The following is a 57,045-nucleotide window of genomic DNA, read 5'->3' on the forward strand; positions in this document are numbered from 1 at the left end:
CAAGGGGGGGGGGGGGGGGGGGGGGGGGGGGGGGGGGGGGGGGGGGGGGGGGGGGGGGTGGGGGGGGGGGGGGGCGGGGCGGGGGGGCCCCCCCCCCGGCCCCTGGTCACGAAGCTAACGGCTCAGCGGATCCAGCGGGTTCCGAATCCCCAGTGGACGTGGACCTTGCGACGGTGCTTGCCGAAGCTCCTCTCACGCCGGAACCCCTCGATCCAGCGCTTGGCGCTCTGCGGGGCGCCGCGGAGCCGGTAGCGGCTCCACGTGCCGGGTCCGAAGACACTGGCCGCTCCGTAGAGCCCGTTCTTCCAGTAGCCGCGCCGGTTCCGCTTCGCGGTGCCGATGCGGTACCTGGCCGCTCCGCCGGCCGCGCCGAACGCGGCGCCGATGAGCAGGCCGCCCGCTCCGGCGCAGATGCCCGCGGTGGCCGCGACGCAGGCGCCGCCGATGATGCCGAGGCCGACGCCGGCGGCCCAGCCGTAGACACCGCGGTGCCTGCGGATGTGCCGGCCGATCTTGCTCTTCTTGAACTTCTTCCAGGCCTTCTTGCACCAGCCGCAGCCCCACTTGCCGTCGAGGTCGTAGGAGTTCAGCGGGTCCGCGTTGACGTAGTCGTACGCGTTGGCGCTGCCGCCGTAGACCGGGTCGAGCGAGAGGAAGCGGCCGGTGGCCGGGTTGTAGAGCCGGACGCCCATCAGGGTGAGGCCGGTGACGGTCTCGCTGGAGCGCTGCTTGCCGCCGAGCCAGCTGTAGCGGGTGACGGGCTGGCCGGTGCGCGCGTTGCCGTACTCGTCGCTGTCGAGCACCTGCGGTGCGTCGGCCTGGTTCAGCGGGAGCTGGAGGGCGACGTCGCCGTGGATGTTGGTCAGCTGGAGGACGGTGTCGCCGCTCGCGCCGGTGGTGGCGGCGAGCTCGCCGTCGGCGGAGTCGACGTTGCGGGTGAGCTTGCCGGAGGCGACGTCCTCGGTGACCCAGCGGGGGTTGTCGTCGTCCCCGTCGTAGTGGTTCACCTTCGACGAGGTCTGGGTCCAGGTGCCGTCGGCCGAGGACTCGACCGTCCAGCCGCGGAAGCGGTGGGCGGCGTCCAGGCTCCAGGTCTGGCGCAGGGTGCCGGAGGTCTGGCGGCGGACCAGGTCGTTGACGTAGTACTCCAGCGCGCTGCCGGGCAGGGCGGTGGTGCGGCCGAAGCCGTCGTACACGTAGCCGCTGTCGACGATCCGGTCGGCGCTGTCGAAGGTGTGGCCGGCGGTGGTCCCTCCGGTGGTCGGGCAGGCGGCGCCGGGGGCGCCGGTCGCCGTGGTCAGGCCGGTGCGGTTGGTGCGCTTGTCGAAGGCGTAGCCGCGGCGGGTGCAGACGTCGCCGACGGTGTCGAGAACGGTGCTGAGCCGGCCCGCCTTGTCGTAGGCGTTGCTCTGGGCGGACCAGCCGGAGTGCCGCAGGACCTGGCCGTGCACCGACTCGTCGACCGTGTCGGAGGCGACGGTCGTGCCGTCGCTGTCACGGGTGTAGAGCCGCTTGGTCTCGGCGCCGGTGGTGTCCTCGGTGATCGTCTGGGTGTAGCCGCCGGGGAGCTTCTGGCTGATGACGCTGCCGTCGGCGTCGTACCGGGCCTCGAAGGAACCGGCGACGGAGTCGGTGGTCTTCACCAGCAGACCGCGCGGCTCGATGGTGTGGTCGTACGTGTAGGTGACGGTGGACGGCACCGAGTCGCTGACCTTGACCGGGCGGTCGAGCAGGTCGTACTCGGTCTTGGTCTCGCCGCCGTCGGCGTCGGTGTAGGAGATCAGCCGGCCCAGCTTGTCGTAGGCCTTCCAGATCGTGCCGCCCGACGGCGAGGAGGTCTTGACCTCGCGTCCGGTCTCGCCGTTGTACTCGCTGGTGCTGTCCGGCACCGGGTCGCCGAGGCCGCCGGTGGTGGCGGTCGTGACCGGCCGGCCGGCCGCGTCGTAGGTGGTGGTGAGGGTGCGGGTGGTGCCGTTGGCGGTGGTGGTCACCTTGGCGGGGGAGCCCCACCAGCTGTACTCGGTGGTCACCGTGGGCAGCTGGGTCGGGTTCGAACCGCCGCCGGTGATCGCCCCGGCCGGGCCGGTGGAGCAGACCTTGTCGGCCCACTCGGGGCGGCCGGCGCAGGTGCCGGTGCCGCTCGCGGACCAGTAGGTGGTGACCCGGGCGGCCGCGTCGGTGCCGGTGGAGCCGGGGAGCAGCTCCTTGACGGTGCGGCCCTTGGCGTCGTACTCGATCTGGCTGGTCAGGGCGAGCCCCGACGGGTCGCGGATCACCTTGACCGGCAGGCCCTTGACCCAGTCGTAGAGCGTCTGGGTGACGAGGGGCTCGGCCTGGACGGCGGGGTACGCGAGGACCTGGCCGCCCACGGTGACCTTGGTGGGCTTGTCCTGGACGGTGGCGGTGCCGTCGGTGGGGCGGCCCGCGTCGTACTCGTTGACCGTCCAGGAGCGGACGGCGGTGGCGTCGCCGGCCTTGAGGACGGTGGCGCCGCCCGAGACGAGGTCCTCGGTGAGCGTGGCGCGGTGCAGCGGGCCGAGCTCCTGGAGCTCGCGGGTGCCCGACTCATCGAAGACCGAGCGGGTGGCGAGCAGGTCGGCGCGCTCGTTCGCGGAGCGGGTGGCGATGCCGAGCTCGTTCTGGACGGCCCGGTCGGCGGCGGTCAGGCCGAGTGCCACCGCCCGGTTGCCCGGGGAGAGTTCCCGCACGGTGTTGCCGTGCTCGTCGAACTCGGTGGTGGAGATGTAGCCGCCGGGGCTCGCGGTGTTCACCTCACGGCCGGAGACGTCCGTGTAGGTGAGCGTGGCGCGCCGGTAGTCACCCGCGGTCAGGCCGGAGCCGGCGTGCGCGGCCGGGACGGAGTCCGCGGGGAAGACCGCGGTCGCGTCGGTCGGCACGTCGGTCTGGCCCCAGGCGGCGACGTCCTGGGTGCCCATGGCGTACGGGGCGGCGGTGCCGGTGAGCGGGACGTCGTAGACGATGCTCGTGGCGGCCTCGCCGCTGGTCTGGTCGGCCGAGCCCTGGACGAGGGCCGGGCGGCGCACCTTCAGGAGCATGCCGTCGCCGGCGACGGGGCTGCTGCCCGCCTTGCCGTAGTCCAGGTTCCAGGGCAGCTCGCCCTGGGACTGCACCCAGAAGATGCGGCCCGATCCGTCGTACGAGTACTGGGTCTGGGTGGCCTGGGACAGGGTCGGGTTCCACTGCTGGCGCAGCCGGCCCGAGAGGTCGTAGCGGTAGCTCGCGAGGGCCTTGGAGGTGGCGGTCGCCGCGCCCGGCTCGGTGGACCAGGCGCGGATCTCCTTGACCTGCCCGGCGAAGTCGCCGAACTCGGTGGCGTCGGAGTAGCCGGTGGCCGTGGTGGCGGTCGCGTAGACGTACTCCAGCGCGCGGCAGCCCTTGGTGGACGGCGTCGCGGCGCAGGTGGTGGCCGGGACGGCGGAGGTGGGGGCGACGACCAGCTTCGGCCGGGCCAGCTTCTTGCCGCCGACGGTCACGGTCTCGGAGACCACCGTGGTGGTGGTGTCGGCCAGGCCCTCCATGCCCGTGGTGGCGACCTGCCAGGCGGTGGCGGCCGCGTCCGGCTTGGTGAAGACGGTGACGGTGCCCTCGGTGTCCTTCATGGTGAGGGAGCCGCCGGTGGTGCCGGTGAGGGTGAGCTCCTCGGCCCCGGGCTCGGGCTTCCAGCCGCCGCCGCTGGTCGCGGTGAAGCCGGTCTCCTCGCCTTCCACGTCGACGAGTGCGAGCGAGGTGGCGGAGGTCTGCTTGAGGTACGCCCAGTCGGACTCGCTGGCCTCGGCGACGGTGCCGGCGCTCCACTCCTTGCCGAAGATCGCGACCTGGCCCTCCTGCGAGCCGCCGGTGGCGGGGTTGCGGGAGGAGGCGGTACGGCTGACGGACAGGTCGAAGAGGGAGACGTCCGTCTCCGCGAGCGTGAAGTCACCCGTGATCAGGTTGACCTCGCCCGGGCCGACCTCCTCGGTGGGCGCGGTGCCCGCGGTGCGGTCCAGGGCGACGGTGTTGGCCGGCGAGCCCGCCGACGTCGTGCCGTCGGTGAACAGGGCGCGGACGTCGACCGCGCCGTCCTCGGCGAGGGTGGTGGTGATGTCCCAGTTGAGCGCGGCGGGCTTGCCGGCCGGGGCTGCCAGCGGCCAGGCGGCGACGGCGGATCCGTCGGCGGCCCTGGTCACGTGGGCGACCGGCACGTCCTTCCACGGGTCGGTCTCGCCGCGCCGGTACTGGTAGGTGACGCCGGTGTAGGTGTCCTTGCCGGTCGCGGTGAGCGCGGTGCGGCGGGCCGGGCGGTCGCCCGCGGCCGGGGTGTTGAGCGCCGCGCCGGAACCGGCGTAGAAGACGTGGCTGGTCTGCCCGGAGACGTTGCCGGCCGCGTCACGGGTGCGCGCGGTCAGGGTGTGCTTGCCCGCGGTCACGGTGAGGGTGGCGGAGGCGGTGACCCCGGAGACGCCGAGGGTGGTCCAGGCGCCGCCGTCGAGCGCGTACTGCACTTCCTTGGCGTCCGTCGCCGGCGGGGTGAAGGTGAACGCGCCGGAGACGTCGCCGTTCGCGTCGGGCGTCCCGGACCAAGTGTCAGCCGGGAAGTCGCTCGACGAGATCGCCGTGGTCGCCGGGGCGGTGGTGTCGACGGTGAAGTTCTGCCAGGCGGACCAGGCGCTCGACACCGAGCCGTCCGACGCGGTGGCCCGCCACTTGTAGGAGCCGGGCGCGAGCGCCGTCGCGGGGGTCCAGGGGGCGTCGGCGCCCGAGGCGACGAAGCCGGAGGTGCCGGTCTGCAGGGCGGCGGAGCCGTTGGCGGCCCAGAGCTCGTAGCTCAGCTGGACGGTGTTGCCGTCGGCGTCCGTGGACCTGCCGGTCAGGGTCGGCGTGGTGTCGTTGGTGGCCGAGCCGTCCACCGGGGAGACCGCGGCGACCACGCTCGGCTTGGTGTTGTACGTGACCGACAGGTACGGGGTGTTGGAGGCGGCGTTGCCGGAGTTGAAGCGCTTCCAGCCGTACGGGTCGGTCTCGTCGGTGGCGCGGATGCCGAGGTGGTTGCTGCCGTTGCCGTTGGAGGCCCAGCTCTGGACCATCGTGGTGACGTCGGCGTTGACCCAGCCGTCGGCGCAGGCCGAGGAGAACCCCTTGGTCTGCGTGCTGGTGGCCTGCTTGGTGGTCCAGGCCGGCTGGGCGGTCCAGCGGGTGGCGGTGCTCGCGGCGCCGGTGGTCCACACCTCCCACGACTTGGCCGTGCACGACCAGGAGTGGGTGGCCCACAGGTTCAGCTTCGCGGACTGGATGACCTTGCCGGAGATCTGGGCCATCGGGAAGGAGAGGAAGGAACGGGCCTTCTGCGCCGATCCGTTGTTCCCCAGCTTCAGCTCGGTGGCGGCCGACTGGTCGGTCCCGTAGCCCTCCTGGACGAAGGTGTCGAAGCTGGTGCCGACGGAGACCGCCGGGTCGACGGTGACCGGGAAGACGGTCTTCGGGTCGGCCAGGAAGGCCGCGTCCGGGGTCAGGGTGACGTCGACGCTGTCGCCGCTCTGGGTGAGCGCGAGGCCCACCGGGGCGGTGTGGGTGCGTTCGCCGCTGCGCGGGTCGGTCCGGGCGTCCCACATGACGGGGGCAGGGACGACGGCGGCGGTGCGCCCGTTCCTGGTGTCGGCGAAGGTGATCGACCCGTCGGGGTTCTTCTTCGCCTTGAGGCCCTTGGCGTCCAGGGTCAGGGTGACCGAGCCGTTGGCGCCGACCGCCCGCTTGTCCTTGAGCTCCAGGAACTGCTCGTAGCCGGTACGGGTCGACTCGACGATCAGGTCGGTGTACGGCAGGGCCTCGGCGTAGCGCGCCTCGGTGCCCTTGACCGTCGGATCGGCCAGCGCGCCGCGCCAGTTGACGGCTATCTGCCTGCCGTGGCGGTCGTCGAGCCGGACCAGCGGCACCGACGGGGTCTTCTTCTCGCCCGCCCGGCCGCCGGAGCGCTCGATCCTCGCGGCGGTCGCGGCCGGCGTCTTCCCGGCCAGGGTGAGGCCGAGGGGGTGGTCGACGGCGCTGACGCTGCCGTCGGGGTGCTTGACCAGGCCGACGTCGACCGTGCGCCAGTTGCCCAGCGGGTCCTTGTAGCGCTGCGGTCCGGTGGCCGCCTCCAGGGTGACCGTGCCGTCGGGGTTGGCCCACGCGGTGGTGGTCTCGGTCCGCTCCGAGAGGGCCTCGACGCGCTTGCCGGAGAGCCGGGCGGCGACCTGCGCCGACGGGAGGTCCGCGGCCTCGGTGGCGGCGGGTGTCCTGGGCGGCTTCGCCACGGCACGGGGGGCGGCCGTCGTGGACAGGGACACGGCGAAGGTCTCGCCGCCGGTCCCCACCACGAGGGCGGTCTCGACGACCAGGGTGGCCGCCACGACACCGGCGACGGCGGCCAGTCTTCCGGCTCTGCCGCGGAGGGGACGGAGGCCCGAGAAACCTGCCTCGGGTGGACTTTCGTTCAAGGGCGGGCGGTTCCGCTTGTCGGTTGACACCGAATCTCCCTCGATAGCCTGAACATGACAACAGGGATTGCGTCGGCGATCGTTCCACTCGCACACAGCGAAGCAACCACCAACGGGTCTGTTCAGAGGAAGACTTGAGGTTTCCCGCGAGTATCCGGTCAGTCGCCGGGCGGCATCGGCGGTCGAACTCCCGCCACCTGGTGCATAGCCGCAGGGAACAGCGCGTCGCGGACAAGGCGTACCCGATCGCCCTCCGCCTCCCGGCCCGTGGAAGCCACCACGAAGGACAGGGCGAGACGCAGCGCCAGCTCGCAGGAGCGAACGGCGGCCGCCGCGCCGCCCGCCTCCCCGGTGCCCGCGGCGTCGCCTCCGGCCCCGCCGTTCGAGCCGACCCCCGAGCCGTCCCCGCCGTTCGAGCCCCGCGCGATCAGCGCCGCCGCCGCCCGGTCCCGCGCCTGGCCGAGCAGCTCCCCCGGCGTGGGCACCCCCGCGTCGGCGCGCCGCTGCTCCGGTACGGGGGCGAGCCGGGACCCGGCGCGGACCGGGCGCGGGGCGGGCAGCCGCTCGTCCCAGGCGCCGGTGAGCAGGGCCCGCAGCACGGGCCGGGCGGCGGCCGCGGAGACCGTCCACTCGGCGAGGGCGAGCAGCCCGCGGGCGGGCGGTCCGGGCTCGGCGAGCACGGCCTCGACGCCCCGCAGATACCGGTCGGCCTCGCGCCGCACGAGGGCGCGGGCCAGCCCCTCCTTGCTGCCGAACTCGTTGTAGAGGGTCTGCCGGGAGACCCGCGCGCGGGCGGCGACGTCGACCATCCGCACCGCGGCCCAGGGCTGCTCGCCCAGAGCCGCCAGAGCGGTGTCGAGGAGGGTCGCTCGGGCAGTCGGCATCGTCGCCTCCCAGCCGGTTCGGTACTGCGCTCAGCGTTGACGTGCGACCACGCACTGTCAAGGCCCGCCGCAGGGCGACCCCTGTCCGGGGGATAGAGTTTCGACATGGCCGAATACCACGACGATCTGCGTCTGGCCCATGTCCTCGCGGATGCTGCGGACGCGGCCACGATGGACCGCTTCCAGGCGCTCGACCTCAAGGTCGAGACCAAGCCCGACATGACCCCGGTCAGCGAGGCCGACAAGGCCGCCGAGGAGCTGATCCGCAAGCAGTTGCAGCGCGCGCGGCCGCGCGACGCGATCCTCGGCGAGGAGTACGGCGTCGAGGGCACCGGCCCGCGCCGCTGGGTGATCGACCCCATCGACGGCACCAAGAACTACGTGCGCGGGGTGCCCGTCTGGGCGACCCTGATCTCCCTGATGGAGGCCGGGGAGACCGGCTTCCAGCCCGTCGTGGGCGTGGTCTCCGCGCCGGCGCTCGGGCGCCGCTGGTGGGCGGCGAAGGGCCTCGGCGCGTACACGGGCCGCAGCCTCGCCTCGGCGAAGCGGATCGGGGTGTCGAAGGTCGGGCGCCTGGAGGACGCCTCCTTCGCGTACTCCAGCCTGACCGGCTGGGAGGAGCGCGGCCGGCTCGACGGCTTCCTCGACCTGAGCCGCGCGGTCTGGCGGACCCGCGCGTACGGCGACTTCTGGCCGTACATGATGGTCGCCGAGGGCTCGGTGGACCTGTGCGCGGAGCCGGAGCTGTCGCTGTGGGACATGGCGGCGACCGCGATCGTCGTCCAGGAGGCCGGCGGCACCTTCACCGGCCTCGACGGACGCCACGGCCCGCACAGCGGCAACGCGGTGGCGTCGAACGGACTGCTGCACGGGGAGCTGCTCAGCTACCTCGGCGGCTGAGCGGCCCCCCGTTCCCCGGTGGTGGGGCGGCCGGGCGTCAGCCCAGCTGCCACCACTGCCCGGCGTCGTTCTGGTCGCAGCCGGCCATGGAGTTCAGATAGCCGACGCCGTTGCTCTTCAGACACTGGCCGGTGACCGCGTTCTTGGCCATCCGCCAGCCGTTGCCGCCGTCGATCAGGCGCCACTTCTGGGCGGGGGCCACGCCGCCCCACGGGCTGTTGAGGCCGTCCCGGGTCGCCGACCCGAGCTGCGGAATGGCCAGGTCGTTGGTGCCGCCGGCCTCCAGGACCTTGTCGTAGCCGTGGCTGATGGCGCTGGTGCCGTCGCAGTAGCGCCACACCGTCCAGGTCTGCGCGGGCGACCCGTTGGGCGTGAAGGTGCCGACCCGCTGGCCTTCGGCCTCGTTGTTGTACGGCAGGTCGAGGGCGCCGCCGCGGTAGGTCGCCACCTCGGTGCGGGTGGTGACGGACGGCGGGAGCGAGCCGCAGTCGGTGCTCTGCGCGGCCAGTGCCGTCGGAGCGGTCGCCAGGGCCGCCCCCGCGACGGTCACGGCGACGCCGACACCGGCGGCGAGGGTACGGAGGGTGGTCATGGTGGTCCTTTCGTCGTACGTACGGTGGGTGGACGTGCTCAGGGGTGTCGTGCGCGTGCTCCTGGTCCTGCGGGCGGGCGTCACGCGGTGACCTGGAAGCCGTGGGCCTGGCCCAGGCGCTCCAGGGTGGTGCGGCCGGGCAGCCCGTCGGCGTCCGTGCCGCCGAAGCCGCAGCGGCGCTGCCACGCGGCGTAGGCGGTCATCGTCCTGGTGCCGAAGGAGCCGTCGGCCCACTGGGCGGGCAGCAGCCCCTCGGCGGCCAGGGCGCGTTCCACGGGGAGCACGTCGGCGCGGTGCGCCGCCGCGCCCTGGGCGGCGGCCGGGTCGGTGCGGGCCGCGGCGAGCACCCTGGCGAGGCTCACCACGGACCGCAGGTGGTGCTGGCCCGGCCGCTGCTTCGGCCCGGCCCCGCCCGCGGCGGCGAAGAGGGCCGCCGGGTCGATGGCGCCCGGGTCCCAGTGGTCGTTGCCCGGTACGTGGACGTGGCCGAAGTGCCCGCCCTTGCCGCGCCAGTCGGGGCGCGAGCGCCCCCGCCCGGCCCACACGTCGGGCACGCCCCAGGAGCGCACGGCCGCCATGAGGGCACCGAAGCGCGGGCCCGGCTTCCAGTAGCCGGTGAACGGGGTCCCGGCGCGGGCCAGGACCTCGATCTGGACGCAGACCCGGCCGGTCCGGTTGGTGCGGGTGTCGCCGTCGTTGCGCAGCGCCCGGGCGCTGCGGTCGAGCGGCCCGAACTGGCCCAGCTTGTCGGTGGTGGGGTCGTACAGCAGGTGCGGTTCGCTGCCCTGCTTGATCAGGTACGCGCCGACGGCGTCGAAGGCCGCGTTCCCGGCGCCGCTCTCGGTGGTGTGCCAGACGACCCGGGGCGGCAGCTCCGGGGTGTCCATCGGGCCGCCGATCGCCCCGTCACCGAGGCGTACGGCGCCGGGGATCCATGCCGTTCCCATCGGGCTCAGCTGCCGAAGGTCTGCACGTACCGGCCCCAGTTGCCGCGCTGGCGCGGGCTGTAGCCGATGCCGATGGCGCGGTAGGAGCCGCCGAGGATGTTGTTGCGGTGCGGGGTGCTGTCCATCCACATCCGCATGGCCTCGGCGACGCTGTTGCCGGGGGTGACGTTCTCCGCGCGGGCGGTGTTGCCCGGGTATCCGGCGTCGCTGATGCGGCGGCTGAAGTCGGAGCCGTCGGTGCCGTTGTGCTGGGTGAGGTCGTTCGCCGCCATGTCGTTGGCGTGGCGCTGCGCGGCGGCCGAGAGCCGGTCGTCGAGCCTCAGGTCGGGGGCGCCGACCCGGCGCCGCTCCTGGTTGACCGCGGCGAGCATCTCGCCGCGGAAGTCACCGCCGCCCGGCTGGGGCTGGGGCTGGGGCTGGGGCTGCGGCTGGGGTCGGCTCCCGCCGCCGCCCTGGCCGCCCGTCTGCCCGGCCGGGAGGAGCTGCCAGAGCTGGCCCTGGTTGGCGGGGTCGCGCCCCCACACGCCGAGCGCCGCGCCCTGGCCGTCGGCCGTGAGGTAGGCGGCGCCCTCGTTGCCGCGGGCGCTGCGCAGCAGGACGCGCCCGTTGCCGCCGTCCTCCAGGTGCCAGCGCTGGTTGTCCTGGCCGTGTTCGCGGACCAGGTGGGTGGTGAAGTTGGAGAAGTTGTAGTCCATCACCATGCCCTGGCCCGGGCCGTGGGTGTTGTGGGTGAGCTGGGTCTCCAGGAGCCAGGTGCCGTTCTCCTTGGCCCAGAACACCCAGCCCTGGGCGGCGGTCCCGTTGGGCGCCCAGGCCTGGATCCGGTTGCCGTCGCTCGCCTGGCTGGCGTTGACGTCGGCGGCCCTGCCGTTGTCCGCGACGAGTGTCAGAACCTGTCCGTTCTGCGGCTGCGTCGTCATGTCGTGTCGTCTCCTGTCGTGTCGCTGACCTGACGGGCCATACGGTCACGGACCCCGGTAGACAAGCGGTCAACGCGCGTAGCGGAGGGGCGGGTACGACGGGGCGGGCAGGCACGGCAGGGGCGAGGCAGGCACGGCAGGGCGCGCGGGCACGGCGGGGGCGGGGCGGGCTGTTTCTCAGGGCGCCGGCAGGGGCGGGGCACGCCGTTTCTCAGGGCGTCGGCAGACCCCCGAGCAAGGCCCGTACGGCCGCCTCCTCCTCCGCGATGCCGAGGCGCCCATACACCTCCGCCGCGTCCTGGAGGCAGGCCCGGGCCCGGCGCGGCCGGCCGAGGGAGGCGAGCGCCGCGCCGAGGGTGTGCAGCAGGGCGGCCTCCAGGGCGGCGCTGGTCTCGCGGGCGAGCGGCAGCACCGCCTCGGCGGCCTCCGCGGCGAGCGTGGCCCGGCCGGACTCGGCGTGCAGCCGGGCGGCCAGGTCGCCCGCCGCCGCCTCGAACACGGCGACCTGGAGCCGCGCGAACTCCTCGCGCGCCCCGACCGCGTGCCCGAGCGCCCCCTCCGGGTCCCCGCACAGGCGCAGCACCCGGGCCAGGTAGTAGCGCCCGGTCGCGGCGGACACCGGTCCGGTGCCGCTCATCAGCCGGGCCCCGCGCTCGGCGGCGGCCCGGGCCTCGTCGAGGCGGCCGGTGTGGGCGGCGTTGAAGGCGAACTCCCCGAGCGCGCTGCCCTCGGCCCGCTCGGCGCCCAGCTCCCGGAACGCGCCGGCGGCCCGGCCCGCGTGCTCGGCGGCCTCGGCGTGGCGCCCGTGGATGCGGGCGTTGCCGGCCAGGGTGAGCAGCGCCTTGGCCCGGACCCGGGCGGCGGGCCCGGCGCCGCCGCCCGTACCGGCGTCGCAGAGGCCGACCGCGCGGGCGATCTCGGCGCGCGACTCCTCGTAACGGTTGACGTGCCAGAGCATGTTCCCGCGCACGTACCGGGCGAGGGCCTGCGGCCCGTCCGCGCCCCGCGCCTCGGCGGCCTCGGCGACCTGGGCCGCGAGCGCGGCGATGACGGCGGTCTGGGTGCGTTCGAAGAGGACCGAGCCCATCTTGTCGACGAGTTCGGCCGCCCGGGCGAGCGGCAGCTCCTCGTCCGCGCAGGCCAGGGCGACGGCCGCGGCGTGCACGGCCGCCTGTTCGCGCATCCAGCGGACGGCGGCGGCGCCGTCGGCGAGGGCCCGGCCGGGGCGGTCGACGGGGGTGTTCAGGAGGCTCTGTTCGGCCGGGTCGACCGAGCGGGCGGCCGTGTCGGCGTTACGGGCGGTCGCCAGGCAGAAGTCGAGCAGCCGGCCCGCCGCCGCGGTGCGCGCGCCCGCGGTCTCCTCCTCGGCGGCCCGGTCGCGGGCGTAGGCGCGGACCAGGTCGTGGAAGCCGTAGCGGCCGAAGCCCGGCGACTGGAGCAGGTTGAGGTCGACGAGCCCTTCGAGGAGTTCGTCCGCCTCCGCCTCGGTGCGGTCCAGGAGCGCGGCGGCGCACGGCAGCGCGATGTCCGGCGTGTCGGGCAGCGAGAGCAGCCGGAACGCGCGGGCGGCCTCGGGCGTGAGCCGGTGGTACGAGAGCGCGAAGGTCGCTTCCACGGCGCGCTCCCCGTCGTCGAGCGCGGCCAGCCGCCGCTCGTCACGCAGCCCCTCGGCGAGCGCGGCGAGGCTCAGCCCCGGGTCGGCGGCGAGCCGGGACGCGGCGATCCGGACGGCCAGCGGCAGCCGCCCGCAGGCCGCGACGATCTCCTCGACGCGGCCGGGTTCCGCCGCGACCCGCTCGGCGCCCGCGATCCGGGCGAACAGCTCGGCGGCCTCGACGGCCGGGAGCGGGTCGATCCGCAGGTGGTGGGCGCCGGCGAGGCCCGGGAGCCGGGTGCGGCTGGTGACCAGCACCGCGCAGTCGGCGGAGCCGGGCAGCAGCGGCTCGACCTGCTCGGGACCGGCCGCGTTGTCGAGGACGACGAGCACCCGGCGGCCGGTGAGCGCCGAGCGGTAGCAGGCCGAGCGCTCGGCGATGCCGGGCGGCACCTCCTCGGCGGCGACCCCGAGGGCGCGCAGGAACTCGGCGAGGACGGCGGCGGGTTCGCGTGGCACCCGGTCGGCGCCGCGCAGATCGGCGAAGAGCTGCCCGTCGGGGAAGCGGCCGGCCGCCCGGCGGGCCGCGTGCACGGCGAGCGTGGTCTTGCCGACGCCGCCCATGCCGTCGAGCGCGGACACCACGACGGCCCGGCCGCCCGCCCCCGCGAGCCGCTCCGCGAGGGCGTCCACGGCGCCGCCACGCCCGGTGAAGTCCGGGAGGTCCGCCGGGAGCTGCTCGGGAGCCCGCCAGACGGGCCCGGGCTGCGCGGCCGGTGCGGGCAGCAGCGCGGGGTCGTCGCGCAGGATCCGCAGCTGGAGCCCGGCGGGCGAGTCCGGCCCCTGCTCGCCCGGCGGCAGGTCGCCCCGCGCGTCCTCGAACACGGCGAGCGCCTCGGCCGTGCGCCCGGCCCGGTGCAGGGCGCGCATGAGGACGGCGACGAGCCGGGGGCGGCCCGGGTGCTCCAGGCAGAGCGCGGCGGCCTCGGCCGTGAGATCGGCCCGGTCGGCCAGCTCGGCATCCAGCTCGAGCCGCCACTCCAACGCCCCGAGCCGCTCCTCCCCGAGCCGAGCCCGCACGGCCTCGGCATGCGGCCCCCCGAGCCCGGCGAGCGGCTCCCCCACCCACAAGCCAAGGGCGTCACGCAGCAGTTCCCGCACGGCGGCGGGGGCGGGGGCGTGCTCGTCGTCGGGGCCGCCCGGGTGCCCCACCGCGGGCTGAGAGCCGCCGACCACGGGGACCTGCCCGCCTTCCGGGCCGCCCCTGTTCCCCGCCGACCCTCGCGGGTCACCACCCGCCGGCCCTCGCGGCTCGCTCCCCGCCGGCCCTCGCGCGCGGCCCCCCGCCGCCTCCCCCAGCAACCGGCGCCACTCGGCCGTGTCCGTGCGGGCGCCCGGGGCCCGGAGGGCGTAGCCGTCGCCGACGCGGACGATCGGGGATTCGGGGAGGTGGGGGCGGAAGGCGGAGCGGAGGCGGTAGACGAGGAGTTGGAGGGCTTTGCGGGGGTCGGCGGGGGCGGCGCCCTCGCCCCAGACGCCTTCGGCGAGGACGCCGTGGGCGACCGTTCGTCCGGGCGCGTCGAGCAGGACGGCGAGCAGGGCCCGCTGCTGCGGCCTGCCGAGGTCGATCTCCTGGTCGCCGTACCAGGCCCGCAGGGGTCCGAGCAGCGCGAACTTCAGCCTTCCCGGCTCGCCCTGCCGTCCCGCCTCCCGGGTCTCCCCCACGCCCCCCGGGTGTCCCGTGACGTGCTCCTCCCCCATGGCTCCCGTGGTCCCCTGCTGCCCCGTAGAACGGCTGCCCATGACGCCCGTCACTTCCCCTGCCCCATCCCTCATGACCTGTGCTTTTCCCCCACGGACCGCCCTCCGGCCGGGCGACGCGCCCAGGGCACGCAACCCCATCGGGGCGGGTGGTCCGGCCGCCTATGATGCGGCACGCAACCTGCGACGGACTCATGGCTGACGGGGGTGTCATGGGACTCGAATTCGCCATTCTCGGCCCGCCGCGCGCGTGGCACGAGGGGCACGAGCGCGCGCTGGGCCGACCGCAGCAGCGCGCTGTGTTGTGCGCCCTGCTGCTCGCGCCCGGCGAACTCGTCCCCACGCAGCGGCTGATCACCTCTCTGTGGGGCGAGGACGAGGAGGAGTGGCCCAAGGACCCGGTCGGCCAGATCGGCACGCACGCCCACCGGCTGCGCAAGGCGCTCGGCGCGGCGCCGGACGCGCTGCTCGGTTCCTCGGGCGGCTACCGGCTCGCCGTCGCCCGCGAGGCGGTGGACGTCTTCCGGTACGAGGAGGAGGCCGCCCGCGCCGCGGCGGTGCTGCGCGGCGCCCCGGAGGAGGCCCGGGAGCTGGCGCGGACGGCCCTCGGCCGGTGGACCGGGACCCCGCTCGACGGGGTGCCGGGGCCGCTCGCGCGACGCACCCGGGACCGGCTCGCGGCCTCCCGGCACGCGGCGCGCATGACGCTGTACAAGGCGGAACTGGCCCTGGGGCGGCACGCCGAGGCGCTGCCCGCGCTGCGCGAGCTGGCGGCGGCGCACCCGGAGGACGAGGAGGCGCACCGGCTCTGTCTGCTCGCGCTGTACCGGTGCGGGCGCCGGCCGGAGGCGCTGGCGCTGTTCGCCGCGCTGCGCGAGCGGCTCGACCGGCGGCTGGGGATCGACCCGGGCGGGCCGGTGACGGCGCTGTACGGGCGGATCCGCCGGGACGACCGGTCGCTGGCGGTGCCGGTGCCGCCCCGCCGCCCGCTCCGGCCGTGCCAGCTCCCGCCGGACATCCCCGATCTGGTGGGGCGCGGGGCGCAGGTCCGGGAGGCGGAGCGGCTGCTGCGGGCCGGGGCCGGCAGCCCGGTGGTGGCGCTGTCGGGGCCGTACGGGACGGGCACGTCGACGCTCGCGGTGCATCTGGCGCACCGTGTGCGGGACGCCTTCCCCGACGGGCAGTTGTACGCGCGGGGCGATGCCGCCGGGGACGTACGGGAGGTCATGGCCGGTTTTCTGCGGTCCCTGGGCGAGCGGCCGCCCGAGGACGCGTGCGCGGGGGCGCTCGGTGCCCGTTACCGCGCGGCGCTGGCGGGCCGCCGGGTGCTGGTGCTGCTCGACGGGGCGCCGGAACCGGGGGCGCTGCTGCCGGGTGTGGCGGGGTGCGCGGCGCTGGTGACGGAGACGGGCGGGGAGCTGGCGGCGGGGGTGGCGCGGCTGCGGATCGGGCCGCTGGAGCCGGACGACGCGTACGAGCTGCTGGCCCGGATCGCGGGCCCGGACCGGATCCACCGCGAGTCCGGCGCGGCCCGCGAACTGGCCGCGCTGTGCGGGCATCTGCCGGCCCGGCTGCGTTCGGCGGCGGCGCGTCTCGCGGCCCGGCCGCAGTGGTCGGTGGCGGACCTGGTGGGCCGGCTCTCGGCGTGACGCACGGCGGCCCCGGCCGGAGAGGGGTCCGGCCGGGGCCACGTACGGGGGTGGTGCGGAGGGGCGCGTCAAGGGGCGAGGGCCCCGGGGGTCAGTAGAGGTCCGAGTAGACGATGTCCCGCGAGGTGTTGGTGAAGGTCCGCGCGGTGATGCTGGCGAAGCTGCCGCAGCGCCGGTCCGTATACCAGATGCTGAGCCCCTGCTCGTTGGTGACCTGGAGGCAGGCGTACGCGCTGCCGCCCTTGTACCAGCCGCGGGAGGAGCACTCGCGCTGTCCGTCGGCGGCGTAGACGACGAGCCGCCCGTCGTCCCGCATGACGGCCTTGGCGCCGCAGCCGACGGTGTTGGAGGCCCACAGGGGGGTGGCGCGGGACCAGTCGCCCGCGGTCTGGGTGCGGTAGAAGACCAGGTTGCCGTCGCCCTGCATGATCAGCCGCGCGTAGTCGGTGCTGACGTGCCAGCCGGGGTAGAGCGGCTCGTCGCCCCAGATGGTGTGGGTGCCGGGGTCGTACGCGGCCTGTGCCGTGCCCGATCCGGCGAGCGTCCCGGTCATCGCCAGCAGCCCGGCCGCCACGGCCCCCGCCGTCCTGCGCAGCGCCTTCTTCACGATCGTCATCCCCGTCGCCTTTCTGTGGTCCGGCTTGCGGGGCGATCATGCGCGGCGGCGGTAGACAAACGATGAACGTCCGCTCGTGGGACAGGCGTGCTCCCCTCCGCACCACGCGCGCCCCCTTGTTGGGGGCGCGGGCCGGTGCCACTCTGGGACTCCCCCCACTTGTGAACTTGTGAAAGAGTTCTCGAACAGGAGGTGGTCCCCTCCATGCTCGTCCGTGACGCCATGAGCACGGTGGTCCTCACCATCGGCCCGGCCCATACCCTCCGTCAGGCGGCCCGTCTGATGTCGGCGCGCCGCGTCGGCGCCGCCATCGTCCTCGACACCGACACCAGCGGGCTCGGCATCCTCACCGAGCGCGACATCCTCAACGCCATCGGCCGGGACCGGAATCCCGACCACGAGACCGCGGACGCCCACACCACCCGGGACGTCGTCTTCGCCGCGCCCACCTGGACGCTGGACGAGGCCGCGGAGGCGATGACCCGCGGCGGCTTCCGTCACCTCGTGGTCCTGGACGACCACGGGCCGGTCGGCATCGTCTCCGTACGCGACATCATCCGCTGCTGGATGCCCGTGCACAGCGTCGCCGGATGACGCGGGAGGGCCGGACTCCCGTACGGATACGGGGAGTCCGGCCCTCCACTGCCTACGGCAAGCCGCCCTCAGCCGCGCAGGGCCTGGACCGCGGCGTCGAGCCGCTTGCCGAAGTCACCGTCCGCCTTGCGGAAGTTGCCGATCGCGCGCTCGGCGATGTCGTCGCGCGAGACCTTGGCGATGAAGCCCGCCAGGTTCTCGACCAGACGGCCCTTCTCGTCCTCGGACATCAGGCGGTACAGGTTGCCGGCCTGGACGAAGTCGTCGTCCTCGGCGTGCGAGGGGGCGGCGTGGTCGCCGGTGAGCCCGGTGACGGCGGAGCCGGCCCACAGCGGGCGGTCGGTCTGGTGCGGGCCGCCGAAGCTGTTCGGCTCGTAGTTCTTCGCGCCGGCGTGCCGGCCGTCGTAGAGGAAGCCGTCCCGCGCGTGCGTGCGCGCCTCGGTGGCGTGCGGGCGGTTCACCGGCAGGTGGTCGGCGTTGATGCCGACGCGGTAGCGGTGGGCGTCGCCGTAGGCGAAGAGGCGGCCTTGGAGCATCTTGTCCGGGGACGGGCCGATGCCGGGCACGAAGTGCGCCGGGGAGAAGATCGACTGCTCGACCTCGGCGAAGACGTTCTGCGGGTTGCGGTTGAGCTCCAGCGTGCCGATCTCGATCGGCGGGTAGTCCTCGTGCGGCCAGACCTTGGTGAGGTCGAAGGGGTTGAAGCGGTACTGCGCCGCGTCGGCCGCCGGCATGATCTGCACCTGCACGGTCCAGCTCGGGAAGTCGCCGCGCTCGATGGACTCGCGCAGGTCGCGCTGGTGCGAGTCGGGGTCCTCGCCGGCCAGCCTGTTGGCCTCGCCCTGGGTGAGGTTCTTGATGCCCTGGTCGGTCTTGAAGTGGTACTTGACCCAGAAGACCTCGCCGGCCTCGTTGTTCCACTGGTAGGTGTGCGAGCCGTAGCCGTTCATGTGGCGGTACGAGGCGGGGATGCCGCGGTCGCCGAAGAGCCAGGTCACCTGGTGCGTGGACTCGGGGCTCAGGCTCCAGAAGTCCCAGACGTTGTCCGCCTCCTGCGAGCCGGTGTACGGGTCGCGCTTCTGGGTGTGGATGAAGTCGGGGAACTTGATGGCGTCCTTGATGAAGAACACCGGGGTGTTGTTGCCGACGAGGTCGTAGTTGCCCTCCTCGGTGTAGAACTTCAGCGCCCAGCCGCGCGGGTCGCGCACGGCGTCGGCCGCGCCGAGGTTGCCCGCCACGGTGGAGAAGCGCAGGAAGGTCTCGGTCTGTTTGCCGACCTCGGAGAGGAACGCGGCCCTCGTGTACGCCGTGACGTCGGCCGTCACCGTGAAGGTGCCGTAGGCGCCCGCGCCGCGCGCGTGGACGACGCGCTCCGGGATGCGCTCACGGTTGAAGTGGGCCAGCTTCTCCAAGAGCAGCTGGTCCTGGAGAAGGACCGGACCGCCGATGCCCGCCGTCTCGCTGTTCTGGTTGTCGGCGACCGGTGCCCCGGCCTCGGTGGTGAGCGGTCCCTGCGTCACGTGCGCCTCCTGCGTCGGTTGTACGGCAAACCCGCGAGCCCTGTCCTGAGCTTTGCTGTACTCGACCCTACAATAGACAATGTCTAAGTCAAGGCCACTTCCAAAGTCACACCCGTTCGGGATTCGCTCCCCCCGACTGTTAGGCTGCCCCCATGAGTGACCTGTTGGAACGACTGCGCGGCCGCGGCTGGCGGATGACCGCGCAGCGGCGTGTCGTGGCCGAGGTCCTCGACGGGGATCACGTGCACCTGACCGCCGACGAGGTCCACGCACGCGCCGTTTCGAGGCTGCCCGAGATCTCCCGGGCCACCGTGTACAACACGTTGGGCGAGATGGTCACGCTCGGCGAGGTGCTGGAGGTCGCGACCGACGGCCGCGCCAAACGCTACGACCCGAACGCCCACCGGCCGCACCAGCACCTGGTCTGCGGCCGGTGCGGTGCGATCCGTGACGTGCACCCGGCCGGCGACCCGCTGGCCGACCTGCCGGACACGGAGCGCTTCGGCTTCACCATCTCGAACGTCGAGGTCACCTACCGAGGCATCTGCCCGAGCTGCGCGACCACCGCCTAGACGCACCGGACGTACGAGAGAGGCCCCCGCCGATCAGGCGGGGGCCTCTCTCGTACGCGTACACCCTGCCCGGGAACGGCAAAGGCCCGGGAACGGCGAAAGCCCGGGTCCGTTTCCGGATCCGGGCCTTCGTGCTACTGAGTAGCGGGGACAGGATTTGAACCTGCGACCTCTGGGTTATGAGCCCAGCGAGCTACCGAGCTGCTCCACCCCGCGTCGGTAAACACGACTCTACGGGACTGCGCTGAGCAGGGCAAATCCGTTAGGCGGTGAGCTCCTGGTGCAGTGCCTCGCTGAGCCGGGCCGCCCGCTCCGCCACCTCCGCGGGGCCGAGCTCCACCGCGCGGGCGCACCATCGGCGCCCCTCGGTCAGCTCCCCGCGCCGGGCCGCCAGCAGGGCGAGCCGCAGCGCGGCCCGGCCGTGTCCGGCGTGCGCCGCGCGCGTCCACCACAGGGCCGCCTCCCGCTCGCCGCCCTCGCGGGCGAGCAGCAGCCCCAGGTTGAAGGCGCCGTTGCGGGAGCCGGCCTCGGCCGCCTCCCGGTACCAGCGGGCCGCCTCGGCGACGTCGCCGCGCCCGGCGGCGAGCATGCCGACGCGCACCTGGGCACGGCGGTGGCCCTGCTGGGCGGCGCGCTCGTACCACTCCTCGCACTCGCTCTTCTCCTCACGCGGCGCGCCGAGCACCGGCGGGCCGGGCTCGGGGCGGCGCGCGTCGAGGACCGAGGCGAGCCGGAACGCGGCCTCGGCGCTGCCGCCGCCCGCCGCGCACCGCAGATGCCGCTCGGCGCCCTGCTCGTCGCCGTCGCGCAGGCAGGCGATGCCGACCTGGAGCGCGGCCTCGGTGTGCCCGGCCGCCGCAGCCCGCTCGTACCAGCTCAGCGCCGTACGGTCGTCGTCGCGGCCGGCGTGGAGGATGCCGAGGTTGAAAGCGGCGTCGACGCTGCCGGCCTCGGCGGCCTTGGAGAACCAGGGCTCGGCGCCGCCCGCGTCACCGGCCTGCAGGAGCAGCACGGCGAGCGCGTTGGCGGCCTCCCGGTGACCGGCGTAGGCCGCGCGCCGGTACCACTGCTCGGCCTGTGTGGTGCGCTCCTGCGCGGCGCAGAGCAGGCCGAGGTTGTAGGCGCCGTTGACGTCGCCCGCGTCCATGGCGGCGCGGTACCAGCGCTCGGCGGTCTGCTGCTCGCCGCGGGCGGCGTGCAGCGCGCCGAGCGCGTTGGCGGCGTTGCCGTCGCCGTCCTGGGCGGCGCGCAGCCACCACACGGCGGCGCTCTCCTCGTCGCCGGCGTCGCGCAGCAGGAAGCCGAGCGCGCAGGCCGCCTTGGCCTCGCCGTCCTTGGCGGAGGTCAGGTACCAGCGCCCGGCCTCCTTGAGCTCCCCGCGCTTCTCCAGGAGGACGCCCAGGTGCAGGGCGGCCCGCCGGTGCCCGCGCGCGGCGGCCTGCCGGAACCACTGCTCGGCCTCGGTGAGCCCGCTCTTCGGCGCGGCGGCGTCACCGGCGGGCGCGGGGCCGTCGGCGGTCGTCCGCAGCCCGGTGGCGGTGTCGTAGGAGTGCGGGCCGCGGGCGGGCTCGGTCGCGCGCCGCTCCATGGAGAGGGCGAGCCGGTAGGCGGCCTCGCGGTGTCCCTGTTCGGCGGCGGCGCGCAGCCAGCGCTCGGCGCCGACGTCGCTGCGGTGCTCCAGGAGGTCGGCGAGGGCGTACGCGCCGAGGGCGTGGCCCTGCTCGGCGGACTGGCGCAGCCAGTACTCGGCGCCGGGCTCGTCGCCGCGCTCGCGGTGGTGGCGGCCGAGGGCGTGCGCGGCGGGCGCGGAGCCGGCGACGGCGGCGACCCGCCACCAGCCGGCGGCCTCGTCCGGGTAGCCGCGCTGGTGCAGCAGCACGCCCAGGTTGTTCGCGGCGGCGCGGTCGCCCTCGGCGGTGGCCCCGCGCAGGTACGGCTCGGCGCCGTCCAGGTCGCCGCGGCGCAGCAGCAGCGCGCCGAGGACGCTCATCGACGCGGCGTCGCCGTTCTCGGCGGCGCGCCGGTGGCGGGCCTCGGTCTCGGCGTCGTTCTCGTGGTCGGCGGTGGTGTCGACGGTCTCATCGACGGCCCCCGCGGCCTCGATGATGTCGTCTGCGGCGTTTCTCGGATGCCGCTGCACAAACCGCCCTGTCTCCAACAGAGTTGCCCTGTCCCCCATAAATACCATCGTCGCACCACCCGCAACCCGCGTACACCTGGTATAGCTCAGCCGGTGAGGTCACTTCAGCGTTTTGTCGACATGCCCACAGGGAGACAAGTCAAACACGGATCGCTCCAACTCGCCCCCTCCGCACCGCTCTTCGCGGTGTTCGCCGCCTTCCCGGGACATGACGAAGGCCCGAATCCAGATGGATCCGGGCCCTCGTCTTCAGTAGCGGGGACAGGATTTGAACCTGCGACCTCTGGGTTATGAGCCCAGCGAGCTACCGAGCTGCTCCACCCCGCGTCGGTGAACACAACGTATCACGACGCGGGGGCGGAGCCGAAACGCGGCCGTCAGCCGCCCGGGCTCGCCGGCGGACTGGCCGACGTGCTCGGGGTCGTGCCCGGGGTCGTCTTCGGCGCGGGCTTGGCGCCTCCGGTGCCGCTCTGGAGCTTCGCCCCGGCGTCCGCGGCGCGCTGGAGAGCCTGCTGCAGGGCCTCCTGGGACTTGCCGTACGCCGTCCAGTCGCCCTTCTGGAGCGCGGCCTCACCGTCGTCGTACGCCTTCTGCGCGTCCGCGATGGCCTGCTTCAGGGCGGCGTCGTTGGTCACCGGCTGCGGCGGCTTGGTGGTGCCCGGCGGCTGCGGCGGCGGCGGGGTGGTCCCCTCGACCCCGAAGACCGCGTTGAGGGCGGCCGTCAGGTTGTCCTCGAACACCGTGGTGTCCTTGGTGGTGTCCCCGTCCGGCTGGTCCGCGTCCACGTAGGACACCGCGACCTTCTTCAGCAGCGGGTACTGCGCGTTGCGGCCCTGGGCGTACACCGGCTCGACGTAGAGGAAGCCGCCGTCGAGCGGCACCGTCAGCAGGTTGCCGTAGAGGATGTCGGAGTCGGCACCCTTCATGTCGCGGACGAAGGTCGCCACGGACGGAAGGCTGTTGAGCTTGTTCTGCACCTGCTGGGGTCCTGGGACGTCCGAGGTGACTCTCAGCAGCCTTATCTTGCCGTAGTCCTTGCTGTGGGCGTCGGCGTCCACCGCCATGAAGGCGCCCAGGTTGGGCCGGCCCGCCGGGGTGAAGGTCGTCGTCAGCGAGAACTGCTCGGCCGACTCCCCGGGCATCTTCATGCTCAGGTAGTACGGCGGCACCGCGTTGCCGTCCTTGTTGGTCGGGTCGTCCGGCACCTGCCAGGCGTCCGAGCCGCTGTAGAACTGGGCCGGGTCCTGCACGTGGTAGCGGGTGAGCAGCTCGCGCTGGACCTTGAACATGTCCTGCGGGTAGCGCAGGTGCTTCATGAGGTCGGCGTCGATCTGCCCGCGGTCCTTGACCGTGCCGGGGAAGGCCTTCATCCAGGTCTTGAGGACGGGGTCCTGCTCGTCCCACTGGTAGAGGTTCACCGTGCCGTCGTAGGCGTCGACGGTGGCCTTCACCGAGTTGCGGATGTAGTTGACCTGGTTCTGCTGGGCGACGACCGCGCGCTGCTGGTTGCCGACCGTCAGGGAGTCGGCCGTGGTGTCGCCGAGCGTGGTGCGCGAGGCGTACGGGTAGCCGTTGGTGGTGGTGTACGCGTCGACGATCCACTGGATGCGTCCGTCCACGACCGCCGGGTAGGCGTCGCCGTCGATGGTCAGCCAGGGGGCGACCGCCTCGACGCGCTCCTTGGGCGTGCGGTTGTACAGGATCCGCGAGCCGTCGCCGATGGCCCCCGAGTAGAGGATCTGCGGCTCGCTGAACGCGACCGCGTAGGCGGCGCGGTTGAAGGCGCTGGAGAGGCTGACCCCGCTGTCACCCTTGTAGCTGGTGGTCTTCTCGCCGTTCGCCTCGTAGTCGAGCTCCTTCTGGGGCCCGCCCACGATCGAGTACTGGTCGGTCTTCTCGCCGTAGTAGATGCGCTGCTCGTACGGGCCGAGCATGCCCGTGGTCGGCATCCCGGACTCGGTGAAGATCGGCGAGCCGTTGGCGTCCGTCTGGGTACCCGTGGCCATGATCGCGCCGTAGCCGTGGGTGTAGGTGAAGTGGTCGTTGATCCAGTTCCGCTTCGGGATGCCCTTGATGTTGAGCTCACGCAGGCCGACGACGGTGTCCTTGCCCTGGTAGCGGTCGACGTCGAGGGTCAGCGGGAACTGGTAGTACTTCCGCTTCTGCTCCAGCTGCTGGAAGGTCGGCGACACGATGTTCGGGTCGATGAGCCGGTAGCTGGCCGCCGTGTCGGCGTCCGCGCGGAGCTGGTCCTTGGCCTTGACCGTCGACTTGCCCGAGTAGTTCTCCGCCTCGGTGGTGTCGATGTCGTACGCCTTGCGCGTCGCTTCGATGTTCTTCTTGATGTACGGCGCTTCCTTGGCCTGCTCGTTCGGCTGGACCTGGAACTTCTGCACGATGGCCGGGTACAGGCCGCCGATCAGGATCGCCGAGAGCACCATCAGGCCGAAGCCGATCACCGGCAGCTGCCAGGTGCGCCGCCACAGGGTGGCGAAGAACAGCAGCGCGCAGATCACCGCGATGCAGAACAGGATCGTCTTCGCCGGAAGGTAGGCGTTGGCGTCCACGTACCGCAGACCGGTCCAGTTGCCGGTGGCCTTGAAGTCGCTGGACTTCACCGCGAGGCCGTACCGGTCCAGCCAGTACGCCACGGCCTTCAGCGACACGAAGACGCCGAGCAGCACCGACAGGTGTCCGGTCGCCGCCGCCGTGGCGCGGGCGCCCGGGCTGGTGACGCGCAGTCCGCCGTACAGGTAGTGCGTGAGGGCCGCCGCGATCAGCGAGAGCACGGTGGCGCCGAAGCCGAAGGCGAGCAGGAAGCGGTACCAGGGCAGGTCGAACGCGTAGAACGACACGTCCAGCTGGAACTGCGGGTCCTTCTGTCCGAAGGAGACCCCGTTCACCCACATCAGCCAGGTGCGCCACTGCCCGGAGGCGGAGGCGCCGGCGATCAGGCCCACCAGGGCCGTGACGGCGAGCAGCACCCACTTCTTGAAGGGGGCGAGACCCATCCGGTACCGGTCGAGGCTCTGCTGCTCCAGCGACATCGCGCTCAGCGGCGGCCGCAGCCGGTACGCCAGCCAGATGTTCAGGCCGACGGCCAGGGCCATGAGCAGACCGAAGACCAGGAAAAGGCCGATCTTGGTCCACAGCGTGGTGGTGAAGACGGACGAGTAATGGACGGAACGGAACCAGAGCCAGTCCGTCCAGAATCCCGCGAACATCACGAACACCATGGCGAGAACGGCCAGCACGCCCAGGGTCATGAGCAGCGTACGGGCCCGCCGGGACGGCCGGCCGACTCTGATCCTTGGCCCGGACGGACCTGTGCCGCCGCCGCGGTCCGGCATCTGGAAAGCCAACGTGCGCCCCTCGAGGTTGATGCGTCGATAAGCAGGCTCCGCGATCGTAGAGCCCACTGATGCAACTTACTGAGGCTTTACCGAGTTCCCGGAGTGGCCGCCGTTTCCCGTCCTGCGCGGTGCCCGGGAAAGAGCGCGGCGGACACTTCGGCGGGAGTTCGGCGAAAGACCAGGCAGGATGTTGTCCATGTCCAACGTTTCCCCCTCCGGCCCCCAGATGGCCTCGAGCCCCCTCACCCGCGCCGTGCTCGAGATCGACGAGTACGCGTCGGGCCTCGGCTGGGACCAGCCGGCCCGCCTCTTCGCCCTGGTCGACACCGCCAAGCTGCGCGCCCAGGAGCCCTCGCTCGCCTCCCAGCTCGGCCTCGGCGGCCAGACCGTCGTCGGCTACACCCCGATCGAGCAGGACCAGCTGCCGCGCGGCAAGGCCCTGGACGAGTTCCTCGGGACCATCGCCTGGCCGTCCGCGGTCACCGGCTGCGCGCTGACCGTGGAGCGGATGATGCTGCCGCCGTCCGCCGAGGCCGCCGTGCCCAAGGACCTGGGCGGGGCCGCGCTCGCCAAGTGGGTGGCCCGGCACCCGGACCGCCAGGAGGTCCGGATGACCGTGGCCGTGCTGCGCGACGGCTCCCGCGAGGCGGCGATCCGGCTGCGCGAGAAGGACTCGCCGAACGAGGTGCTCACCGGGCCCGACCTGGTGCCGGGCCTCGCGGACGCGCTGTCGGCGACCTTCGCCTCGTAACGGGGCCGGCCGCGTCCGGCGGCCGGGTCAGCTCTTGGAGCAGCTGGGCAGGGAGGCGGTGTCGCCCTTGCGCAGCTGTTCCAGGGCCTTGGTCGCGTCGTCGATGGTGCCCACCTTGACGAGGGTGAGTCCGTCCGGGGTGTCGGCGGCCGCGGCCGCGCAGTTGTCCGCCGGGGTGAGGAAGTACTCGGCGCCCGCGTCGCGCGCGCCGACCAGCTTCATCTCGATGCCGCCGATCGGGCCGACCTTGCCCTTGTCGTCGATGGTGCCGGTGCCGGCGATGAACTTGCCGCCGGTGAGGGACTCGGGGGTCAGCTTGTCGACGATGCCCAGCGCGAACATCAGGCCGGCGCTGGGGCCGCCGACGTCGGCCAGGTTGATGTCGATGGTGAACGGGAAGACGTGGTCGGTGCCGGCCTGGATGCCGACGATGGCCCGGTCGCCCTCCTGCGACGTGGCGGTGGTGAGGACCACCTTCTTCGTCGCCGTGGCGTCCTTGTGGGCCTTCTCCGCGGCCGCCGCCTCCTTGGCGGGGACGATCGTGAACTCGACGTCCTGACCGGGCTTGCGCCGGGTGACCAGCTTGGCGACGTCGCCCGGCTCCTTGACGGCCACGCCGTCGACCGCGCGGATCACGTCGCCCGCGTGCAGCTTGCCCTCGGCGGGGGTGTCCTTGACGACGGTGGCGACGACGACCCGGGTGGTCACCGGGATGCCCAGCTCCTTGAGGGCGGAGACCTTGGCGCTCTCCTGGGACTGGCTGAACTCCTCGGCGTTCTCCTGGCTCGACTGCTCCTCGGTCTTGCCGTCCGGGTAGAGCGTGTCGTGCGGGACGACGACGCTGTCGTGGGCGAGCCAGCCGTAGACGGCCTCGACCGCGTTCATGTTGTAGTCCGCGCCGGTGACACGGACCGTCGTCATGTTGAGGTGGCCGGTGGTCGGGTAGGTCTGACGACCCGAGATCTGGAGGACCGGCTCTCCGCGCGCCTCGCCGAGGGTGTTCACCGTCGGACCGGGGCTCATCTCCGAGTACGGCACCGGAATGAGGACGCCCACGCAGAGCAGCGTGATCAGGACCAGGGTGGAGGCGAGCATCGTCGCGGTGCGGCGTGGCATGGAACGACAGTACGGGACCGGCCTGTGAGTGCGCCTTCGGGGCTCAGCCGGTGGTGGAGCTGGTGGCCGGGGTCGGCGCGGCCGCCGCGGCGGCCGTCTCGTGCTCCGGGCGGGCCGAAACGGAGGCGGGCGCGTGGGAGCGTTCCATGGCGTCCCTGAACCGCGCGTAGCCCGCGAGCTCGGCGACGTCCCCGATGGTCTTGTTGCGTGAAGCCCAGCTTCCCCATATCGCCGCGCCGACGACTGCGAAAAGCGGAATCAGCAACCAGGCGAGCGCTGCCATCCCGACCTCCCATCCCCAATGGTCCCCAGTGAGTGGATCAGCAGATTATTCATCCGCGGAATCAACGCTCGTACCTGGGGGGCGGTTACGCAAATCGGGGCGTTCGACTACGGGTCGTCGGCGTGGCGCCTTGCGCGATCAGCTGATCTTCAGCAAGCGCCGACCTCCCCCTCAGCAAGCCCCCACCCTCCCCCAGCCTTCGGCCGGGGGGACCCCCAGACTCGGGGTCGAGGCCTCAGCAGGCCCCGACCCACTCCTCGGTGCCGTCCGAGAAGGTCTGGTGCTTCCAGATCGGGACCTCGTGCTTGAGGTCGTCGATGAGCTTGCGGCAGGCCTCGAAGGCCTCGCCCCGGTGCGGGCAGGAGACGGCGACGACGACCGCGATGTCACCCACATGGAGGTCACCCACCCGGTGGACGGCGGCCAGGGCGCGGACCGGGTAGTCGGCCACGACCTTCTCGGCGACCCGGCGCAGCTCCGCCTCGGCGGAGGGGTGGCAGGAGTAGCCCAGGGCGTCGACGTCGGCTCCGCCGTCGTGGTTGCGCACGGTGCCCACGAAGAGCGTCGTGCCGCCGGCGGCGTCGTCGCCGACCGCGCGGACGACCTCGTCGACCGAGAGCGCGGTGTCGCGGATCGCGAGGAGCCTGATCGGGTCGTCCCCGCCCAGCTCGCCGGGGTGGTCGCTCGGGTGGGCGTGCGTGTGTGCCATGCCCACCATCGTGCCGCACCGCGCGGACAACGCGGAATAGCGTTTTCGACCGGCCGCGCCGGGCCTCCGTAGGAGGGTCCTACAGACGCCGCCGACGGACCCCGCCGGGGGCCCCGCCTACAGCCCCCGCCGCTTCCGCATCTGCCGGACCAGGGCCGCCGTGCCGAGCAGTGCCACCGTGGCGCCGGCCGCACCGGCCGCCGTGGCGTCCTTGCGCCCGAGCCGGCGTCCGGCGACGGTGTGCCGGCCCTGGACCTCCTCCAGGAGCGCGGCGAGCACCTCCTCGTTGGTCCACCGGGGCCGCCAGCCGGCGTCGTGCAGCCGCCCTACGCTGACCACCCAGGGGTGCATCGTGTACGCGAGGTCGCCCGCCGGGGACGGGGTGAGCCCGATCCGGTGCAGCCGGGCCGCCGCGCCCAGGGCGACGGCCGAGGGCAGCTCCATGCGGCGGATGCCGGACAGCTCCTCGACCTCCTCCTGCTCCAGCCAGCCCTCGCAGCCGACCGCGAACTCGCCGTCGACCTTCTCCAGGGCCGCGTACTCCAGCGCGCTGACCAGGTCGTCCACGTGGCAGAACTGCCAGGTGGGGCGGGATCCGGCGACGACGAGGAGCCGGGGCGACTCGAAGTAGCGGGTCAGCGCCGTGTCCGTACCGCCGATCAGGACGGCGGGCCGCACCACGGTCACGTTGAGGCCCGGGTGGGCGCGCGGGGCGCGGCGGCCCAGGCGCTCGATCTCCAGGAGGTCGCCGACGCCCGTGGCCTCGGCGGTGGCGCGCAGCTCGGCGTCCTCGGAGAGCGGGATGTCGTTGTCGGGCAGGGCCCCGTAGACCATCGTGGAGGTGCAGAGCACCACCCGGTGCACCCCGGCCGCGGCGGCGGCCGTGAGGACGGTCTGCGTGCCGCGCACGTTGTAGGCGGTGCGGGCGGCCGGGTCGGTCTCCAGCTCGATGTCGACGGCGAGGTGCACGACGACGTCCACGCCGCGCAGCTTCTCCGCGATGGCCGGATCGCGTACGTCGAGGATGTGCCACTGCGCCTCGGACACCTCGCCCCGGCGCTCGTCGATCGCGACGACCTGCTTGATCTCGTCGGAGGCGGCGAGGCGCCTGGTCAGGAGGTCGCCGACGCCGGTCGCGGCACCGGTGACCGCGACGACGGGGCCGCGCGCGGCCGACCCGGCCGAGGGGTTTCGCGCTGCGCGAACCTGAGGATCTGGGGAACTCACCGGGCGTCTCCAGCGGTTGTCTTCAGTACGTGCGTGAATGACGCGTACGTACCAGGTGGCGTCCATCCTGCCGCAGCCCACGGCCCGGCGGAGCACCGAGCCCGGATCCGGCACGGATGTCTACGCTGGTGGTGTGGAGTCGGGGAGGCGAGCCGAGCCGAGAACCCGCCGTCGGAAGAGAAGCCGGCGGCCCTACGAGCCGAGGAAACCTGTGAGTGACACCCCATTCGGATTCGGCCTTCCGCCGGAGGAGCCGGACAACGGCGACGAAGGCAAGAAGAAGGACCCCGCCGGAGGTGGCCAGGGGTCCGGTGGCCAGGGCGGCGACCCGTTCGGTTTCGGCGGGCTGCCCGGCATGGGCGGCCCCGGTGGCGCCGACAACCCGTTCGCCGCGATGTTCGGGTCGCTGAACCCGCAGGACCTGGGCGCGGCGTTCCAGCAGCTCGGCCAGATGCTGAGCTACGAGGGCGGCCCGGTCAACTGGGACATGGCCAAGCAGATCGCGCGGCAGGTCGTCGCCCAGGGCACGCCCGACGGCACCAAGGACGCCAGCGTCGGCCCGTCGGAGAAGGCGGCGGTCGAGGAGGCGGTGCGCCTCGCCGACCTGTGGCTGGACCAGGCGACCTCGCTCCCCTCGGGAGCGAACACGGCGGTGGCCTGGAGCCGTGCCGAGTGGGTCGAGGCGACTCTCCCGGCCTGGCAGCAGCTGGTCGACCCGGTCGCCGAGCGGGTCGGCACGGCGATGGGTGACGTGCTCCCGGAGGAGATGCAGGCCATGGCGGGCCCGCTGATCGGCATGATGCGCTCCATGGGCGGCGCCATGTTCGGCCAGCAGATCGGGCAGGCCGTGGGCGCGCTCGCGGGCGAGGTCGTCGGTTCGACGGACGTCGGGCTGCCGCTCGGCCCGGCCGGCCGCGCGGCGCTGCTGCCGCTGAACGTGGCGGCCTTCGGCAAGGACCTGGGCGTCGCCCCGGAGGAGGTCCGGCTCTACCTGGCCCTGCGTGAGGCCGCCCACCAGCGTCTCTTCGCGCACGTGCCGTGGCTGCGCTCGCACCTGTTCGGCGCCGTCGAGGGCTACGCCCGCGGGATCAAGGTCGACACCTCCAAGCTGGAGGAGGCGGTGGGCCAGCTCGACCCGACCCACCCCGAGCAGCTTCAGGAGGCGCTCCAGCAGGGCATGTTCCAGCCGGAGGACACGCCGGAGCAGAAGGCGGCCCTGGCGCGTCTGGAGACGGCGCTCGCGCTGGTCGAGGGCTGGGTGGACGCGGTGGTCCACGAGGCCGCGAAGTCCCGGCTGACCTCGGCGGACGCGCTGCGCGAGACGCTGCGCCGGCGCCGGGCGACGGGCGGCCCCGCGGAGCAGACCTTCGCCACGCTGATCGGCCTGGAGCTGCGTCCGCGCCGGCTGCGGGACGCGGCCCGGCTGTGGGCCTCGCTCACGGACGCGCGCGGCTCGGACGGCCGGGACGCGCTGTGGGAGCACCCGGACATGCTGCCGACGGCGACCGACCTGGACGACCCGGACGGCTTCGTCCACCGCGAGCACCTGGACTTCTCCGAGCTGGACAAGATGCTCGGCGAGGCGGCGAAGGGTGACGGCGAGACCCCCGGGGAGCAGGGCGAGGGCGAGTCCGAGGGCGGCAAGGAGTGACGCTGCGCGACGACGCGGTCCTCGTCCTGAAGGGGTACGAGGACCAGCCGGAGCTCCGTGACGCCTATCTGGCGCACCTCGCGGAGCACGAGGGCGGCATGTACAAGCCCTGCACGGCGGGTCACCTCACGAGCAGCGCGCTCGTGATCGACCCGTCGCGCGGGCGGGTGCTGCTGACCCTGCACAAGAAGCTGAACATGTGGCTGCAGATGGGCGGCCACTGCGAGCCGGGCGACCCGACGGTCGAGGCGGCGGCGCTGCGCGAGGCGACGGAGGAGTCCGGCATCGCGGGCCTGACGCTGCTGCCGGGCGGCCCGGTGCGGCTCGACCGGCACCCGATCCCGGCGCCCTGCCACTGGCACCTGGACGTGCAGTACGCGGCGCTGGCCCCGGCCGGGGCGGAGGCGGAGATCAGCGAGGAGTCGCTGGACCTGCGCTGGTTCGCGTACGACGAGGTGGCGGGCGTGGCGGACACGTCGGTGGTGCGGCTGCTGGAGCGCACGCTGGCGCGGCTCGCGTAACGGCGCGGGACGGCACCACACAGGCCACGGGTAAGGGGCGGTCGCCACGGCGACCGCCCCTTACCCGTCCGCGTACGTCAGCTCCAGGCGTTGTTCTGGTTCTGGGCGTGGGCGCCGTGCTGGCCGACGCCGTACTGGGCCGCGAGGCCCTGCCCGATGCCGGCGTTCTGCGGCGGCATGACCTCGCTCGGCTGGACGAGGGCGAAGCCCTGGCCGAGGAAGCTGAGCTCCCAGCCCTCGCCGGTGCCGCCGCCCCGGCGGTGCCGGACGCCGGAGTTGTGGGTCTGCGCCTGCATCTGCACCCGCAGCCCGGTGGACCAGGCGACGATCGCGTCCGCGTCGGCACTCACGTACTTGTCGGGCGTGACCTGCATCAGCAGCGGCTGGCCGGAGGTCATCAGGGCGACCTTGCCGCGGCCGGAGATGTTCAGCTGGTACTTGCCGGTGCCGGAGACCCCGTACTGGCTGTCGACGGCGATGACCTCGGTGTGCAGCGTCGAGTCGAGCGCGAGGACGTACGAGCTGTCGACCGTCAGGCCCTCCTGCTCGACCTCCATCACGTGGATGTTCTGCGCGAGGTTGGCGAAGTAGACGGTGCCCTGGCCGGAGCAGCGCATGAGGTCGAGTCCCTCACCGGTGCGGGCGCGGGCCCGGCGCTGATGGGAGCTCTGGTACTCGCCGTCGAAGTCGACGAGCCCCTGGTAGGCGACCATCGCTCCCTTGCGGGCCAGGATGTCGTCCTGGCCGCCGAGGGTGACCCGCAGCAGCTGCGGGTTCTGGATGACGTACCGCTCCTGGCTCTGCTGTTCGGCGTGGTTGAAAAGCGGGCTCTGCATGGTGTGTTCTCGCTCCCCCTCAGCCCCGGGCCCGAAGGCGGTCGGAGCTGTCCTCGCTCGGCTGTACGACGACGATGCCCTGGCCGGAGAAGGCCATCTGGAAGGCCTCGCCGCTGCCCCGCCCGATGAGGGAGGAGGCCTTGAAGCTGCGCTTGCCCTTGACCTTGAGCGCCGGGGACCAGGCGACCAGCGCGTCCGGGTCGACGTAGGTCTCGTCCTCGCCGCGGCCGCAGTCGACGACGATCGGCGTGCCGCGCGAGGTGAGCGCGACCCAGCCGGTGCCCGCGACCTGGACGTTGAACAGGCCCTGGCCGGCGAACTTGGCGAGGCCCTTGACCCGCTCGACGCCCCACTGGAGGTGCGCGTCGAAGGCGAGCAGGTTGCTGCCGTTGACGGACAGGGCCTCGTTGGCGAGGTTGATGACGACGACGTCGGCGCCGTAGTCGGCGAGGTAGAGCAGTCCGTCGCCGGAGCACTTCATGACCGGGGCGCCCTCGCCGGTGAGCCACTGCTGGGCGACCTGGCGGACGGCCGGCGGGTTGGGCTCGTAGGTGATGAAGCCCTCGTAGGCGACCATCGAGCCGGTGCGCGCGTAGAGGTCCTGGCCGGTGGCCATGGCGACCTTGAGCATGGAGCGCCCGTGGTTCTCCATGCGGGCCGTGACGGGGGTCGGGGCGTAGCCCGCGAGTTGCTGGTTCATGGTTCCGGGCTCCCTCAGACCTCGTAGGGCTGGACGACGATGAAGTTGCCGGGGGCGCCCCGGAACTGGAGGTTGACGGTCTCCCCGCTGTGGCCGGGGTACGCGTTGCGGCGCAGCCGGACCTGGCTGGAGAGGATCACCTGGGAGGCGGACGACCAGGCGACGACGGCGTTGCAGTCGGCGAAGGTGGTCGGCGTGACGGGCAGCACGACGGGCACGCCCTGGGTCTTCACGACGACGGTGCCGGTGCCCTGGAACTGCATGGTGAACAGGGCGCCGCCGGGGATGCCGTGGCCCTCGATGCGCCGGACCTCGTGCTGGAGCGACTCGTCGAAGGCGAGCACGTTCTCGGCGGAGACGCAGATGCCGTCGCCCTGGAGCTCGATCGGGTGCAGATGGGCGCCGTTCTCGGCGAGGAAGACCTGGCCGCGGCCGGTGCAGCGCATCAGCTGCATCTCCTGGCCGGTGGCGTTGCCGACGATCCGGCCGGCGAATCCGGCTCCCTTGTAGGCGAAGTCGACCTTGCCCTGGTACATGACCATGGAGCCCTGGCGGGCGAGGACGGGGGCGCCGCCCATGGCGAGGTCGACCCGCATGAGCTGCTGGTTCTGCGGCGTCCACCGGGCGCCGGTCGCGGCCTCCTTGTACGGCGCGAGCGCGGCGGCGAGCCCGGCACCGGCGGCGGGGACGCCCTGGGGGACGCCCTGCGGCATGCCGTGCTGCGGGGCGAACTGGCCGGGGGCCTGGCCGTACTGCGGCTGCCCGTACGGGGCGGGGGCCGGCTGGCCGTACGCGGCGGCGGGCGGCTGCCCGTACGGGGCGCCGGGCGGCGGGGTCTGGCCGGGGACCTGACCGTACTGCGGGGGCTGCGACGGCTGCCCGTACGGCGCCGGGGCCGGGGCGGGCGGGGCCGGGGCGGGCGCGGGAGCCGGGGCGGCCAGCGGCGCGACCATCGTCGGCGCGGCGTGCATCGGCGCGGGCGCCGGGGCCGGGGCGGGCGCCGGGGCCTGCGGGGCTCCGAAGGAGGGGGCCGGGGCGGGGGCGGGCGCCGGGGGTGCGGCGGGGGCGCCGAACGCCGGCGGCGCGGCGGCCTGCGCGGGCGGGGCGAAGCCGGGGGCACCGGCGGCGGCCTGCTGCGGGGCCGGCTCCTCCTCGGCGACCTCGCCGCCGAAGTTCTTGAGCAGCGCCTCCAGTCCGCCGTCGAAGCCCTGGCCGACGGCGGCGAAGCGCCAGACGTCCTTCAGGTAGAAGTCGCCGAGCATGACCGCGCGCTCGGTGGAGAACTCGGCGCCGGTGAAGGCGTAGCGGGCGACTTCCTCGCCGCCCGCGACGATCCGGATCCAGCCGGGGCCGACCTGGGACATCTGCCCGGCGCCGTCGATCGTCGCGGTGAACGACAGCTTGTGGATGTGCGCGGGCACACGGTCCAGGGTGACGCGGAAGGACTCGGTGTCGCCGGCCTGCGCGCCGAGGAGCTGGATGGACTCCTCGGGGGACTTCGGCTGGTTGAAGAAGACGAAGTACCGGTCGTCGGAGAGCCGCTCGTCCGCGTCGAGGCCGAAGCAGCTGATGTCGAAGCTCAGCCCGGGCGCCGCGATCTGCACGCCCACGTACAGATCGGTGCCCGCCGTGAGATCACTGATCTTGGCCTTGTGGCCGCGTTGGAATTCCCTGGCCATATGTGACGACCGTCCCCCATCCCGATTCACGATTGCGTCGCGCCAGGCTAACGGCTGTCCCTGACATTCGGACAAGCCGGGACGCATTCGGTACAGAACCGGAGCCCGGCCGGAATCACTCCTCGCGCGCGGCCGGCAGGTGCGGCAGCCGCCCGGCGGCGACCACGCCCTCCAGATAGCCGCGGGCCCGCTCGGTGCGCGGATAGGCCTCCAGAAGCCGCCAGAAGTCCGGCCCGTGACCGGGCACGAGCAGATGGGCCAGCTCGTGGCAGAGGACGTAGTCGACGACGTACTCGGGCATGCCCTGGAGCCGGTGGGAGAGGCGGATGCTGCCCTCGGAGGGGGTGCAGGAGCCCCAGCGGGTGTTCTGGTTGGTGACCCAGCGCACGGAGCTGGGGCGGGCCCGGCCGCCGAAGTACTGCTCGGCCAGGCGTTCGGCGCGCTCGGTCAGCTCCCGGTCGCCGAGGACGCCACGGCTCTCCTGGGCCGCCAGCTTGTCCAGCATGACGGTGACCCAGCGCTGCTCCTCCGCCTCCGACATCCGGGCGGGGATGAGCACGATGGTCCGGTCGCCCTCGCGGTAGGCGGAGACGGTTCTGCTCCGGCGGGAGCTTCTGCGGACCTCGACCGCGCCCCTCCCCGAGCCGCGGGGCGGATTGCTTGTCACGCTGCTCTGTGGGTCGGCCGACACGGCCCCGACGTTACCCGCTGGCGGCGCGGGAAGTCCCGCACCATTCAAATGATTAATGCCACGACCCTGTGGACAACTTTCCGCACCGCGCGCACCGCCGGGGCAATCTAACAACGGAGCCGACATCACCGATGGACGGCGCGTCACGACGAAGAAAGATCGTTTACGGATTCACGGGGGGGGGCGGGGTCATGCATCCGATGGTCAAACCGGCGCTGCGGCGCGCCTGGCGCAATCTGCGGTACGTGCAGTTCGGGGTGACGCCCGCGCACGCGGTGGTCCTGGGCCCGGTCGACACGACCACCGGCAGCCTGATCGGCCTGTTCGACGGGACCCGCGGGACGGAGCTGCTGCGGGCGGAGGCCCGGGCCCTGGGGCTGCCCGACGGGCACCTGGAGGCGCTGCTCGGGCGGCTCGCGGCGGCCGGGCTCATCGCCGACGCCTCGGCGCGCCGGGCGGATCCGGCGCTCGACCCGGTGCGCGCGGACCTGGCCTCGCTCTCCGTCGTCCACCGCGCGCCCGACGGGGCGGCCCGCGCGCTGGCCTCCCGGCGGGCCCAGCGGGTGCAGGTCCGGGGCGCCGGGCGGGTCGGCGCGGCCGTGGCGGCGCTCCTCTCGGCGGCGGGCGTGGGCCGGGTGGAGGTCCTGGACGCGGGCACGGTCGCGCCGTGGGAGGTGTCCCCGGGCGGGCTGCCGGCCGAGGCGGTCGGCGAGCGCCGCGCGGTGGCGGCCCGGCGCCTGGTGGGGCGCTCGGCACCCGGCGGGCGCCCGCCGCGCGAGCTTCGTACCGGACCGGGTGACGGCGGTGCCGAGCCCGGGCTCTCACTCGTGGTGGTGACGCCCCGGGACGGCCTCGGGGCGTACGTGCCCGACCCGCTGCCGGCCGAGGGCTGGCTCACCACCGGCACCCCCCATCTGTACGCGGGGGTCCTGGAGGCGACGGGCGTGGTGGGCCCGCTGGTGCTGCCCGGGGCCACCGCCTGCGCGGGGTGCGTGCAGCGGGAGCGGTGCGAGCGGGAGCCCATCTGGCCCCGGCTGCCCGCCCAGTGGCGGTCCGGCGCGCCGCATCCGCTGCCGGCCTGCGACGTGGCGCTGGCCACGGCGGTCGCGGGCCTCGCGGCGGCGCACGCCCTGGCCTTCCTGGACGGCGACCCGCCGTCGAGCACGGGGGCCCGCTGGGAGGTGTCGCTGCCGCTGCTGGAGTGGCGCGTGGAGCCGGTGCGGGCGCATCCGGCGTGTCCGTGCGGGGCCGGGCGCGCGCCGAGGGGGGAGCATGCCTCAGCGGCGGGAAGGGCGCAGGACACAATGGCGGGGTAGGGCCTGCCCGGCACGGCAGTCTGGGACTTGGAGGGCGCATGTCTGATCTTCCCCGGAAGGCGGTCACCCGGACCGCCAAGTTGGCCGCGTTGCCGCTGGGCTTCGCGGGCCGGGCCACCTGGGGGCTCGGCAAGCGGATCGGCGGGAAGTCGGCGGAGATCGTCGCGCGGGAGCTCCAGCAGCGCACGGCCGAGCAGTTGTTCAAGGTGCTCGGCGAGCTCAAGGGCGGGGCGATGAAGTTCGGGCAGGCGATGTCCGTCTTCGAGTCGGCCCTCCCCGAGGAGGTCGCGGGGCCCTACCGGGCGGCGCTCACCAAGCTGCAGGAGGCGGCGCCGCCGATGCCGACGCGCACGGTGCACGCGGTGCTCGCGGAGCGGCTCGGCGAGGAGTGGCGGGAGCTGTTCCTGGAGTTCGAGGAGAAGCCCGCGGCGGCGGCCTCGATCGGCCAGGTCCACCGGGCGGTGTGGCACGACGGCCGCGAGGTCGCGGTGAAGGTGCAGTATCCGGGGGCGGGGGACGCCCTGCTGTCGGACCTGACCCAACTGAGCCGTTTCGCCCGGCTGCTCGGCCCGCTGATCCCGGGCATGGACATCAAGCCGCTGATCACGGAGTTGCGCGACCGCGTCGCGGAGGAGCTGGACTACGCGCTGGAGGCCGAGGCGCAGCGGGAGCACGCCGAGGAGTTCGCGGGCGACCCGGACGTGGTGGTCCCCGCGGTGGTGCACCAGTCGGAGCAGGTCCTGGTGACGGAGTGGATGGACGGCGTCCCGCTCTCGGAGGTGATCGCGGACGGCACGCCGGAGCAGCGGGACCGGGCGGGCCAGCTGCTGGCCCGCTTCCTCTTCTCCGGGCCCGCGCGCACCGGTCTGCTGCACGCCGATCCGCACCCGGGCAACTTCCGGCTGCTGCCCGGACCCGTCGGGGACGAGGACGGCGGGCCCGGCGGGTGGCGGCTTGGGGTGCTGGACTTCGGCACCGTGGACCGGCTGCCCGGCGGCCTTCCGGAGACGATCGGCACCTGTCTGCGGATGACCCTGGCCGGGGAAGCGGAGACGGTGTACGAGCTGCTGCGCGCGGAGGGCTTCGTGAAGGAGTCCATCGCGCTCGACCCGGACGAGGTCCTGGAGTATCTGCTGCCGATCATCGAGCCGGCCGAGGCGGACTCCTTCGTCTTCACCCGCGGCTGGATGCGCACCCAGGCGGCCCGGATCGCCGATCCCCGCTCCCCCGCCCACCAGTTGGGCAAGCAGCTCAATCTGCCGCCCTCGTATCTGCTGATACACCGGGTGACGCTGAGCACGATCGGGGTGCTGTGCCAGCTGAACGCGACGGTCCGGCTGCGGGACGAGCTGGCCGCGTGGCTGCCCGGCTTCGCGGAGGCCGGGTAGCGGGGCGGGCGGCAGCGCGGGCGGCGGCGCTCACCACCAGGAGGAGTCGAGGCGGCCCTCGATGGCCCTGATGTTGGCGCGGGCGCACTCCTCGCAGAAGTACTGGCGGGTGCCGTTCTCCACCGAACACGTCCAGGTGAGGGGCAGCTCCCGGGCGGTCCTGCCACAGCGGGCGCACACGTAGGCGGCCTCGGGGGCCGGGGCTTCGTTCACCTTTGTGACGATAACCCGACGAGCGCCCGGCGGCAGGGCAACGCACCGCGGGGGCCGGTCCGTTCGGACCGGCCCCCGCGTTCAGTTCTGCCTGGCTGCTGCCTGGGTCAGTGCATGACGGCCATGGCGAGCGCGCGGCGGGCACGCATCGAGACGCGCTCGGCGCGTCGCTGCATGCGCCGGGCGGCGACCAGGCGCAGGGCCTGGCGTTCCGCGTCGGCTTCCCGCAGGCGGTCGTGCATATGGGCACGGGCCAGGGCTTCTGGGATGAGTTGCATTTCGCGGGTCCTGTTCTGGCGCGAGCGGTGGGCGCCGATGATCGAAACGTCTGGGGTCGCGGAGCCGGAGGGCTCGTGGGCGGGCGAGGTCATCGGGGCCTGCTTCTGGGGATCGTGCGTGAGGGGGCGGTCGATGGTTCCGGTGACGTTCATGCCGTGACCGGGTTCTTGCGCGGACGGCCACGCGGCCGCTTGCGGGCCACGACGACGCCCTGGACGAAGAGCTCGCCGCCCCAGACACCCCAGGGCTCCCGGCGCTCCTTGGCGCCCGCGAGGCAGGCCGCCATCAGCGGACAGGTCCGGCAGAGCGACTTGGCGTACTCGACATCGGCCGGGGACTCGGCGAAGAAGACCTCCGGGTCGAAGGAGCGGCAGGGGACGGGCACGCCGAGGTTCTCGATGGCGTCGTCGAGCGCGGTCAGCGCGGTGAGGGGGGTCAAGGCGGAGTCCTCCGTGAGGCCGGGCGGGGGGATCGTTTCGGAAGGCGGTACGGACGGGGCGTGCGCTTCGAGTTGCACGGGTGTTTTTCCTCGTCTGTCGTTCCGGCCGGTGGGCCGGGGTTTCTGCTGGTACCGGTCGTTACTGGTCCCGAGGCCCCTTCGGTCCGTCGTCCCCGTTCGGGGAAAACAGAAGGGCCGCGGATCCCGGGTGGGGTTCCGCGGCCCTGAAGGCGCCGGTCTGATCGTCGATCAGACTGGATCACTCCAGGGTTCGAGCCCACGGAAGGCCCACATCGTGTGGTGCTGCGTCGTCTGCTGCTTCTGCTCCATGCCGGCACCGGTCGCCGCAAAGCCATAGGCCGTGGCCTGGGCCTTGCCCACTACTCCTGCTTCCAGTGCCTCGGTCGGTCGCTCATTGCGCTCCGGGCGATCGGCCAGCAGACCGGGCATGCCGAGAATGGGCATACCGGAGCCGGACAGACCGCTGCCAAGGAGAGCGGAGGACGCGAAGGAGGCCGAGGCCACCGAGGAAACGGGCGCGTCGGCGGAGAAGCCGAGCGTGCAGGCGGAGACGACCGAGAGATCGGTCATTTTGGCGGTGCTGGTCTTGGTGTTCTCGATGATGCTGATCACTGCAATCGCCTCCTCTCGGCGTCTCGGAGGGCTCGGGGTGAGCCGGACCCTCATGTTCATTTGGACAAGTACAGCACGAAGACAGGGCTTCGAAGAAGCCGCTGTTTCCGTGGTTAAGAACCTATGGGGCTTGACGGGGCAGGCGCAAACTATTTTTCCGACGAGTTTTCCTCAGGTCTCCTCGTGACTTCCTCCACGGTCCTCACCTGCGCAGATGGCGAGAACATCGGCTCCGAAGCGGTCCAGCTTGCGGGCGCCCACCCCGGCGATCACGGCGAGCTCCCCGGCGGAGTCCGGTACGCGTTCGGCGATCGCCATGAGCGTCTTGTCGGTGAACACGCAATACGCCGGCTGGCCGAGCAGCCCGGCCTGTCCCGCGCGCCACTCGCGCAACCGCTCGTACAGCCCCTCGTCCATGTCCGACGGGCAGTCCTCGCAGCGCATCAGCTTCATCTCGCCGGCCTCGGTGAGCGTGGCGCCGCAGACCCGGCAGCGGGCCGGTCCGCGCCGCCTGCGCCGCTCGGGGGCGCCGCCGGTACCGCGCTCGACACCGCCGCCGACGCCGAAGGCACCGCCCGCACCGGCGCTGCCCAGGGCGCCGGACCCGGGCCGCAGGCCCTTGAGGAAGCGGGTGGGCCGCCGGGAGGCGCGGCCCCCCGGCGAGCGCGCGAGCGACCAGGAGAGCGTCAGGTGGACCCGGGCCCGCGTGACGCCCACGTAGAGCAGCCGCCGCTCCTCCTCGACCTGCTCGTCGGTCTTGGCGTAGGTGATCGGCATCATGCCCTCGGCGAGACCGACCAGGAAGACGGCGTCCCACTCCAGGCCCTTGGCAGCGTGCAGGGAGGCCAGCGTGACGCCCTGGACGGTGGGCGCGTGCTGGGCGGCGGCCCGCTCGTCGAGCTCGGCGACCAGGTCGGAGAGGGTGGCGCCGGGCTTGGCCCGGGCGAAGTCCTCGGCCAGCCGGACCAGCGCGGCCAGCGACTCCCAGCGGTCCCGGACCGCGCCGGAGCCGGTCGGCGGCCGTTCGGTCCAGCCGGTGCTGGAGAGCACCGCGCGGACCTGGGCCGGCAGGTCCTCGACGTCGTCGAGCAGCGCGTCGTTGCCCCCGGCGCGGGCGGCGCCGCGCAGCGCCACGCCCGCCTTGCGCACCTCCTCGCGGTCGAAGAAGCGCTCGGCACCGCGCAGCTGGTAGGGCACCCCGGCGTCGGCGAGGGCCTGCTCGTAGACCTCGGACTGGGCGTTGATCCGGTAGAGCACGGCGATCTCGCCGGCCGGGACGCCGGCGGCGATCAGGTCCCGGACGCGGCGGGCGGTGCCCTCCGCCTCGGCCGGTTCGTCCGCGTACTCGGTGTAGCCGGGCTCGGGGCCCGCGTCGCGCTGGGAGATCAGCTCCAGGCGGTGCTCGGCGGCCCGGCCGCTGGCCTGGCTGAGCAGCCCGTTGGCCAGGTGGACGACCTGCGGGGTGGAGCGGTAGTCCCGGACCAGCTTGACCACGGTGGCGTCCGGGTGGCGGGTGCGGAAGTTCAGCAGGTGGTCGGGGGTGGCGCCGGTGAAGGAGTAGATGGTCTGGCTGGCGTCGCCGACCACGCACAGGGTGTCGCGCTCGCCGAGCCACAGGTCGAGCAGCCGCTGCTGGAGCGGCGAGACGTCCTGGTACTCGTCCACCACGAAGTGCTGGTACTGGCGGCGGATCTGGTCGGCGATGTCGTGCCGGTCCTGGAGGATGGCGACCGTGAGCAGCAGCACGTCCTCGAAGTCGATGACGTCGCGGTCGCGCTTGAGCTGCTCGTACATCGCGTAGACCTGGCCGATCTCGGCCGGGTCGCGGGGGGCGTCGCGCACGGACTTGGCGACGGCGGCCGGGTAGTCGGCGGGGACGGTCTGGGTGACCTTGGCCCACTCGATCTCGCTCGTGACGTCCCGCAGCTCGTTCCGGTCGAGCCGGATCCGGCAGCGGGCCGCCGCGTCGGCGACCAGCTGGATCTTCCGCTCCAGGAGCCGGGGCAGCTCGCCACCGACTGCTTTCGGCCAGAAGTACTGGAGCTGGCGCAGGGCCGCCGAGTGGAAGGTGCGGGCCTGGACGCCGCCCGCGCCGAGCTGGCGGAGCCGGCCGCGCATCTCGCCGGCGGCGCGGTTGGTGAAGGTGACGGCGAGCACGCTCGCGGGCGCCAGGATGCCCGCCCGCACCCCGTAGGCGATGCGGTGGGTGATGGCCCGGGTCTTGCCCGTGCCCGCTCCGGCGAGGACGCACACCGGTCCGTGCAGGGCCAGGGCGACCTCGCGCTGCTCGGGGTCGAGCCCGTCGAGCACCGCGTCGGCCGTCTCGGGGACCTGCGGGAAGAGAGTGGAGTGCGTTGCTGGTGTCACTCCGCCATGCTGCCAGGTTCCCGGGGGTGGATGCGGTGGCTCGTCCACAGGGGTGTGGCACCGGTCATACGAACGCGGAACGGGCCCGGGTGCGGGAATGGCCGGGTGACCGCGTACGTTCTCCTCTCGGCACCCGACCGCGAGACAGAGGAGCGCCAGGCCATGCAGGGCACTGTGACGATGTACAGCACGACGTGGTGCGGCTACTGCCGCCGGCTGAAGAGCCAGATGGACCGCGAGGGCATCGCGTACACCGAGGTCAACATCGAGCAGGACCCCGATTCGGCCGCGTTCGTGGAGAAGGCCAACGGGGGCAACCAGACCGTTCCGACCGTGCTCTTCCCGGACGGTTCGACGCTGACGAACCCGTCGCTCGCGCAGGTCAAGCAGAAGATCGGCGTCTGAGCCGACCCCTCGCGCCCTTGGCCGAAAACGGCCCCCTCCGGCAGTGCCGGGAGGGGGCCGTTCGCGTTCCGTGACGCGGGTGCGACGCGGGCCGGTCGGCCGGCCCGGTCGGCCGGCCCGCGTCGCCTCAGAGCAGGTCGCCGGGCTTCGGCAGCGGCTTCCCGTACCAGAGCTCGATCAGCCGCGCGGCGATCGAGATCCCGTACGGCGGCAGGACCTCGCCCGACTCGAAGGCGGCGGTCAGGTCCTCGCGGGAGAACCAGCGGGCCTCCTGGATCTCCTCGCCGTCCACGGCGATCTCCGAGGAGGTCGCGCGGGCGAAGAAGCCCAGCATCAGGCTGGACGGGAAGGGCCAGGGCTGGCTGGCGACGTACTCGACCTCGCCGACCGTGACACCGGCCTCCTCGAAGACCTCGCGCACCACCGACTGCTCTATGGACTCGCCGGGCTCGACGAAGCCCGCGAGGGTGGAGAAGCGGCCCTCGGGCCAGTGCACCTGGCGGCCGAGCAGGGCACGGTCCTGGTCGTCGGTGACCAGCATGATCACCGCGGGGTCGGTGCGCGGGTAGTGCTCGGCGCCGCAGGCCTGGCAGCGGCGGATGTGGCCGGCCGCGGCCACCACGGTCCGCTCGCCGCAGCGCGAGCAGAAGCGGTGCAGTCGCTGCCAGTTCTCCAGCGCCACCGCGTGCACCATCAGGCCGGCCTCGCGCGGCGACAGCAGCAGCCCCGCCTCGCGCAGCCCGGCGGGCCGCGCGGACTGGTCCATGCGGCCCGGCAGGCTGTCCTTCTGCAGCGCGAAGTAGGAGACGCCGTCGGCGTCCGTGCCCAGGAAGTAGCGGTGGGTCTCGGTGACCGGGGCCTCGAAGGCCGGGGTCATGACCAGCTCGGTCCGGCCGTCCGGAGTGTCGTCGATCAGCACCTGGCCGCCCGAGACCACGAACACCCGGGTGGTCGGGTGGCTCCAGGCGGCCGCGAGCCACGCCTCGTCCAGGCGGTGGTGGGCGGCGCGGTCGATGCCGCTCGGGGCGGTCAGTCCGATCGGACGGTCCGCGCCCTCGTAACGGAAGGTGCTCACAGGTGCTTCCAACTCCCCCGGATCGGTGGTTTCGGCGTTTCGGCGACAGGACGGTCGGCCGGCGGGCCCGCGCTCGGGCCGCCGGGCCGGCTCAGAGGGCGGCGGGCAGGTCGCCCCACAGGTGAGCGGTGGCCTCGACGCCCTTCATGAGCAGGTCGAGCTCGACCTTCTCGTTCGGGGCGTGCCAGCCGTCGGACGGCACCGAGATGCCCAGGAACAGCACCGGTGCGCCGAGGACGTCCTGGAGGTCGGCGGCCGGTCCCGAGCCGCCCTCGCGGGTGTAGCGGACCTTGGCGCCGTCGAAGGCGAGGCTCATGGCCCCCGCCACGGCCCGCAGGGCCGGGTGGTCCAGCGGCGTGAGACAGGGCCGGGTCGGGGCGCCGAAGACGATCTCGTACCGGACGCCCGCCGGGACCAGGCCGGTCAGCCAGCTACGGACGGCGCGCTCGATGTGCTCGGGGTCCTGTCCGGCGACGAGCCGGAAGGAGAGCTTCAGGTGGGCGGAGGCGGGAACGATCGTCTTGCCGCCGGGGCCCTGGTAGCCGCCACCGATGCCGTTGACCTCGGCGGTGGGACGGGCCCAGACGCGCTCCAGCGTGGAGTAGCCGGCCTCGCCGAGGGTGCCGTGGGACTTGGCGGTGGCCAGCCAGCCGGCCTCGTCGAAGGGCAGCTCGGCGATGAGCGCCCGCTCGGCGTCGGAGAGCTCGGTGACCCCGTCGTAGAAGCCGGGGATCGCGACCCGCTCGTCCGCGTCGTGGAGGGCGGCGACGATCCGGCCGGCGACGGTGGCCGGGTTGGGCACGGCGCCGCCGAAGGAACCGGAGTGGATGTCCTGGTCGGGGCCGTACAGGTCGATCTCGCAGTCGGCGACCCCGCGCATGCCGGTGCACACGGTCGGGGTGGTCTCGGACCACATGCCGGTGTCGGAGACGATCACGATGTCGGCGGCGAGCCGGTCGGCGTGCTTCTCCACGAGGGCGCGGAAGTGCGGCGAACCGGACTCCTCCTCACCCTCCACGAGCAGCTTGAGGTTGACCGCGGGCGCGGTGCGGCCGGTGGCGGCGAGGTGCGCGCGGACCCCGAGGGTGTGGAAGAACACCTGGCCCTTGTCGTCGGAGGCGCCCCGCGCGTACATCCGGCCGTCGACGACCGTCGGCTCGAAGGGGTCGGTGTGCCAGCCGTCCTCGCGGGCGGCGGGCTGCACGTCGTGGTGCCCGTAGACCAGCACGGTCGGCGCGTCCGGCTCCCCGGAGGGCCACTCGGCGAACACCGCCGGGGCGCCGTCCGTCTCCCACACCTCCACGGTGGGGAAGCCGGTCTTGGCCAGCCGGTCCGCGAGCCAGTCGGCGCTGCGCCGCACGTCGTCCGCGCGGTCGGGCTGCGCCGACACCGAGGGGATGCGCAGCCACTCGGCGAGCTCGTCGAGGAAGGCGGCGCGGTGCTGCTCGACGTACGCGCGTACGGTCTCGGTCCGTGCGGTGCGGACGGCGTTGTCCGGGGTCTGGCTCATGGCTCCGAGCCTATCCGGCGCCGGCGGGGTCCCCGTCCGGGGAGTCCCCGCCGAGCAGCAGTGCCTCCAGCCCGGCCCGGCCGGGCAGCCGCGCGGGGCGCACGACCTCCCCCGTCCGTACGTAGACGAAGGCGGCGGCCACCTCCTCCGGGGCCAGTCCGTGCTGCTCGGCCCAGGCGAGCCGGTAGATCGCCAGCTGGAGCGGATCGGCGGTGCGCAGGTGGCTGGTCTTCCAGTCGACGATCTCGTACGCGCCGGAGTCCGGGTCCCGGTAGACGGCGTCGATCCGGCCCCGGACCACCCGCCCGGCGAGGGACAGGTGGACGGGGACCTCCACCCGGTACGGGGTGCGGTGGGCGTACGGGGTGCGGCCGAACGCCTCCTTGAGGGCGTCCAGGTCCCGCTCGTCCACGATCTCCGGCTCGCCCGCGAACTCCTCGCCGCCGGGCAGCTCGTCCGGACCGAGCAGGGGCAGCGGCAGCTCCTCGAACCGCGACTCCACCCAGGCGTGGAACCGGGTGCCGCGGCGGGCGGCGGGCTGCGGCGGCTTCGGCATGGGCCGGGCCAGCTCCTTCGCGAAGCCGTCGGGGTCGGCGGCGAGGCGGAGGACCTGGGAGGCGGAGAGGTAGGCGGGGAGGACGACGTCCCTGGTGGTGGCGCGGGAGCGGTGCAGCTCCGCGGTGAGGGCGGTGAGGTCCCGGTCCCAGGAGGCGATGGTCTTGGCGTCCTCCGAGGAGAGGGTCGCCCGAGGGGCCTGGGGGGCCTGCGGGGCCTGGGGTGCCGGCGGTTCGTGGCGCTGCGCGGGGACGTCCGGGTGCGGGGGCTCCTCCGTCCAGTCCTCCTCCGGGAGCCAGAGGTCCTCGTCGTCGTGCGGGTCGTCGTCGTGCGGGTCCTGGGGAACGGGCGCCGTGGGCGTCCCCTCGCCCCGCGGGGCGTGCGCCCACAGCCGGGACAGCACCTGCTCCGCCGCCTCCCGCCGCCACTTCAGGCTCTCCTCGTCCAGGGGCAGGGGCCAGGCCTGGTCCGTCAGGTCGGCGGCCAGGAGGGGGTTCTCCGCGTCCTCCTCCGGGGCGTCCGCCCAGGCCTCGATCTCGCCGTGGCCGGTCTCGCAGTGGCGGTAGAGGGCCTGGAGGAAGTCGGAGGGGCCGCGGGGCTTCTTCTGGGCCGGGCCCCACCAGTGGGCGGAGCCGAGGAGGAGGGAGCGGGGGCGGGTGAAGGTCACGTAGCCGAGGCGCAGCTCCTCGGTGTGCTGGTGCTCGCGCAGGGCGTTCTTGAAGGCGGCGAGCGCCTTGGAGTCCCAGCCGTCGACCGCGGGCAGCGTGGCCGCGTCGCCGCGCAGGGCGTGCGGCAGGACCTGGGGCTGCGAGGTCCAGGACTCGCGGGCGCGGGCGGACGGGAACTGCCCGGCGACCAGGCCGGGCACCGCGACGACGTCCCACTCCAGACCCTTGGACTTGTGCGCGGTCATCACCTTGACGGTGTTCTCGCCGCCGGGCAGGGCGTGGTCCAGGCCCTTCTCGTACTGCGCGGCCGTGCGCAGGAAGCCGAGGAAGGCGAGGAGGGTGGCCTCGCCGTCGAGGGAGGCGAAGCCGGCGGCCGTGTCGAGGAAGCCGGCCAGGGTCTCGCGGCGGCGGGCGGCCAGGGCGTGCGGGGAGGCGGAGAGCTCGACCTCCAGGCCGGTGGCGTGGAGCACCCGGTGCAGCACGTCCATGAGGGGGTCGGCGAGCGAGGTGCGCAGGGCGCGCAGCTCGGTGGCGAGGCGGGCGAAGCGGACCCGGGCCTCGGCCGAGAAGGGCAGCCCGTCGTCCTCGCCGCCGGAGTCCAGGAAGGTGTCGAGGGCGTCGGCGAGGGAGATCACCTCGGCCGGGTCGACGCCCTCGACGGCGGCGGCGAGCCGCTGGTCGGGATCGTCGGGACCGCCCCCGGGCCGGTGCACGAGGAGCCGGGCGCGGCGGCCGAGGAGGGCCAGGTCGCGGGGGCCGATGCGCCAGCGGGGGCCGGTGAGGAGCCGTACGAGGGAGGCGTTGGCCCCCGGGTCCTGGAGGACCTCGCAGACGGCGACCAGGTCGGCGACCTCGGGCAGGTGGAGCAGTCCGGAGAGGCCGACGACCTCGACGGGGACGTCCCGGGCGACGAGGGCGGCCTGGATCGCGGGGAAGTCGCCGGCCGTGCGGCACAGGACGGCGATCTCGCCGGGCTCGGTGCCGGTGCGGACGAGGTGGGCGAGGGAGTCGGCGAGCCAGTCGATCTCCTCCGCGTGGGTGGGGAGGAGGGCGATGCGGACGCCGCCGTCGTGCTCGGCGCCCGGCGCGGGCCGCAGCGCCTCCACGCCCGCGTGCATGGCGCGCAGGGGGGCGGCGAGCCCGTTGGCGAGGTCGAGGAGGCGGCCGCCGCTGCGCCGGTTCTCGGAGAGGGCGTAGCGGGCGGCCGGGGTGCCGTCGCGGTACGGGAAGTGCTCGGGGAAGTCGTCGAGGTTGGCGACGGAGGCGCCGCGCCAGCCGTAGATGGCCTGGCAGGGGTCGCCGACGGCGGTCACCGCGTGCCCGGTGCCCTGTCCGAAGAGGCCGGACAGGAGCAGCCGCTGGGCGACGGAGGTGTCCTGGTACTCGTCGAGGAGGACGACCCGGAACTCGTCCCGGAGGATCGCGCCGACCTCGGGGCGGGTGGTGGCGAGCTCGGCGGAGAGGGCGATCTGGTCGCCGAAGTCGAGGAGGTCGCGGGAGCGCTTGGCCGCCCGGTAGCGCACGACGAGGTCGAGGAGCTCCCGGCGGGCGGCGGCGGCCTCGGGGACCTTGCGCAGGTCGGCGTTGGTGAGCTTGGCGCGGGACAGGGCGTCGAGCAGCCCGGTGTCGTACGCCGCGAGGTCCTGCGGGCGGACGAGGTGCTCGGCGAGCTCCGCGTCGAGCGCGAGGAGGTCGCCGACCAGGGTCGGGAAGGACTTGGTGAGCGCGGGATACGGGCCGGGGGCCTCGCGCAGCACGCGGGCGGCGAGCTGGTAGCGGGTGGCGTCGGCGAGCAGCCGGGAGGTGGGCTCCAGGCCGATGCGCAGGCCGTGGTCGGTGAGGAGCTGCCCGGCGAAGGCGTGGTACGTCGAGATGCGGGGCTCGCCCGGAGGGTGGTCGGGGTCGATGACGTCGGGATCGGTGACCCCGGCCCGGACGAGGGCGGTGCGCACCCGCTCGGCCAGCTCGCCGGCGGCCTTGTTGGTGAAGGTGAGCCCGAGGACCTGCTCGGGGGCGACCTGGCCCGTGCCGACCAGCCAGACCACCCGGGCGGCCATCACGGTGGTCTTGCCGGAGCCGGCTCCGGCCACGATGACCTGCGGGGCGGGCGGCGCGATGATGCAGGCCGTCTGCTCCGGGGTGAAGGGGATGCCGAGGAGCTCCTTGAGCTGCTCGGGGTCGGTGATGCGTGCGGTCACTCCAAAGAGGCTAACGGGGCCCACCGACATCCCGGGCCGGGCGAGACGTCCGTCACGCCGGGGTGCCCTGGTCCAGCTTGGAGAGGTCGACGGTCTCGTCGGCGGGCGGGATCACGACCTTGACCGGCTTGTCGTACGCGGAGAGCACGATCGCGCCGGGCTCCTTGCCGCCGGCCTTCACCATCTTGAGGATGTACGGCTTGCCGCGCTCGGAGACGGACACGGTGGTGGTCTCCCCGCCCGGCTCGTGCTTCACGAGGGTGGCCACGGGGGTGCCGGACACCACGCCGTCGGGTCCTCGGGTCAGTCCCCTGCGCTCGGCCTTGTCCTTGCCGAGGTCGGCGAGGAGCGCCTTCAGGTCGCAGACGCCGCTGAGGTCGCTGCTGCCGGCCTGACCGGGAGTGATCTTCAGCCAGCGGCCCTTGAGCAGCTCGATGGTCGCGGCGATCTGCGGTTCGGGCATGCCCTGGGAGGTCATGGACGCCCGCCAGAAGCGCTCGTCGCCCTTCATGTACGTGATGCCGTCGGACTGGCGCAGTTCGGCGGCGCCGCCCCCGACCCTCACCACGCCGGCGCACTGCTTCTGGTCGTTGACCGAGAAGTCGACGTCCAGCGGCTCCCCGCCGGAGACGACCCGGCCGGTCATGCGCAGCGAGGTCGCGGACTGGGTGGCGGCCACGGCCCGGTCGCCGATCTGGTCGGCGGTGAGGCCCTGGAAGGGGTCGGGCGAGGGGGCGAGCGCCCGGGCGGCGGACGGCGGGGCCGCGGCGGGTGGCGTCTGCGCCAGGGCGGCCGGTCCTGCGCCGACGATCGCGGCGGCGCAGACGGCGGTGGCGGCGGCGCGGAACGTGGTGGTGTGGGACGCCATGCGAGCCTCCTCGCGGACTCCCCCGGGCGGTGCCCAGGGGTTCCCCGACGTTCCCCCCGGATTTCGAGCCGGTGGGGGAGACCGATGCCGGTCTCGGTCTTCGGCCCCGGTATCCAAGCCTGCCGGAGCGGTCCCGTACGCGCGACTTCGCGGGCGCCGGGGCCCGGGCGGCGGGGCCCGGGCGGCCGGGCGGCCAGGCGGCCGGGCGGCCGGGCGGCCAGGCGGCCGGGCGGCCGGGCGCTACTCCACCACGTGCCGGCCCTCCGGGCGGGCGCTGCAGGAGGCGCGGAAGGAGCAGGTGGCGCAGTGCTGGCCGGTGCTGGGGGTGAAGCGCTCGTCGAGGACGCGGCCCGCCGCCGAGGCCAGCAGGTCGCCGACCCACTCGCCCGCGAGGGGTTCCTGGGCCTGGATCTTCGGGAGGGCGTCGCCGCCCTCCTTCTTGGGGGCGGCCTGGCGCAGCTGGACGAGTTCGGCGCCGCCCGGCTCGGGGGTCCGGCCGCCGAACACCTCGTCGACGGCGCCCTCGCGGACGGCGAGCTGGTAGACGGCGAGCTGCGGGTGGTGGGCGACCTCGTCCTTTGTGGGGGCGGACTTGCCGGTCTTGAAGTCGACGACGTAGGCACGGCCCTGTTCGTCGGCCTCGACGCGGTCCATGGAACCCCGGATGCGCACCTGGTACGCGCCCGCGGCGAGCGTGACGTCGAAGTCGTGCTCGGTGGCGGCGGGGGTGCGGCCGGCCCGGTCCATGACGTGCCAGCGCAGGAAGCGTTCCAGGGCGACCCGCGCGTTCGCCTTCTCCTGGGAGGACTTCCAGGGCGCGTCGAAGGCGAGGCCGTCCCACACCGAGTCCAGGCGGGCCATGAGGACGTCCAGGTCGGCGGCGGTACGGCCGGAGGCGACCTCGTCGGCCAGGACGTGCACGACGTTGCCGAAGCCCTGCGCGGCGGTCGCGGGGGCGTCGGCCTTGACCTCGCGGCCCAGGAACCACTGGAGGGCGCAGGTGTTGGCGAGCTGGTCGAGGGCGGAGCCGGAGAGCGCCACCGGGTGCTCGCGGTCGCGCAGCGGCACGGTGGCGCGGGTCGGCTCCGCCAGGCCCCACCAGCGGTCCGGGTGTGCGGCCGGGACGAGCGGGGTGCCGTCCTCGTCGGTGAGGGCGGCGAGCCGGGCGAGGCGTTCGGCGGCGGCGGCACGCAGCTCCGGGGAGGCGTCGGGGTCGACGGTGGTGGCGCGCAGCTCGGCGACGAGGGCGGCGACGGCGAGGGGGCGGCGGGGGCGTCCGGGGACGTCCTTGGGCTCCTGGCCGAGCTCGGTGAGGAACCGGGAGGGCTGGTCGCCGTCCTCGGCGGGGGCCTTGACGGCGGTGACGACGAGCCGGTCGCGGGCGCGGGTGGCGGCGACGTAGAAGAGACGCCGTTCCTCGGCGAGGAGGGCGCCCGGCGTCAGCGGCTCGGCGAGGCCGTCGCGGCCGATGCGGTCGGCCTCCAGGAGGGAGCCGCGCCGCCGCAGGTCGGGCCAGAGGCCCTCCTGGACGCCCGCGACGACGACCAGGCTCCACTCCAGGCCCTTGGAGCGGTGCGCGGTCATGAGGCGGACGGCGTCGGGGCGGGTGTGGCGGCGGGTGAGGGTGTCGGCGGCGATGTCCTGGGCGTCGAGCTCCTCCAGGAAGTTGAGCGCGCCGCGCCCGCCGACCCGGTCCTCGGCGCGGGCGGCGGTCTCGAACAGGGCGCAGACGGCGTCGAGGTCCCGGTCGGCGTTGCGGCCGGCCGGGCCGCCGCGCAGGGAGGCCCGTTCGAGGCGCGCGGGCCAGGGCGTGCCGTCCCAGAGCAGCCACAGCGCCTCCTCGGCGGTGCCGCCCGCCGCGAGCCGCGCCCGGGCGGCGCGCAGCAGCTCGCCGAGCCGCCGGGCGCCCCGGGCGTACGAGCGCTCGTGCGCGACCAGCCGCTCGGGTTCCGCGAGCGCCCGCGCGAGCAGCACGTCCGAGGGCGCGGGCACCGCGTTCCCCCCGGCCCGCTCCTCGTCCCGCAGCGCCCGCCCGAGCCGCCGCAGATCGGCCGGGTCCATACCGGCGAGCGGCGAGGCGAGCAGCGCGACGGCGGTCTCGACGTCGAGCCAGGAGGGAGCGGGGTGGGTGTCGGTGGGGGCCTGGCCACGGGGCCCGCCGTCGGGGCGGGTGGCACCGTCGGGACCGTCGGGCGCGTCGCCGTCGGACGCGTCGCCATCAGGCGCGCCGCCGTCAGGCGCGCCGCCGTCAGGCGCGCCGCCGTCAGACGCACCGCCGTCAGACGCACCGCCGTCAGACGCACCGCCGTCAGACGCACCGCCGTCAGACGCACCGCCGTCAGACGCACCGCCGTGGGCGTGGCCGCCAAGGCCCCCGCCCGAGCCGCCGTGGGCTTCGCCGTCGGGGCCCGCGTCCGGGCCACCGCCGTGTGCGCCTCCGTCAGGGCTCTCGTCCGCGTCGCCCTGAGCGCCAGGAGCCTCCTCCGCGTGGGTCTCCCCCGCCCCCGCCTCCCCCGAGGCCGCCGCCCGCAGGGCGAGGAGCAGGGGTGCCACCGCCGGTTCGTGGCGCAGGGGGGTGTCGGCCGCGTCGGTCTCGACGGGGACGCCGGCGGAGGTGAGGGCGCGGCGGAGGGACGGGAGGTGGGCGGCGGCTCGGGTGAGGACGCCCATCTCGTGCCAGGGGACGCCGTCCTCCAGGTGCGCCCGGCGCAGGAGGTCGGCGATGTTGTCGGTCTCGGTGGAGGCGGTGGGGTACGTGTAGACCTCCACCCGGCCCCCGTCCCGTACCGGGGTGAGCGCGCGGTGGGCCCGCGCCTTGTCGGCGGGGAGCCGGGGCAGCGGCATGCGCTGGGTGAGCAGGCGGGTGGCGGCGAGCAGGCCGGCGCCGGAGCGGCGGGAGGTGCCGAGGACGCGGACCGTACCGCCGAAGGTCTCGGGGAAGTCGAGGATGCCGTTGACGTCGGCGCCGCGGAAGGCGTAGATCGACTGGTCGGGGTCGCCGAAGGCGAGCACCGTCCGCCCCCCGCCCGGCCCCGTCGCGTGCCCCGCGAGCGCGCGCAGCAGCCGGACCTGGGCCGGGTCGGTGTCCTGGTACTCGTCGACGAAGATCGCGTCGTACGAGGGGAGCACGCCCGGGTCGGCGGAGTCGGCGAGCAGGACGGCCCGGTGGACGAGCTCCGTGTAGTCGAGGACGCCCTGGAGGTCGAGGACGTCCAGGTACTCGGCGAGGAAGCCGGCGGCGGCCCGCCAGTCGGGGCGCCCGACCCGCCGGGCGAACTCCTCCAGGGCGCGCGGTCCCAGGCCCAGCTCGCGGGAGCGGGCGAGGACGGCGCGGACCTCGTCGGCGAAGCCGCGGGTGGTGAGGCAGGCGCGCAGTTCGTCGGGCCAGCGGACCCGGCCGAGGCCCGCCTTCTCCAGGTCGATCTGTCCGGCGAGCAGCTCGCGGACGGCGAGGTCCTGTTCGGGTCCGGAGAGCAGCCGCAGCGGCTCGGCGAAGAGCTCGGCGTCCTGGTGGGCGCGGATCAGGGCGTAGCAGTACGAGTGGAAGGTGGTCGCCTGCGGGGGCCGCCGCCCGCCGAGCCGGGCCGCCATCCGGTCGCGGAGTTCGACGGCCGCCTTGCGGCTGAAGGTGAGGACGAGGATCCGCTCGGGGTCGGCGCCCCGCTCCAGCCGGGCCGCGACCGCCTCCACCAGCGTCGTCGTCTTCCCGGTGCCGGGTCCGGCGAGGACCAGGAGCGGTCCGCCGGTGTGGTCAACCACCTCGCGCTGCGCTGCGTCCAGCACAGGGGGCCGCACCGGCGCCGGCACGGTCCGCACCAGCCGGTACGCGCCGGGGCCCCGCACAGCCGCGAGGGTGGAGGAGGAAGTCACGTGGGTCGCCGGTCCTGCTGGTGGAGGGTGGGCGGGCAGCTCGGGGTGCGAGGTGTGCCCGGGGTGCGCCGGCCTCTCGGGGTGCTCGGGTGAGAAGCGCGAACCTCGACGGTACGCGATCCCCGCGGCGACCCGGGGCCGTCCCGCCCGGCGCCTCAGCCCCGCGGAGCCGTGCCGTCCCAGCGGGCCCGGCGCATGTCCAGGCGCGGCGGGCCGCCGCCCTGGGGCTGGCGCAGCGGGGTGCCCTCGGCCCGGTAGTGACCAAGCGCACGTGTCTCGTGTCCGGGCAGCAGGGCGCCGTCCGCCCGCACCACGCGCCACCAGGGCACCGAACCGCCGTACAGGGCCATGATCCGGCCGACCTGGCGCGGGCCGCCCTCCCCCACGTACTCGGCGACGTCCCCGTAGGTCATCACCCGGCCGGGCGGGATCTCCTCGGCGGCCTGAAGGACCCGTTCCGCATAATCGGGCAGCTCGGGCAGCTCCTGGTTCTCCATTCGGGTCATCCTGCCTCACCGCACCGACAACCCCCTGATGCCTCCGTACGGCCCCGCTTCATGCCACCATCGTGCGGGCGGTGACTGGTGATACGAGAACAAGAACAAGCGACGGATGAGGCGGCACGGGCCGCCACGACACGGCATGCAGAGACGGACATGGTGATGGGGCACGACATCCAGCCTCCGGGGCAGTCTCCCGGCGAGGCGCCGTCCAACCTGCCCGAGCGCGTCTCCGGCGACGAGCCGCTGCTCGCCGCCCGGGTCCACCGCCCCTCGGACCTGATGCGCCTGCTGATCGGCATCCTCGCCATCGCCGTCGTCCTCGCCATCGCCGCCTTCGCCCACGGCACGACCTCGGGACTCGAACAGGACATCAACAAGGGCGCCGGCGGCGCCCCCGACGTCTTCGTCAAGATCGCGGGGCTCGTCTCGTCGATCGCCGTCCTGCTCGTGCCGGTGGCCTTCGCCATCGAGCGGCTCGTCAAGCGCGACGGGCTGCGGATCGCGGACGGCGTGCTCGCCGCGGTCCTCGCGCACGGCGTGACCCTCGCCACCGACCTGTGGGTGGCCAACGCCGCCCCCGGCACCATCCAGGACGCGCTGACCCAGCCGCAGTCCGGCGGCGGGCTCACCGACCCCGTGCACAACTACCTCGCGCCGGTCATCGCGTACATGACCGCCGTCGGCATGGCCCGAAGACCGCGCTGGCGGGTCGTGCTGTGGATGGTGCTGCTGCTCGACGCCTTCACCATGCTGGTCGCCGGGTACACCACCGCCCTCTCGATCATCCTGACCGTGCTGATCGGCTGGACCGTCGCGTACGGGACGCTGTACGCCGTCGGCTCCCCCAACGTCCGGCCGACCGGGCAGACGCTCCTCGCGGGCCTGCGCCGCGTCGGCTTCCGGCCGGTGACCGCGCTGCGCGCCGAGGGCGTGCCGGACGCGGCGGACAGCGGCGACCGGGGCCGCCGCTACATCGTGACCCTGGAGGACGGGCCGCCGCTCGACGTCACGGTCGTCGACCGCGAGCAGCAGGCGCACGGCTTCTTCTACCGGGCCTGGCGGCGCCTCACCCTGCGCACCATCACCACCCGCCGCTCGATCGTCTCGCTGCGCCAGGCCCTGGAGCAGGAGGCGCTCCTCGCCTACGCGGCGATCGCCGCCGGCGCCAACGCGCCGAAGCTGATCGCCACCTCCGAGCTCGGCCCGGACGCCGTGATGCTCGTCTACGAGCACCTCGGCGGCCGGACCCTCGACTCGCTGGACGACGAGGAGATCACCGACGACCTGGTGCGCAGCGCCTGGCGCCAGGTGAAGGCCCTCCAGTCGCGCCGGATCGCGCACCGCAGGCTCGCCGGGGACGCGATTCTGGTGGATCGTTCCGGCAAGGTGATCCTGACGGACCTGCGGGGCGGCGAGATCGCCGCCGGCGACCTGATCCTGCGGATGGACATCGCCCAGCTGCTCACCACCCTCGGACTGCGGGTGGGCGCCGAGCGGGCGGTCGCCGCCGCCGTCGAGGTGCTCGGCCCCGACCCCATCGCCGACTGTCTGCCGCTGCTCCAGCCGATCGCGCTGAGCCGCTCCACCCGGGCGGAGCTGCGCCGGCTGGCCCGGGAACGCTCCGCGCGCGAGCGCGAGGCCGTGCTCGCCGCCTCCGAGACGGCCAAGGCCGCCCGGGCCGAGGCGCGGGCCCAGGCGAACCTGGAGACCGACCGGAAGGTGGCCCGGGAGGAGAAGCTGGCCGACAAGAGGGCGGAGAAGCGGGCGCTGGACGAGGCCCTGGACGAGGCCCGCGAGGAGGACCTGCTCGCGCAGATCCGGCACCAGGTGCTGAAGATCCGGCCGCAGGCCCCGGTGGAGCCGGTCCGCCTGGAGCGGATCAAGCCGCGCACCCTGGTCAGCCTGATCGCCGGTGCCGTCGCCGCGTACTTCCTGCTCTCGCAGATCGCCCGCACCCCGCTGTCGACGGTCAGCGAGGCCGACTGGCGCTGGGTCGCGGCGGCGGTCGTCTTCTCCGCCATCAGCTATGTGGCGGCGGCGATGAGCCTGCTCGGCTTCGTGCCCGAGCGGGTCGGCTTCTGGCGGACCGTGGTGGCCCAGGTCGCCGGCTCCTTCGTGAAGATCGTCGCCCCGGCGGCGGTCGGCGGAGTCGCCCTGAACACCCGTTTCCTCCAGCGCGCGGGCGTACGCCCGGGGCTCGCGGTCGCCAGTGTGGGCGCCTCGCAGCTGTTCCAGCTCGGGGTGCACATCCTGCTGCTGCTGTCGTTCGGCTACCTCACCGGCACGGAGAAGTCGCAGTCCTTCACCCCGTCGAGGACCGTGATCGCGGGCCTGCTGACGGTCGCCGTGCTCGTCCTGGTCGTGACGGCCATCCCGTTCATGCGCAAGTTCGTCTCGACGCGACTGCGCTCGCTCTTCGCGGGTGTCGTGCCGCGCATGCTGGACGTGCTCCAGCGGCCCATGAAGCTGGTCACCGGCATCGGCGGCATGCTGCTGCTCACCGGCGCGTTCGTGTTCTGCCTGGACGCCTCGATCCGCGCCTTCGGGCACGGCGACGTGTCGGTCAGCTACGCCAGCGTCGCCGTCGTCTTCCTCGCGGGCAACGCGCTCGGCTCGGCGGCCCCGACCCCCGGCGGTGTCGGCGCGGTCGAGGGCGCGCTCACCTTCGGCCTGGTCGCGGTGGGACTCCCGCTGGAGGTCGCCACCCCCGCGGTGCTGCTGTTCCGCCTGCTGACGCTGTGGCTCCCGGTGCTGCCGGGCTGGCTGTGCTTCAACTGGCTGAGCAAGCGCGAGGCGCTGTAGCGGGGGCGGGGCGGAGCCACCCGCTTGGACCACCTCCCGCGCGGGGGGTCGGCGGGCGGCTCACGATGGGTCCATGCCGATCTCCGCAGCTCAGCGCGCCGCCCTGCTCACCGCGACCACCGTGCTCCTCGCCGCCGGGTGCTCGGACGGCGGAGACCCCGGTGCCGTGACTCCCGCGACCAGCGGGCCCACGGGGCTCGACCGGCTCGCGGCTCAGAAGCTGGAGTGGTCCCCGTGCCTGCCGCCGTCCCCGGCCGAGGGCGGCGGGCCCGCGCCGTCGCCGCTGCCCGACGGCGCGAAGTGGGAGTGCTCGTTCATGACCGCGCCCCTCGACTACGCGAAGCCCGACGGCGACACCGTCGACCTGGCCCTGATCCGGGCCAAGGCACGCGACCAGCAGCGCCGGATCGGCTCGTTGGTGTTCAACTTCGGCGGGCCCGGCGGCTCCGGCATCACCGGGCTCCCCAGTTTCGCCACCGACTTCGAGTCGCTGCGCTCCCGCTACGACCTCGTCTCCTTCGACCCGCGCGGCGTCGGCCGCAGCGAACCCGTCGAGTGCGCGACCGACAAGGAGCTCGACGCCTACTACGCCCTCGACTTCACGCCCGACGACGCGGCCGAGGAGCGCACGCTGGACGAGGCGCAGAAGAAGTACGCGGGCGGCTGCGAGAAGGACGCCGGACCCGAACTCCCCTACGTCGGCACCGAGAACGCCGCCCGCGACCTGGACCTGATGCGGCGCGTCCTGGGCGACGACAAGCTGCACTACTTCGGCATCTCGTACGGGACGGAGCTCGGCGGCGTCTACGCCCACCTCTTCCCGAAGAACGTGGGGCGCGCCGTGTTCGACGCCGTCGTCGACCCGGCCTCCGGGGTCGAGGAGGGTGCGCTCGGGCAGACCAAGGGCTTCCAGCTGGCGCTCGACAACTTCGCCAAGGACTGCGTGGCCCGGGGCGACGCGTGCGTGCTGCCCGGCGACAGCGTCGCCGGGATCGAGGCGTTCATCACCGATCTGCTCGCCCGCCTCGACGAGAAGCCGATCCCCGGCATCGGCGACCGGATGCTCACCCAGACCCAGGCCACCAACGGCATCGCGCAGTCGCTGTACTCGAAGGAGTTCTGGCCCTATCTGGAGCAGGGGCTCGACGAGGCCGACGGCGGCAACGGCGCCCTGCTGCTCGCCCTGTCCGACTCTATGAACGGGCGCAACCAGACCGGAAGTTACAGCAACATCCAGGCCGCCAACGCCGCCATCAACTGCGTGGACTTCAAGCAGC

General features: G+C 73.8%; 41 protein-coding genes and 2 tRNA genes (1 of these 43 cut by a window edge). 12 read left to right on the forward strand and 31 right to left on the reverse strand.

Going from position 1 to position 57,045, the window contains the following annotated elements:
- Window positions 1–122 precede the first annotated feature (122 nt).
- Together ACZ3ZE_RS23930 and ACZ3ZE_RS23935 are read right to left on the reverse strand one after the other, a co-directional pair.
- Complete coding sequence (locus ACZ3ZE_RS23930; protein WP_467260599.1) at window positions 123–6,386, reverse strand: DNRLRE domain-containing protein; 6,264 nt, start codon at window positions 6,384–6,386, stop codon at window positions 123–125.
- 245 nt (window positions 6,387–6,631) lie between these two features.
- On the reverse strand, window positions 6,632–7,357 hold the full coding sequence (locus ACZ3ZE_RS23935; protein WP_467260602.1) for a TetR/AcrR family transcriptional regulator: 726 nt from the start codon (window positions 7,355–7,357) through the stop codon (window positions 6,632–6,634).
- A gap of 105 nt (window positions 7,358–7,462) precedes the next feature.
- Here ACZ3ZE_RS23935 and hisN point away from each other — a divergent pair, with 105 nt between their 5' ends.
- Window positions 7,463–8,257 carry a histidinol-phosphatase gene (gene hisN, locus ACZ3ZE_RS23940; protein WP_361166827.1) on the forward strand — a complete coding sequence of 265 codons (795 nt, stop codon included), beginning with the start codon at window positions 7,463–7,465 and terminating at the stop codon, window positions 8,255–8,257.
- Between the two features lie 37 nt (window positions 8,258–8,294).
- Here the strand turns inward: hisN and ACZ3ZE_RS23945 are convergent, their stop codons facing one another.
- The 4 genes from ACZ3ZE_RS23945 to ACZ3ZE_RS23960 form a co-directional block, all read right to left on the reverse strand.
- On the reverse strand, window positions 8,295–8,849 hold the full coding sequence (locus ACZ3ZE_RS23945) for an RICIN domain-containing protein (protein WP_467260605.1): 555 nt from the start codon (window positions 8,847–8,849) through the stop codon (window positions 8,295–8,297).
- Window positions 8,850–8,929: 80 nt separating this feature from the next.
- On the reverse strand, window positions 8,930–9,796 hold the full coding sequence (locus ACZ3ZE_RS23950) for a peptidoglycan-binding protein LysM (RefSeq protein ID WP_361166822.1): 867 nt from the start codon (window positions 9,794–9,796) through the stop codon (window positions 8,930–8,932).
- 5 nt (window positions 9,797–9,801) lie between these two features.
- On the reverse strand, window positions 9,802–10,716 hold the full coding sequence (locus tag ACZ3ZE_RS23955; protein WP_363293230.1) for a CAP domain-containing protein: 915 nt from the start codon (window positions 10,714–10,716) through the stop codon (window positions 9,802–9,804).
- Between the two features lie 211 nt (window positions 10,717–10,927).
- Window positions 10,928–14,035, reverse strand: a complete 3,108-nt coding sequence (locus ACZ3ZE_RS23960; protein ID WP_467260608.1) for an AfsR/SARP family transcriptional regulator — start codon at window positions 14,033–14,035, stop codon at window positions 10,928–10,930.
- Between the two features lie 248 nt (window positions 14,036–14,283).
- Between ACZ3ZE_RS23960 and ACZ3ZE_RS23965 the strand changes: the two genes are divergently transcribed.
- Complete coding sequence (locus ACZ3ZE_RS23965; RefSeq protein ID WP_361166813.1) at window positions 14,284–15,720, forward strand: AfsR/SARP family transcriptional regulator; 1,437 nt, start codon at window positions 14,284–14,286, stop codon at window positions 15,718–15,720.
- Window positions 15,721–15,811: 91 nt separating this feature from the next.
- Here ACZ3ZE_RS23965 and ACZ3ZE_RS23970 read toward each other — a convergent pair whose 3' ends face one another.
- Complete coding sequence (locus tag ACZ3ZE_RS23970) at window positions 15,812–16,336, reverse strand: hypothetical protein (RefSeq protein WP_363293232.1); 525 nt, start codon at window positions 16,334–16,336, stop codon at window positions 15,812–15,814.
- Window positions 16,337–16,540: 204 nt separating this feature from the next.
- On the opposite strand from ACZ3ZE_RS23970, the gene ACZ3ZE_RS23975 reads away from it, so the two are divergent.
- Entirely contained in the window at window positions 16,541–16,930 is a 390-nt protein-coding gene (locus ACZ3ZE_RS23975; RefSeq protein WP_361166807.1) for a CBS domain-containing protein, read from the forward strand.
- A gap of 68 nt (window positions 16,931–16,998) precedes the next feature.
- On the opposite strand, the gene ACZ3ZE_RS23980 is transcribed toward ACZ3ZE_RS23975, so the two are convergent.
- Window positions 16,999–18,450 (reverse strand): catalase, encoded by a 1,452-nt coding sequence (locus ACZ3ZE_RS23980; RefSeq protein WP_361166804.1) that lies wholly within the window; start codon window positions 18,448–18,450, stop codon window positions 16,999–17,001.
- Between the two features lie 152 nt (window positions 18,451–18,602).
- Between ACZ3ZE_RS23980 and ACZ3ZE_RS23985 the strand changes: the two genes are divergently transcribed.
- Complete coding sequence (locus ACZ3ZE_RS23985; RefSeq protein ID WP_361166801.1) at window positions 18,603–19,022, forward strand: Fur family transcriptional regulator; 420 nt, start codon at window positions 18,603–18,605, stop codon at window positions 19,020–19,022.
- Window positions 19,023–19,164: 142 nt separating this feature from the next.
- On the opposite strand, the gene ACZ3ZE_RS23990 is transcribed toward ACZ3ZE_RS23985, so the two are convergent.
- The 4 genes from ACZ3ZE_RS23990 to ACZ3ZE_RS24005 form a co-directional block, all read right to left on the reverse strand.
- Window positions 19,165–19,238: transfer RNA gene (locus ACZ3ZE_RS23990), tRNA-Met, on the reverse strand.
- 46 nt (window positions 19,239–19,284) lie between these two features.
- Window positions 19,285–21,210 (reverse strand): tetratricopeptide repeat protein, encoded by a 1,926-nt coding sequence (locus ACZ3ZE_RS23995; protein ID WP_361166798.1) that lies wholly within the window; start codon window positions 21,208–21,210, stop codon window positions 19,285–19,287.
- A gap of 205 nt (window positions 21,211–21,415) precedes the next feature.
- Window positions 21,416–21,489: transfer RNA gene (locus tag ACZ3ZE_RS24000), tRNA-Met, on the reverse strand.
- Window positions 21,490–21,539: 50 nt separating this feature from the next.
- On the reverse strand, window positions 21,540–24,512 hold the full coding sequence (locus tag ACZ3ZE_RS24005) for a UPF0182 family membrane protein (RefSeq protein ID WP_467260730.1): 2,973 nt from the start codon (window positions 24,510–24,512) through the stop codon (window positions 21,540–21,542).
- Between the two features lie 199 nt (window positions 24,513–24,711).
- On the opposite strand from ACZ3ZE_RS24005, the gene ACZ3ZE_RS24010 reads away from it, so the two are divergent.
- Complete coding sequence (locus tag ACZ3ZE_RS24010) at window positions 24,712–25,266, forward strand: PPA1309 family protein (protein WP_361166795.1); 555 nt, start codon at window positions 24,712–24,714, stop codon at window positions 25,264–25,266.
- A gap of 27 nt (window positions 25,267–25,293) precedes the next feature.
- Here ACZ3ZE_RS24010 and ACZ3ZE_RS24015 read toward each other — a convergent pair whose 3' ends face one another.
- From ACZ3ZE_RS24015 to ACZ3ZE_RS24030, 4 genes are all read right to left on the reverse strand, one after another.
- Window positions 25,294–26,382 carry a YlbL family protein gene (locus ACZ3ZE_RS24015; protein ID WP_361166792.1) on the reverse strand — a complete coding sequence of 363 codons (1,089 nt, stop codon included), beginning with the start codon at window positions 26,380–26,382 and terminating at the stop codon, window positions 25,294–25,296.
- A gap of 43 nt (window positions 26,383–26,425) precedes the next feature.
- Window positions 26,426–26,665: a hypothetical protein gene (locus ACZ3ZE_RS24020; RefSeq protein WP_361167750.1), complete on the reverse strand. Its 240-nt coding sequence runs from the start codon at window positions 26,663–26,665 to the stop codon at window positions 26,426–26,428.
- Window positions 26,666–26,900: 235 nt separating this feature from the next.
- Window positions 26,901–27,374 carry a molybdenum cofactor biosynthesis protein MoaE gene (locus ACZ3ZE_RS24025; protein ID WP_361166789.1) on the reverse strand — a complete coding sequence of 158 codons (474 nt, stop codon included), beginning with the start codon at window positions 27,372–27,374 and terminating at the stop codon, window positions 26,901–26,903.
- A gap of 117 nt (window positions 27,375–27,491) precedes the next feature.
- On the reverse strand, window positions 27,492–28,601 hold the full coding sequence (locus ACZ3ZE_RS24030) for an SDR family oxidoreductase (RefSeq protein WP_361166786.1): 1,110 nt from the start codon (window positions 28,599–28,601) through the stop codon (window positions 27,492–27,494).
- A gap of 211 nt (window positions 28,602–28,812) precedes the next feature.
- Between ACZ3ZE_RS24030 and ACZ3ZE_RS24035 the strand changes: the two genes are divergently transcribed.
- The gene (locus ACZ3ZE_RS24035; RefSeq protein ID WP_363291766.1) at window positions 28,813–30,252 is read left to right on the forward strand and encodes a zinc-dependent metalloprotease; all 1,440 of its coding nucleotides are present in this window, start codon (window positions 28,813–28,815) and stop codon (window positions 30,250–30,252) included.
- The gene (locus tag ACZ3ZE_RS24040; RefSeq protein WP_363291767.1) at window positions 30,249–30,773 is read left to right on the forward strand and encodes an NUDIX hydrolase; all 525 of its coding nucleotides are present in this window, start codon (window positions 30,249–30,251) and stop codon (window positions 30,771–30,773) included. Before ACZ3ZE_RS24035 ends, ACZ3ZE_RS24040 begins: the two co-directional genes overlap by 4 nt.
- A gap of 77 nt (window positions 30,774–30,850) precedes the next feature.
- Here the strand turns inward: ACZ3ZE_RS24040 and ACZ3ZE_RS24045 are convergent, their stop codons facing one another.
- From ACZ3ZE_RS24045 to ACZ3ZE_RS24060, 4 genes are all read right to left on the reverse strand, one after another.
- Entirely contained in the window at window positions 30,851–31,609 is a 759-nt protein-coding gene (locus tag ACZ3ZE_RS24045) for an AIM24 family protein (RefSeq protein WP_361166777.1), read from the reverse strand.
- Window positions 31,610–31,628: 19 nt separating this feature from the next.
- Window positions 31,629–32,309: an AIM24 family protein gene (locus ACZ3ZE_RS24050; protein ID WP_361166775.1), complete on the reverse strand. Its 681-nt coding sequence runs from the start codon at window positions 32,307–32,309 to the stop codon at window positions 31,629–31,631.
- Between the two features lie 14 nt (window positions 32,310–32,323).
- Window positions 32,324–33,988 (reverse strand): TerD family protein, encoded by a 1,665-nt coding sequence (locus tag ACZ3ZE_RS24055; protein ID WP_467260612.1) that lies wholly within the window; start codon window positions 33,986–33,988, stop codon window positions 32,324–32,326.
- Window positions 33,989–34,103: 115 nt separating this feature from the next.
- Window positions 34,104–34,679, reverse strand: a complete 576-nt coding sequence (locus ACZ3ZE_RS24060) for a M48 metallopeptidase family protein (protein ID WP_361166769.1) — start codon at window positions 34,677–34,679, stop codon at window positions 34,104–34,106.
- A 191-nt stretch (window positions 34,680–34,870) separates the two neighbouring features.
- On the opposite strand from ACZ3ZE_RS24060, the gene ACZ3ZE_RS24065 reads away from it, so the two are divergent.
- A complete protein-coding gene (locus tag ACZ3ZE_RS24065; protein WP_361166766.1) occupies window positions 34,871–35,995 on the forward strand; it encodes a ThiF family adenylyltransferase in 1,125 nt (374 codons plus the stop codon).
- Between the two features lie 38 nt (window positions 35,996–36,033).
- The gene (locus tag ACZ3ZE_RS24070) at window positions 36,034–37,383 is read left to right on the forward strand and encodes an ABC1 kinase family protein (protein WP_442305606.1); all 1,350 of its coding nucleotides are present in this window, start codon (window positions 36,034–36,036) and stop codon (window positions 37,381–37,383) included.
- Between the two features lie 30 nt (window positions 37,384–37,413).
- Here the strand turns inward: ACZ3ZE_RS24070 and ACZ3ZE_RS24075 are convergent, their stop codons facing one another.
- The 5 genes from ACZ3ZE_RS24075 to ACZ3ZE_RS24095 form a co-directional block, all read right to left on the reverse strand.
- Window positions 37,414–37,596: a hypothetical protein gene (locus ACZ3ZE_RS24075; RefSeq protein ID WP_361166760.1), complete on the reverse strand. Its 183-nt coding sequence runs from the start codon at window positions 37,594–37,596 to the stop codon at window positions 37,414–37,416.
- Window positions 37,597–37,703: 107 nt separating this feature from the next.
- Window positions 37,704–38,027 carry a hypothetical protein gene (locus tag ACZ3ZE_RS24080; RefSeq protein WP_329423840.1) on the reverse strand — a complete coding sequence of 108 codons (324 nt, stop codon included), beginning with the start codon at window positions 38,025–38,027 and terminating at the stop codon, window positions 37,704–37,706.
- A complete protein-coding gene (locus ACZ3ZE_RS24085) occupies window positions 38,024–38,392 on the reverse strand; it encodes a WhiB family transcriptional regulator (RefSeq protein ID WP_361166756.1) in 369 nt (122 codons plus the stop codon). Before ACZ3ZE_RS24085 ends, ACZ3ZE_RS24080 begins: the two co-directional genes overlap by 4 nt.
- A 171-nt stretch (window positions 38,393–38,563) precedes the next feature.
- A complete protein-coding gene (locus ACZ3ZE_RS24090) occupies window positions 38,564–38,947 on the reverse strand; it encodes a hypothetical protein (RefSeq protein ID WP_361166753.1) in 384 nt (127 codons plus the stop codon).
- A 171-nt stretch (window positions 38,948–39,118) separates the two neighbouring features.
- Window positions 39,119–41,314: an ATP-dependent DNA helicase UvrD2 gene (locus tag ACZ3ZE_RS24095; protein ID WP_467260615.1), complete on the reverse strand. Its 2,196-nt coding sequence runs from the start codon at window positions 41,312–41,314 to the stop codon at window positions 39,119–39,121.
- Between the two features lie 162 nt (window positions 41,315–41,476).
- On the opposite strand from ACZ3ZE_RS24095, the gene ACZ3ZE_RS24100 reads away from it, so the two are divergent.
- Window positions 41,477–41,719, forward strand: a complete 243-nt coding sequence (locus ACZ3ZE_RS24100; RefSeq protein WP_132913699.1) for a mycoredoxin — start codon at window positions 41,477–41,479, stop codon at window positions 41,717–41,719.
- A gap of 127 nt (window positions 41,720–41,846) precedes the next feature.
- On the opposite strand, the gene nudC is transcribed toward ACZ3ZE_RS24100, so the two are convergent.
- The 6 genes from nudC to ACZ3ZE_RS24130 form a co-directional block, all read right to left on the reverse strand.
- Window positions 41,847–42,794: an NAD(+) diphosphatase gene (gene nudC, locus ACZ3ZE_RS24105; protein WP_467260618.1), complete on the reverse strand. Its 948-nt coding sequence runs from the start codon at window positions 42,792–42,794 to the stop codon at window positions 41,847–41,849.
- Between the two features lie 91 nt (window positions 42,795–42,885).
- On the reverse strand, window positions 42,886–44,304 hold the full coding sequence (locus tag ACZ3ZE_RS24110; RefSeq protein ID WP_467260621.1) for a dipeptidase: 1,419 nt from the start codon (window positions 44,302–44,304) through the stop codon (window positions 42,886–42,888).
- Between the two features lie 10 nt (window positions 44,305–44,314).
- On the reverse strand, window positions 44,315–47,725 hold the full coding sequence (locus ACZ3ZE_RS24115) for a UvrD-helicase domain-containing protein (RefSeq protein ID WP_467260623.1): 3,411 nt from the start codon (window positions 47,723–47,725) through the stop codon (window positions 44,315–44,317).
- Between the two features lie 52 nt (window positions 47,726–47,777).
- Window positions 47,778–48,593 carry a hypothetical protein gene (locus ACZ3ZE_RS24120; protein ID WP_467260626.1) on the reverse strand — a complete coding sequence of 272 codons (816 nt, stop codon included), beginning with the start codon at window positions 48,591–48,593 and terminating at the stop codon, window positions 47,778–47,780.
- 240 nt (window positions 48,594–48,833) lie between these two features.
- Window positions 48,834–52,463, reverse strand: coding sequence for an ATP-dependent helicase (locus tag ACZ3ZE_RS24125; RefSeq protein WP_467260629.1), 3,630 nt, complete (start codon window positions 52,461–52,463; stop codon window positions 48,834–48,836).
- Window positions 52,464–52,618: 155 nt separating this feature from the next.
- Window positions 52,619–52,969: an MGMT family protein gene (locus ACZ3ZE_RS24130; protein WP_361166731.1), complete on the reverse strand. Its 351-nt coding sequence runs from the start codon at window positions 52,967–52,969 to the stop codon at window positions 52,619–52,621.
- Between the two features lie 156 nt (window positions 52,970–53,125).
- Here ACZ3ZE_RS24130 and ACZ3ZE_RS24135 point away from each other — a divergent pair, with 156 nt between their 5' ends.
- The gene (locus tag ACZ3ZE_RS24135) at window positions 53,126–55,768 is read left to right on the forward strand and encodes a lysylphosphatidylglycerol synthase transmembrane domain-containing protein (protein WP_361166728.1); all 2,643 of its coding nucleotides are present in this window, start codon (window positions 53,126–53,128) and stop codon (window positions 55,766–55,768) included.
- Window positions 55,769–55,841: 73 nt separating this feature from the next.
- Window positions 55,842–57,045, forward strand: partial view of an alpha/beta hydrolase gene (locus tag ACZ3ZE_RS24140; RefSeq protein ID WP_361625330.1) — the 5' portion only. Its footprint extends 371 nt past the window's final position; the window shows 1,204 of its 1,575 coding nt (coding positions 1–1,204); it begins with the start codon at window positions 55,842–55,844; its stop codon lies off the right edge, out of view.

This window comes from Streptomyces sp. NPDC023157, assembly GCF_055560575.1.

What these genes read in the sequence shown, in the direction of transcription:
- ACZ3ZE_RS24065 (WP_361166766.1), top strand. Translation starts at nt 34,871, where the DNA reads ATGCATCCGATGGTCAAACCGGCGCTGCGGCGCGCCTGGCGCAATCTG.
- ACZ3ZE_RS23935 (WP_467260602.1), bottom strand. Translation starts at nt 7,357, where the DNA reads ATGCCGACTGCCCGAGCGACCCTCCTCGACACCGCTCTGGCGGCTCTG.
- ACZ3ZE_RS23955 (WP_363293230.1), bottom strand. Translation starts at nt 10,716, where the DNA reads ATGACGACGCAGCCGCAGAACGGACAGGTTCTGACACTCGTCGCGGAC.
- ACZ3ZE_RS23970 (WP_363293232.1), bottom strand. Translation starts at nt 16,336, where the DNA reads ATGACGATCGTGAAGAAGGCGCTGCGCAGGACGGCGGGGGCCGTGGCG.
- ACZ3ZE_RS24045 (WP_361166777.1), bottom strand. Translation starts at nt 31,609, where the DNA reads ATGCAGAGCCCGCTTTTCAACCACGCCGAACAGCAGAGCCAGGAGCGG.
- ACZ3ZE_RS24080 (WP_329423840.1), bottom strand. Translation starts at nt 38,027, where the DNA reads ATGAACGTCACCGGAACCATCGACCGCCCCCTCACGCACGATCCCCAG.
- ACZ3ZE_RS24070 (WP_442305606.1), top strand. Translation starts at nt 36,034, where the DNA reads ATGTCTGATCTTCCCCGGAAGGCGGTCACCCGGACCGCCAAGTTGGCC.
- ACZ3ZE_RS24100 (WP_132913699.1), top strand. Translation starts at nt 41,477, where the DNA reads ATGCAGGGCACTGTGACGATGTACAGCACGACGTGGTGCGGCTACTGC.
- ACZ3ZE_RS24005 (WP_467260730.1), bottom strand. Translation starts at nt 24,512, where the DNA reads ATGCCGGACCGCGGCGGCGGCACAGGTCCGTCCGGGCCAAGGATCAGA.
- ACZ3ZE_RS24130 (WP_361166731.1), bottom strand. Translation starts at nt 52,969, where the DNA reads ATGACCCGAATGGAGAACCAGGAGCTGCCCGAGCTGCCCGATTATGCG.
- ACZ3ZE_RS24015 (WP_361166792.1), bottom strand. Translation starts at nt 26,382, where the DNA reads ATGCCACGCCGCACCGCGACGATGCTCGCCTCCACCCTGGTCCTGATC.
- ACZ3ZE_RS23945 (WP_467260605.1), bottom strand. Translation starts at nt 8,849, where the DNA reads ATGACCACCCTCCGTACCCTCGCCGCCGGTGTCGGCGTCGCCGTGACC.
- ACZ3ZE_RS23975 (WP_361166807.1), top strand. Translation starts at nt 16,541, where the DNA reads ATGCTCGTCCGTGACGCCATGAGCACGGTGGTCCTCACCATCGGCCCG.
- ACZ3ZE_RS24135 (WP_361166728.1), top strand. Translation starts at nt 53,126, where the DNA reads ATGGGGCACGACATCCAGCCTCCGGGGCAGTCTCCCGGCGAGGCGCCG.
- ACZ3ZE_RS23950 (WP_361166822.1), bottom strand. Translation starts at nt 9,796, where the DNA reads ATGGGAACGGCATGGATCCCCGGCGCCGTACGCCTCGGTGACGGGGCG.
- ACZ3ZE_RS24025 (WP_361166789.1), bottom strand. Translation starts at nt 27,374, where the DNA reads ATGGCACACACGCACGCCCACCCGAGCGACCACCCCGGCGAGCTGGGC.
- ACZ3ZE_RS24120 (WP_467260626.1), bottom strand. Translation starts at nt 48,593, where the DNA reads ATGGCGTCCCACACCACCACGTTCCGCGCCGCCGCCACCGCCGTCTGC.
- ACZ3ZE_RS24110 (WP_467260621.1), bottom strand. Translation starts at nt 44,304, where the DNA reads ATGAGCCAGACCCCGGACAACGCCGTCCGCACCGCACGGACCGAGACC.
- ACZ3ZE_RS23965 (WP_361166813.1), top strand. Translation starts at nt 14,284, where the DNA reads ATGGGACTCGAATTCGCCATTCTCGGCCCGCCGCGCGCGTGGCACGAG.
- ACZ3ZE_RS23985 (WP_361166801.1), top strand. Translation starts at nt 18,603, where the DNA reads ATGAGTGACCTGTTGGAACGACTGCGCGGCCGCGGCTGGCGGATGACC.
- ACZ3ZE_RS24050 (WP_361166775.1), bottom strand. Translation starts at nt 32,309, where the DNA reads ATGAACCAGCAACTCGCGGGCTACGCCCCGACCCCCGTCACGGCCCGC.
- ACZ3ZE_RS24020 (WP_361167750.1), bottom strand. Translation starts at nt 26,665, where the DNA reads ATGGCAGCGCTCGCCTGGTTGCTGATTCCGCTTTTCGCAGTCGTCGGC.
- ACZ3ZE_RS23995 (WP_361166798.1), bottom strand. Translation starts at nt 21,210, where the DNA reads ATGGTATTTATGGGGGACAGGGCAACTCTGTTGGAGACAGGGCGGTTT.
- hisN (WP_361166827.1), top strand. Translation starts at nt 7,463, where the DNA reads ATGGCCGAATACCACGACGATCTGCGTCTGGCCCATGTCCTCGCGGAT.
- ACZ3ZE_RS24010 (WP_361166795.1), top strand. Translation starts at nt 24,712, where the DNA reads ATGTCCAACGTTTCCCCCTCCGGCCCCCAGATGGCCTCGAGCCCCCTC.
- ACZ3ZE_RS24055 (WP_467260612.1), bottom strand. Translation starts at nt 33,988, where the DNA reads ATGGCCAGGGAATTCCAACGCGGCCACAAGGCCAAGATCAGTGATCTC.